This is a genomic window from Mycobacterium sp., from assembly GCF_032159565.1.
Classification (GTDB): Bacteria; Actinomycetota; Actinomycetes; order Mycobacteriales; family Mycobacteriaceae; genus Mycobacterium.
Map to the genome: position 1 here is coordinate 57672 of NZ_JAVHWR010000132.1, position 48412 is coordinate 106083.

A 48412-nucleotide genomic window follows, 5' to 3' on the forward strand; every position below is an offset into this window, starting at 1 on the left:
CGAGGTGCACGTCGGACTTCTCGGCGGTCTCGGTGTGCAGGGGATCGACGACGACGATCTTCGCGCCCTGCCGTCGCCGCTCGAGTGCCCGCTTCCATCCGCCGGGCACCGTCTCCAACCAATTCCATGCGCTGACAGCGGGATTGGTGCCGACGAGGAGGAAGTAATCGCAGTTGTCGATGTCGGACACCGGGGCCATCAGCATAGAGCCGTACATCGCGGAGGCCACCACATGCATCGCGTTCTGATCCACGGAGCCGACGGAGTACCGGTTATGCGTACCGATCGCGTCCAGCAAAGCGTTGTAGAAGATGATGTTCGACGACGAGAAGCCCGCGGGATTGCCGTAGTAGGCGCCGACCGCATCGGGCCCGCCGGTGTCGATCACCGCGTTCATTCCCGCCGCGATGTCGGCGATGGCCTCGTCCCACGTGGTCTCGACATACGTGTCGCCGACGCGACGCATCGGGTTCAGGATGCGGCGTGGGTGCTCGACGAGTTGGTTGGCGCTGCGACCCTTGGCGCAGAAGTCCCGCCAGGTGTGGGGATTCTGCTTGTCAGCCGAGATCTTGGTGACCCGGTTGTCCTCGACCGTGACCTCGATGCCGCACGACGCGAGGCAGTACCGGCAGAACGTGTGCACCGTGTTGGTGCTCATGGGGACATACTGTCCGACCCGCTCAGCCGTTGGCGCCGTTAAGCGCATCGCTCTTTTCAGGTTAGGCCTGCGCCATCGACCAGTATTCGCCGTGCCGCGCCAGCAGTTCGGCGTGGCTGCCGCGCTCGACGATCCTGCCGTCCTCCATCACCAGGATCTGATCGGCGTCGCGGATGGTCGACAGCCGGTGGGCAATGATGAAGCTGGTCCGGTCGCGGCGCAGCTCGACCATCGCGTGCTGGATGAGCAGCTCGGTTCGGGTGTCCACAGAACTGGTCGCCTCGTCGAGGATCAGCAGCTGCGGGCGAGCCAGGAACGCGCGAGCAATGGTGATCAGCTGCTTCTCACCTGCGCTGACGCTGCCTCCGTCGTCGCTGACCCGGGTGTCGTATCCGTCGGGCAGCGTGTGCACGAACCGGTCCACGTAGGCGGCGCGCGCCGCATCGACGACCTCGTCTTCGTGGGCATCCGGGCGGCCGTAGGCGATGTTGTCGTAGATCGTGCCGCCGAAGAGCCAGGTGTCCTGCAGCACCATCCCGATCCGCGACCGCAGCGACTCCCGAGTGACGGACGCGATGTCGATACCGTCGACCAGAATTCGGCCCGAATCGACGTCGTAGAACCGCATCAGCAGGTTGACCAGCGTGGTCTTGCCCGCACCGGTCGGGCCGACGATCGCGACCGTGCTGCCGGGTTCGGCGACCAGTGACAGGTCCTCGATGACCGGGGTGCCCGGCCGGTAGGCGAAGTTGACGTTCTCGAACTCCACCCGGCCGCGCTGTCCGTCGGGCGAGGGCAGGGGTTCGGACCTGTCCGGCGTTTCCTCCTCTGCGTCGAGCAGGTCGAACACCCGCTCCGCACTGGCTATCCCGGACTGCAGGGTGTTGTACATGCCCGCGACCTGGGTCAGCGGCTGATTGAACTGCCGCACGTACTGGATGAACGCTTGGATACTGCCGAGCGTGATCTGGCCGGTCGCCACCTGGATGCCGCCGACCACCGCCACCGCCACGTAGCTCAGGTTGCCGATGAACGTGGTGGCGGGCCCGACGAGGCCCGAGAAGAACTGCGCGCCGCGGCTGGCGTGGTAGACGTCGTCATTGCGCTCGCGGAACTGCTCTTCTGCCAGCGCCCGGTGGCCGAAGGTCTTGACCAGGTTGAAGCCGCTGTAGGTCTCTTCGATGTGGGCGTTGAGCCGCCCGGTGTTACGCCATTGCGCGACGAACAGGCGCTGCGAACGGCGCGCGATCTCTCGCGTCACGAACAACGACAACGGCACGGTGACGACCGTGAGCAGCGCCAGCATCGGTGAAATCGTCAACATCATCACCAGCACGGCGACGACGGTCAGCAGTGACGTGAGCAGCTGGCTGATCGTCATCGACAGCGAGGTCGAGATGTTGTCGATGTCGTTGGTGACACGGCTCAACACTTCGCCTCGCTGCCTGGTGTCGAAATACGACAGCGGCAGCCGGTGCAGCTTGTCCTCCACGTCGGACCGCAGCGCGACCATGGTGCGCTGCACCACCACGTTGAGCAGCCGCGCCTGGACCCAAATAAACAGCGCCGCAATTAGATACAACGCCAGAGCCAACAGAAGCGTGCGGCCGATCGCGGCGAAGTCCACGCCGCGGCCCGGAACGACGTTCATGCCCGACAACAGATCGGCGAACGTGTTGTCACCGCGAGCCCTGGCCGCGTCGATTGCCTGTTCCTTGGTCAGGCCCGCAGGCAGTTCCCGGCCGATCACACCGTTGAACAACAGATCGGTGGCGTGCCCGAGGATGCGCGGACCGATCACCCCGAGCGCGATGCCTGCGACACCGAGCAGGAGCACCGCCGCAGTCGGGCCGCGCTGCGGGGTCAACCGCTTCACCAGCCGCATCGCGGAGCCCTTGAAGTCGCGGGAACGCTCCGTCGGCGCCTGCACCATGCCACGGATCGGGCGCCCCAGCGGCTGTGTCATGGAGTGCCTCCGACGCCGGCTCCGATTGCCTGCGAGTCGGCGAACTCGGCATAGGTGGGGCAGTCGAGCAGCAACGACTCGTGGGTTCCTGTGCCCACCACCTCGCCGTCGTCGACGACGATGATCTGATCGGCCGCGGCCACCGTCGAGATCCTTTGCGCCACAATGACGACCGTGGCGTCGGCGGACACCTCGCTCAGCGCCGACCGGACCCGGGCGTCGGTGTGCACGTCGAGCGCCGAGAACGCGTCGTCGAACAAGTAGATGGCCGGTCGACGGATCACAGCGCGGGCGATCGCCAATCGCTGCCGCTGACCGCCCGAGAAGTTGATGCCGCCCTGGGCGACCGGCATGTCGAGGCCGTCGGCGTGGGAAGAGACGAAGCCGTCGGCCGACGCCACCCGCAGCGCCTCCCACATCTCGTCGTCGGTGGCGTCGGCCTTGCCGTAGCGCAGGTTTTCGGCGACGGTGCCGGAGAACAGGTAACCCCGCTGCGGCACAAGGCCGATCGCGGACCACAGCTGTTCGGTGTCGTAGTCCCGCACGTCGACGTCGTCGATGCGCACAGATCCGGAGGTGACGTCGTACATCCGGCAGATCAGCGATACCAGCGTCGACTTGCCCGAACCGGTGGACCCGACGATGGCGGTGGTCGTGCCGGGCCCGGCCGTCAGCGAGACGTTCTGCAGCACAGGACGATCGGCGCCCGGATAGCAGAACGTGGCGTCGCGCAGGCTGATCGCCCCGTCGACCGATGCCGGCCGGACGGGCTCGGCGGGACTGGTGATCACCGGCTCGGTGCACAACACCTCGGTGATCCGTTCCGCACAGGCCGCAGCCCGCGGCACCAGCACCAGGATGAACGTCGCCAGCAGCACGGCCATCAAGATCTGCATGAAGTAGGACAGGAACGCGATCAATGACCCGACCTGCATCTCGCCCTCATCGATGCGATGCCCGCCGAACCAGATCAGCGCGACGCTGGAGACGTTGATCACCAGCGTGGTCACCGGAAGCATCAGCGCCTGCCAACGGCCCGCCGTCAAGGCGGTATCGGACAGCGCCTGGTTCGCTTCGGCGAATCGGCTGCGCTCGAACGGCTCTCGGGCGAAGGCGCGGATCACCCGGATACCCGACAGCTGTTCGCGCATCACCCGGTTGATGCCGTCGATGAGCCGCTGCAGGCTGCGGAAGATCGGCAGCAGATGCGACACGATCCAGTAGTTCGCCAGCGCCAGCACGGGAACGCTGACAAGCAGCAGCCACGACAGCCCGGCGTCCTGGTGCACCGCCATGAAGATGCCGCCGATCGACATGATCGGCGCGGTGATGAGCATCGTGCACGTCAGCTGCACCAGCAGCTGCACCTGCTGGACGTCGTTGGTGGTGCGGGTCAGCAGAGTCGGTGCGCCGAAGCGTGCGGTCTCGGCGGCCGAGAACCCGGTCACGTGGTGAAAGATCGCCGACCGCAGATCGCGACCGAAACCCATCGCGGAGCGCGAGCCGAAGTACACCGCGCCGATGGCGCACAGCACCTGCAGTCCGGTGACGGCGAGCATCACCCCGCCGAGCTCGACGATGGTGCGCGTGTCGCCCTTGGCCACGCCGTCGTCGATGATCGCAGCGTTGACCGTCGGCAGATACAGCGACGCGAGTGTGCTGATCACCTGCAGCACCGCGACGGTGATGAGCAGCCAGCGATATGGCCGCACATATTGCCGCAGCAGGGCCAGGAGCATCCAGCTACTTTCGCACACCATCCTGTCGGGTTGTCGACGCCCCGAGACCCGCTCTGAACGAGAAAAAGGCAGGTCAGCGTGTCTCTCAGGATGACCTTGGTGGCTGCCGCTACAGTGTGCGCTGTGATCCCCGGCAACGTGAAGCGGCTGGCCGTCGCAGCGGCCGTCCTGATCCCGATGTTGGCGGCTTGCTCCTCGGGCTCGAACTCGTCGTCGCCCGACCCGTCGGGGGGTCCAGGGACCGCGCAGGGAGTCAAGCACGGCCCCTTCTTCCCCCAGTGCGGCGGTATCAGCGACCAGACGATGGCCGAGCAGAGCCGCGTGCCGGGCCTGGTCAACACGGCCAAGAATTCGGTCGGATGCCAGTGGCTGGCCGGCGGCGGCATCCTCGGCCCGCATTTCTCGTTCACCTGGTACCGCGGCAGCCCGATCGGGCGCGAGCGCAAGACCGAAGAGCTCTCCCGGAGCAGCGTCGACCCCATCAACATCGAGGGCCATGACGGCTTCATCGCCATAGGCCAGGACCCGACGTTGGGGCAGAACCTCTGCGAGATCGGCATCCAGTACGACGACGACTTCATCGAGTGGTCGATCAGCTTCTCGGCGAAGCCCTTCCCGGATCCGTGCGACGTGGCCAAAGAGTTGACCCGTCAAACGATTGTGAACGCCAAATGACCGGGTCAGTGCACCGGCTGGCCGCCGCGATCGTCGCCGTGCTCGCCGTGGTGACGATGCTGGTCGGATGTTCGCGAACCGTTGAGGGCACCGCAGCCAAGGCCGGTTCCGGCGACGTGCCGCGCAACGACAACTCGCAGAAGCAGTATCCCAACCTCCTCAAAGAGTGTGAGGTTCTCACCGAGGACATCCTGGCCAAAACGGTCGGTGCCGACCCGCTCGATATTCAGAGCACCTTCGTCGGCGCGGTGTGCCGCTGGCAGGCCGCCAACCCCGCCGGGCTGATCGACATCACCCGGTTCTGGTTCGAACAGGGCAGCCTGGACAACGAGCGCAAGACCGCCGACCAGCTCGGGTACAAGGTCGAGAGCCGCGCGATCGCAGGCGTTCCCTCGATCGTCATGCATCCCAACGACCCGAACGGCGCGTGCGGCGTGGCCAGCGATGCGGGTGGCGTGGTGGGCTGGTGGGTCAACCCGCAGCAGCCGGGCATCGACGCATGCGGGATGGCCCTCAAGCTGATGGAGCTGACGCTGGCCACCAGCTCCTGACGCCGACGCGCGCTCGCGCGTGGGGGCACTCCCCTAGCAAGCTGTGGGCCCACCCTCCCGAAGGGTAGGGGGAGAGAGTTCAACGGGGCACATGGAACGTGACCAGCGCGGCGCTGCTGAGCGTCAGCTGCTCCCAGGGTTCGGCGGTGCGCAGCACCGCGATTGCCGACGTCGGGAACTTCGTCGAGATGTGTTCGGCCGCAGTCGTGTTGCTGCCTTCCGGGGTCGCAAGCCCCAGTGCCACCGATGACATCGCGGGTTCGTGGCCGATCACCAACAGGGTCGCTACCTCAGAATCGACACCGTTGATCTCATCGATCACCACTCCCGGCGTTGCGTCGTACAGCCGGTCGACATAGCTGACCGGCGCGTCGATCCGCGTGCGAGCCAGCGTCTCACGGGTGCGGGTGGCCGTCGAGCACAGCACCGCGTCGACGGCGGGGACGTGAGCGCGCAACCAGTCTCCTGCCAGCGCCGCCTCCCGCTGTCCCCGCGCGGCCAGCGGGCGCTGATGGTCGGCCACCCCGGCCGGATAATCCGACTTCGCATGCCGAAGCAACAGCAGCGTGCGGTAGCGGTCGGTCACGCGTCAACCGTAGGGCATGCCGACGCGCGTCCCGGGTCTTGTCGGCGACCGGACCTACACTCGCCACACCTAGCAAAGATGCGGCACGGGAGGAGGGTCGAAGTGAGATTCGTGCATACCGCCGACTGGCAGCTCGGGATGACCCGGTACTTCCTCAACGGCGAGGCGCAGCCACGGTATTCGGCCGCCCGGCGCGATGCCGTGGCTGGGCTGGGTGGCCTGGCCGACGAGGCGGGTGCTGAGTTCGTCGTGGTGGCCGGCGACGTGTTCGAGCACAACCAGCTGGCGCCGCGGATCGTCAGTCAGTCGCTCGAGGCCATGCGGGCGATCGGTGTTCCGGTCTACCTGCTGCCGGGCAACCACGATCCGCTCGACGCGTCGTCGGTGTACACCAGCGCGCTGTTCACCGCCGAACGCCCGGACAACGTCACGGTCTTCGATCGCCCTGGTGTGCACGAAGTGCGCCCCGGCCTGGAAATCGTTGCTGCGCCGTGGACTTCGAAGGCGCCGACCACCGACCTCCTCGCCGGGGTTCTCAGCGATCTGCCTGCCGACGGAACCACGCGCATCGTGGTCGGCCATGGCGCTGTCGACATCTTCGTTCCCGACAAGGACCGGCCGTCCCTGATCGAACTCGCGTCGGTGGAAGCGGCGATCGAGCGCGGCGCGGTGCACTATGTCGCTCTGGGCGACAAGCACTCTCGCATGCAGGTCGGGACGACGGGCCGCATCTGGTATTCGGGGTCGCCCGAAGTCACCAACTACGACGACATCGAACCCGACCCCGGCCATGTGCTGCTGGTCGACATCGACGAGGCCGACCCGGGCAGGCCCGCCAGTGTCGAGGCGCGGCGGGTGGGCCGCTGGCGCTTCGTCACCCTGCGTCACGCGGTGGACAGCAGCCGCGACGTCGCCGACCTCGACATCAACCTCGATCTGCTGTCCGACAAGGAGCGCACCGTCGTTCGGCTGGCACTCACCGGATCGCTCACGGTGACCGACAAGGCGACGTTGGATGCCTGCCTGGACAAGTACGCGCGACTGTTCGCGGCGCTCGGCCGGTGGGAGCGGCAGTCCGAGATCGCGGTGATCCCGGCCGACGGCGAGTTCGACGACCTCGGCATCGGCGGTTTCGCCGCCGCGGCCGTCGACGAACTGGTGGCCGCGGCGCGCTCCGACGGCGAAAACGCCGACGATGCCAGGGCGGCTCTCGCACTTCTGCTGCGTCTTGTCGACAGGGGTGTCGCATGAAGCTGCACAGGCTCGCCCTGACCAACTACCGCGGCATCACCCACCGCGAGATCGAATTCCCCGACCACGGGGTGGTGGTGGTCTGCGGCGCCAACGAGATCGGCAAGTCGTCGATGATCGAGGCGCTGGATCTGCTGCTGGACGCCAAGGACAGGTCGACGAAGAAGGAAGTCAAACAGGTCAAGCCGACCCACGCCGACGTCGGCGCCGAGATCACCGCCGAAATCAGTACCGGCCCTTACCGGTTCGTCTACCGCAAGCGGTTCCACAAACGCGCGGAGACCGCGCTCACGGTGCTGGCGCCGCGGCGCGAACAGCTGACCGGCGACGAGGCACACGACCGGGTGCGGGCGATCCTCGACGAAACCGTCGACGTGACGCTGTGGCAGGCGCAACGTGTGTTGCAGGCGGCATCGACGTCCGCGGTGGACTTGTCGGGATGCGACGCGCTGTCCCGGGCGCTCGACGTGGCCGCCGGTGAAGCGGTCCAGCTCTCTGGCGCCGAGCCGTCGCCAGCAAGCGGGAGGTGCCCCCAGCTGATCGACCGCATCGACGCCGAGTACCTGCGGTACTTCACGCCCACCGGCCGCCCGACCGGCGAGTGGGCCACCGCGACGAAACGCATGCGAGATGCCGACGACGAGGTGGCCCGCTGCGCGGCCGCGGTCGCCGAGGTCGACGACGCGGTACGCACGCACGCCACGCTCACCGCGGAACTCGAGCGGCTGGCAGGTGAGCGCGCGGAAGCGGTCACGAAGCTGGCCGCCGCGCGAACCGCTGCCGAAGAGGTCGCGGCGCTGACTCAACAGCTCAAGCAGGCGGAAGTGGTCGCCGCGGCCGCCGTTGCCACGCTGGAAGCGTCCGTCTCGGCGCTGACCGAGCGGCGCAGGCTGCAGGCCGACGTCAATGAGCGCGCCGCCGCGGTCGCCGAGCTGGAGAGAGCGGCCGCGCAGGCCCACGACGACGAACTCACCGCCAACGAGGTTCAGGAGGCCGCGGAGACCGCCGCCGAAGAGGCCCGTGCTTTCCTGCAGGCCAGTCAGGCCCGCGTCGAGGCCGCTCGCCGCGCCGTAGAGCAGCTGTCGGACCGGGACGAGGCCAACCGGCTGTCCAGCCGGCTGACGAAGATCGACGCCGCACGGCGCGAGATCGAGCACGCCGAGCGCGAACTCGCGCCGATAGCGCTGACCGACGCGTCGATGCGCGACGTCGAGACCGCGGCGGCCGCCGTGGAACGCGCCGCCGGTCAGGCCGAGCTGGCGTCGGCGCACATCGAGGTCGTCGCGGTCGCAGGCGTCGAGCTGCAGGTCGGCGGGCAACCGGTCACCCTGGAAGCCGGCGGCGCCTGGTCGGCGAACGCCACCACAACGACGGACATCGACGTGCCGGGTGTGCTCACCGTGCGGGTGGTGCCCGGCGCTCCCGCCGCCGACACGCAAGCCAAACTCGATGCGGCACAGGACGTTCTGACGACTGCGCTGGCAGCCGCCGAAGTCGACGGTGTCGCGCAGGCGCGCGCCGTCGATCAGCGGCGCCGGGAACTGGTCGGAGCGCGCGACAGGTCGACGGCGACCGCCAATGGCCTCATCGGGGACGACGACGTCGATGCGCTCCGCGCGCGGCTCGCCGAGCTGCGCAACGGCGACATCGCACACCGCGGTGACACGACGGGCCCAGCCGATTCGGCGAGCGCCCGAGTCGAGCTCAACGAAGCCAGCGCAGCGCAGCGCAAGGCCATCGCCGATTGCGAGACCCATCGGAAGGTGGCCGAGGCAGCGGCAAAGCGCTTGGGGGAGAGGGCGACTCACGCCGGTGTTGCCCGCGAGAAGCTGACGGCGTGCTATGCGGAGCTCGCCGTGGGACGGGAACGCCTGACACAGCAGCGCGCCGCCGCGACCGACGACGAGCTTCTCGTGCGGGCCGAGGCCGACACGGACAAGTCGCGGCGCGCCACCGGCCTCGTCGCAGACCTCGGCGGCGAACTCGCCCGCTGCGCACCGGATACCGTTACCGCCGCACTGGACGAGGCGCTGCGGCGCGTCGACGCGCTGTGTGGTCGTCATGACGAGGTCGCCGACGCACTGCGGCTGGTGACCGCACAGCTCAAGGTGTACGGGACCGAGGGACGCAAATGCCAGCTCGACGCCGCCGAAACCGAACGCGAGCATGCCGAAGCCGAATACCTGCGGGTGCACCGGCGGGCGCGGGCCGCACAGCTGCTGCGCTCGGTGATGGCCCGGCATCGTGACGCCACCCGGCTGCGCTACGTGGACCCGTTCCGCAATCAGGTCGAGCGGCTGGGCCGCATCGTCTTCGGGGACACCTTCGAAGTCGAGGTCGACGCCCAGCTGCGGATCTGCAGTCGCACGCTGTCGGGACGCACCGTTCCCTACGACTCGCTGTCCGGCGGCGCGAAGGAGCAGCTGGGCATTGTGGCAAGGCTGGCAGGGGCCGCCATGGTCGCCAAGGAGGACAGCGTTCCCGTCGTCATCGACGACGCGCTCGGCTTCACCGACCCCGACCGGTTGATCAAGATGGGCGCGGTGTTCGATGCCGTCGGCAGCGACGGCCAGGTCATTGTGTTGACCTGCAGCCCGGAGCGCTACAGAAGCGTCGGCGCCGCGCACCACATCGAACTGTCCGCTTAGCTGCCACCTAGGTGGCGACCGCCAAGCCTGGGTCGCCGGCCAACCTGAACGCGTTGCGCATGGCGTTGATCCCATCGGGGTCGCCGTCGACTTTCACCCGCCGCAGCGCGGCCTTACGCTCGGCGGCCGTCGAGCCGAGCCTGGCGGTGATCAGGTCGGCCGCCGTCGCGGCGACCGTGATCGCCGGTTCCATCCGTGCAGCGGTCAGGTTGCGGTCACGCACGCCGAATTCGAAACGGCGCCCATCGATGTCGACCCGGTAGGTTGCCGCCAGGTCCGCGGCGCGGGCGGGGTCGAACGCCAACAGGATCCCGGCCAGGAAGCCGTTCAACGGAGTCAAGGCGCTGGCGTCCGGTTCGATCAGGTCCAGGCCGAATGTGGCGATGGCGCCGATGACCGGGGGAACCTTGCGCCAGCCGACCTCGCTGAGGGTGTACACGGTGCGGGCGATGGGCGGTGGTAGCTCGGTGCGGTCGACCACGCCTGACACTTCCAGTTCCCGCAGCCGGTCGGCGAGCAGGTTGGTCGCGATGCCAGGAAGCTCGGCGCGCAGGTCGCTGTATCTGCGGGCGCCTCCGATCAGCTCTCGCAGGATCAGCAAGGTCCATCGCTCGCCGAGCAGATCCAGGCCCCGCGCTATCGGGCAGTTCTGGTTGTAGCTCTTCCGGGCGGCCATACGGACAACCTACCGTATTCGACAAGTTTAAAGTTCTATTGCTTGAAAATCTTGTCTATGAGGTTTACGGTTCGCCCTATGACTACAGACCCACGCCCCCCTGTTATCCGCGATCGCCCGATCGCCGCGCTGCTCGTCATCTGCCTGAGCGTGTTCGTCATCAGCGTCGACGCCACCGTCGTCAACGTCGCCCTGCCCACGCTGTCGCGCGAACTCGACGCCGACACCGCGCAACTGCAGTGGATCGTCGACGCGTACACCCTCGTAATGGCGGGTCTGCTGCTGTCGGCGGGCAGCCTGAGCGATCGCTATGGCCGGCGCGGCTGGCTGAGTTCCGGCCTTGCCGTCTTCGCCATCACCTCTGCCGTCGCGGCGCAGATGACCACGGCGGACGGCCTGATCGCGGCCCGGGCGGCGATGGGTATCGGCGCCGCGGTCATCTTCCCGACGACGCTGGCCCTCATCACCAACATCTTCAGCGATCCCGCCGCCAGGGCGAAGGCCATCGGCCTGTGGGCGGCGATGGTGGGCGTCGGTGTGGCCGTCGGCCCGATCACCGGTGGTTGGCTGCTCGAGCACTTCGCATGGGGATCGATCTTCTGGGTCAACGTTCCGGTCGCCGCCGTGGCGATCGCCGGTGGATACCTTTTTGTTCCGACGTCACGCGACCCGGCCACACCGCCGGTCGACGTGGGCGGCCTGATTCTGTCCTCGGTCGGGGTGACCGCCCTCGTCTACACCGTCATCGAAGCCCCCAAGTGGGGCTGGAGCAGTGCGCACACTCTCGTCGGGTTCGCCGTCGCCGCGACCGTTCTTGTCGCATTCGCCTCGTGGGAGCGTCGCCGTGCGCATCCGATGCTCGACGTATCGGTATTCGCGAACCGTCGATTCTCGGGCGGCAGTCTGGCCGTCACCGCAGGATTTCTGACGCTTTTCGGCTTCATCTTCGTCATCACCCAGTACTTCCAATTCGTCAAGTCCTACAGCGCATTCGAGACCGGTGTTCGGCTGCTTCCGGTCGCCGTGTCGATCGCTCTGGGCAGTGCCTTCGGTCCCCGCATCGTCGAAAGGTTCGGTACTACCGTGGTCGTCAGCGGAGGACTCGCGATGTTCTCAGCCGGACTTGCCTGGGCGTCCACTGTTGACGCGGCTACGCCGTACCTGGTGATCGCGGGGCAGATGGTCCTGCTCGGCGGCGGCCTGGGCCTGACCACGGCGCCTGCCACCGAGGCCATCATGGGTTCGCTGCCTGCCGACAAGGCAGGCGTCGGTTCGGCCGTCAACGACACCACGCGCGAACTCGGCGGCACGCTCGGGGTTGCGATCGTCGGCAGCGTGTTCGCTTCGGTGTACTCCGATCGGCTCGCCGCCGATTCCGTGATCGCGACACTGCCCGATGGCGTTCGCACCGCCATGGAACGGTCGATGGCGGCAGCCCAGCAGGTCATCACCCAGCTTTCGTCCGGCTCGATCCGCGACGTTCGCGACGCCGTGAACACCGCGTTCTTGGATGGGCTCCAGATCGGCTCCCTGCTGTGTGCCGCGATCGCACTCGGCGCGGCGGCCGCGGTGGCCGTGTTACTCCCCGCGCGAGAAGCTGCCTCGGCGAGCGGAGGTGAAAGCGCAGGCACCGACGGCGAGGCGGTTGCTTCACCGCCTCCGTGCCCGGGGGAACTCGCCACGAAGGACGGCGTCACCTCATAAACTCCGGCGGGTGGAAGCCGACTACATCGTCGTGGGAACAGGTTCGGCCGGATCGGTGCTCGCCAATCGGCTCAGCGCCGATCCGGCCGCTTCGGTCGTGGTGCTCGAGGCGGGCCCCAAGGACAAGAACAGGTTCGTTCGCATCCCCGCGGCGTTTTCGAAATTGTTCCGCAGCGAGGTCGACTGGGACTACTCGACCGAGCCGCAGAAGCAGCTCGACGGGCGCGAGATCTATTGGCCCCGAGGCAAAATGCTCGGCGGGTCGTCATCGATGAACGCGATGATGTGGGTGCGCGGATTCGCCGCCGACTACGACGAATGGGGTGCGCTCGCGGGCGGGGACTGGGACTTCGCGCACGTGTCGAAGTACTTCGCGAAGATCGAAGCCGGCCCGCTCGTCATCTCACCGCAGCGCAGCCCGCGTAGTTCGACCACCGCGTGGCTGAGAGCGGTCCAGGAATGCGGGTACGACGTCGAGAATCCCAATTGTGATGCGCCCGAGGGCTTCTGCGAGACCGTCGTCACCCAGCGCCGGGGCGCGCGGTGGAGCACGGCGGACGCTTACCTCAAGCCCGCGCTGCGCAGGCCGAATCTGACCCTGCAGACCGAGGCCACCGCGACCCGGGTGCTGTTCGACGGACGGCGCGCAGTGGGAGTCGAGTTCGACCAGCTCGGTCAGCGCCGCGTGGTGCGAGCGCGCCGGGAGGTGGTGCTGGCGGGCGGGGCGGTGAACAGCCCGCAGCTGCTGATGCTTTCCGGTATCGGTGATCGCGGGCAACTCACCCGGCACGGCATCGACGTGGTGGCCGATGTGCCCGAGGTGGGCCAGAACCTGATGGACCACCTCGCGGTACCAGTCGGCTTCGACGTTGCCGAGGACTCACTGTTCGCCGCCGAGAAGCCGTTGGAGTTGGCGAACTACCTGCTTCGCAGACGCGGCATGCTCACATCGAATGTCGGTGAGGCTTACGGCTTCGTCCGCAGCCGGCCGGACCTAGACGTGCCGGACCTGGAACTGATCTTTGCGCCCGCGCCGTTCTTCGACCAGGGAATCGGCGACCCGTACGACCGGCACGCCGTGGTTATGGGGCCGATTCTGGTGAAACCGCGCAGCCGCGGCAGTATCACGCTGAGATCGGCTGATCCCTTGGACAAGCCGAGCATCGACCCGCAGTACCTCAGCGACGACGCAGGCGCGGACCGGGCCGCGTTGGTGTCGGGACTGCAAATGAGCGCTCGGATCGCCCAATCACCCGCCCTGAGCCGTGTGATCGGCAGGATCGCCCGCCCGCTCGGTGTGACCAGTTTGAACGAGGAGGCGTTGGAAGCGGCGATCAACGGGTGTTCGCAGACGCTCTACCATCCCGTCGGCACCTGCCGAATGGGTCGCGACGACGCGAGTGTGGTCGACCCGCAACTACGGGTGCGCGGCGTCGACGGTCTGCGGGTCGCCGACGCATCGGTGATGCCTGCGATCGTCCGCGGGCACACCCACGCCCCCAGTGTGATGATCGGCGAGAAGGCTTCCGACCTCATCCGCGGCGGCTAGACACCGGGACCGGACGGCGATCGGGCCGTGCGTGTGGTCCGCGCCAGCACCTCGGGACCCGTCGTGGCGGCCTTGCGCCACGGCGCCACTCCGTCGATCTCCACTTCGATGGTGAAGCTGAGAACCGTGCGGATGAGCACGATCACCCCGAGGATGGCGGCGTCGGTGAGCGACGGCTTCGACGTGACGGTCTTGACGATGTCGGCCGCGACCAGCAGTTCGAGGCCGAGCAGGATCGCGCCGCCGATCGCATTGCGCAGTGTCTTGAAGGCGCGTGCTCCGCCGGTTCGCCTCCATGTGAATGCGGCGAGGCCGATGGCATAGCCGGTGCCCAACACCATCGACGAAACGCCCAACACCTCGAACGCCTGCGTCGCCCGCTGGAAGAACTGCTCCAAGTTCACTGCGTCCCCGTCGTCGACCTGTTCCGCGACTCTATTACCGGCGGGGGCAGAATGGTCGACGATGACGATGAACGCCAAACGTCGCCGTGCGCACGACAAATTGGCCGCTTTGCCGGGCGTGCGGCCGGTGCGGCGACCGGTGTCGCCCGACCGGGATGACGAGTTCGACCTCTACTACGTCCGTTCCGGCCGCAAGTCGATGACTCCACTGGTCGTCATTCCCGGCGGGCCAGGCGCGGCGTCGGTCGCGCTGTATCGGGGGCTGCGCAGGCACGCCGCGGCCAGGGGCATCGACGTCATCATGATCGACCACCGCGGCGTCGGCATGTCCCGCCACGACGACCGCGGCGCCGATCTGCCCCCCGAAGCCCTCACCATCGAGCAGGCCGTGCAGGACATCGCCGCCGTGCTCGACGACGCCCAGGTCGACAAGGCGGTCGTCTACGGAACCTCGTACGGCACCTATCTGGCCGCGGGAGTCGGTGTGCGCCATCCGAATCGGGTACATGCGATGGTTCTCGACTCGCCGCTGCTTTCGGCGCATGACATCGACGCCGTGCGAGACGAAACCCGTCGCGTGCTCTGGGACGGCGACGAGCCCGAGGCCGCCGAACTGGCGCCGAAGGTGCGAAAGCTCGTCGACGCCGGAATTCTCACTCCCGCGGCGGGACAGCTGACTGCAGCGGTCTACGGTCTCGCCGGACCGGCGCTGTTGACCCGCCAACTCGACCTTCTGCTGCGGGGCCGACGAGGATTGTGGACCGTCCTCGATCAGGCCGCAAGACTGCTGTTCGAGCGCAAAGCGCCGTACCGCCACGAGCCGGACTTGGTCGGCCGCATCGGGTTTCGTGAATTGAACTACGGTGCGATACCGGACGGCAAGCCGCTGGACCCGGCCGTCGCATTCCGCGAATTCGCCACTGCCCCCTTGGAATTCGAAGCCGAGCCCTACGACCTCGCAGCCGAGATGCCGAAATTCAGGTGGCCCACGGCCGTCATCTCCGGTGGCCGGGACCTGATCACGCCGCGGGCGGTCGCCGAGGAGATCGTGTCGTTGATTCCCGATTCGGTTCTGGTCGAGCTGGCGACGGCGGGTCATAGTGCGCTGGACGTCCGCGAGCGAGCGGCGCTCGACATCGTCGAGGCCGTGGTCGACGGCGACCATTCCGGCCTGCCTGCCCGCGCCGGCGAACTGGACGCCGTGCCGGCCGGCCTGGGCGTACGGCTGTTGGTCGGGGCGCTCGGCGCAGCGGCGGTCGTGGAGTCCGTATTGCCTGCCGTGATTCCGCGGGTGGTGCAGCGGGTTACTTCGTGAACCCGATCGCGCAGGCCGAGGTCGCCGATACGGCAGAATGATTCGGATGACCAATATTCCGCAGGCAATGGAGTCTCCAGTGCCGCTGCGCGAGTTCATCGTCTCCCCGGGCTTCGCCGGTGCGGCAGCAGTGGTCGCGGCACTGATCGTTTTCTGTGCTGTGCTTTACGCGAGCAGGCGGGCGGGCAAGCGGCTCAATGGGGACCTCGAGCAGCGCGAGCGCCATCATCAGGAAGCGCGCGACGCCGAGAAGCAGGCTTTGGCCTCTCAGCAGTGCTGGGCGACACTGAAGTGGCTGGTCAAGACCGCAGGCCTGGAACCAGCAGCCAGTGAGGCAGCCACTCTCGGCCTCGGTCCGGAACTCGCGATGGCGACACTGCGAGGATTGCTTCGCGACGCCGAGCGGCTAGGAGACGAAACGCTCGCCGACGCCGTGACGGTCTATCAGAATCAATTCGCTCTCATCCTGGCGCAGCAGGCCGGGCCGCTTTCCGGGCTCGCCGCGAGCGCTTCCCCGGCGGTGGGCGGACGAAGCCCTCAGCCGCGGGCGGCTTCGACGGAGGAGCCGGCCAAGGCCGCGGAGGTACAGCCCGACAAGCAGTCCGCGCCGGCCGATGAAAGTTCCACGTCGACAATTGAAATGGCAAGCGGACGGCGTCGTAAACAATGACGACGACAATGCGGCATATCGCGGACCTCAGCGCCGAGAAATGGGCCGCGCTGACCCGTCGGGCTGCAGCGGATGCGGTGGCGGCCGCTGAACGACGCGGAAAGACGCCCCCGGCAGAGTTGGTTGCCGTCGCGGCGATGACCGAGCGTCAGCTCATCGAGCACCGCGCACGAAATGGACCGGCGCGACAACAGCTTTCGCCGCTCATGCAACTCGTAGAGGCCGATCACATGCGGCGCGTGGCGGAAGCCCGGTCACGTCAGGCGAACCAGGCGAGGCTGGACGCCGAGGCGGCAGCCGCGGCGGCCAGAGCCGAAGCCGAAGAGTCATCACGCACCGCCGCTGCGGCGCGAGAACACGCCCGCACGGTCGGGCAGCAGGCTGCCCAGAAAGAAACCGAACGAACGACCGAGCGCGCGGCCGCCGCAGAAGCGCACGAACGGGGTGTGCAACAGCTGCGCAGCGAGCTGGAGCAGGTTCGCGCCGATGCCGAAGCCGAACTGGCGGCGGCCGGCGAGCGGGCGACGGCGGCTGAGGCTCGCGCCCAGAAGAGGGTCACGGAGCGCACGGCCGCGAGTGAGGCCGCCGAGCAGGCGGTGCAGGAATGGCGCGCCGAGCTCGAGAAGGTGCGCGCCGATGCCGAGGCCGAGGTCGCGGCGGCCCGTGAGCGGGCTGCCGCAGCGGAGACGCGTGCCCAGCAGAGGGCCGATGAGCGCACGGCCGCAAGTGAGGCCGCCGAACGGGCGGCTGCGCAGTTGCGCGGCGAGCTCGTGCGTGTTCGCGCCGACGCCGAGGCGGAGGACGCCGCATCGCGCGGATGGGCTGCCGGTGAGGTGGCGGCCGTCCGGGAGGCCGCCGACGCCGAGGTTGCGCGCGCCTATGCGGCTGCCGACGACGCGATCCGGCAAGCACAGACCCGGGCGGCGCGCACGCTGTCGATGCCGGTCCCTCCCTTCGAGTTCCGTTCTGAAACCGCGCATATCGAGAACGCGCTCAACGCGTTACACCAGATCGACTACGTGCTGGAAGTCGGCATGGCCGATGACGGCGATTCCGACATCCCGCTCGACGCTGATCTGATGCGGACCCTGGCGCAGGTCGTGCAGGAGCACGCAATGTATCTGTGCAACGAATCGCAAAGCGCCGCAGGCGGCACAGGCGACTCTCCCAGAAATGCGGCTGCTCTCTATGCCGAGTCCGCCGCGGAGGCGTTCCACGCCTTCTTGCACCGTATCGAGACCGTCGCGCTGCGGCTGCAGGGACGCAGTCTCGGCCCCGACGCCCAGATCGTGAGCGTCGTCAACGGCATGCTCGCCGACCCGTGGGTTCAGCGCGCGCGGCGCATGGACTCGCGGGCACACTGAACTCGTCGGCGGCGGATTACTTCGTGAAGCCGATCTTGGTGTAGTCCAGGTCGCCGATGCCAGCCGGTCCGTAGTTCGCCAGGTTGCTTCGCACCGCGACGTTGCCCGCCGATTGGAACAGCGGCAGGCTGAAGCCGATGTCGAAGATCATCTTGTCGAGTTCGTTGGCCAGCTCGCGCGCCTTCGCGGGATCGAGTTCGTTGAACGTCTGGTCGGCCTTCGCGTCGATCTCCGGGCTGCTGATTTTGCCGAAGTTGCTGTCCGCGTTGGTCGTGTAGATCTGGTTCAGGCAGCACAGTGAGAACGCGTCACCGACCCAGCTGAACTGCGCGATGTCGAAGTCGCCGGGGATGATGTAGTTGGTGAAGAAGCCGGTGCCGCCCTTCGTGTCGAGCTCGAGCTTCACACCGATCTGGGCAAGGCTGTTCTGCGCGATCTGGGCGACCTGCTTCGTGGTGTCCGCGTCGAAGAGCACATCGCGAATCACCAACTGGCGGCCGTCCTTCTCGCGGAACTGGCCGTTGAGGCGCCAGCCGAGCGCATCGAGTTCCTGCTTCGCCTTCTCCGGGTCGTAGGCCACCGGGGCACTGTTGTCCTGATAACCCTCCTGCCCGGCGACGAAGATGTGGTTGTTCAGCGGTACCGGGTTGTCGACGAGGCCGCGTTGGGTGACGTTGGCGATGGCCTGCCGGTCGATGCCCTTGGCGACCGCCAGCCGCAGCGCCTTGTCCGCGAGTATCGATCCCGGCGCACCGTTGAACGTGAAGTGATACCAGCTGGCCCCCGGCGCACGCCGGATCGAGATACCCGAGGTGTTCCGCGCGGTCGTCAACTCGGGCAGCGAAACCAATCCGGTGGCGTCGATCGTGTTGTTCTGCAGGGCGGGGATGCGCGCTTTGTCGTCGAGTACCAGATAGGTGATGCCGTCCAGCAGCGGTGGCGTGCCCCACCATTTCGGGTTGCGCTTCAACGTGATCCGCTGTGCTGTGCGGTCCAGGTCGGTGACGATGAACGGACCGGCGGAGGGTCCGGGGCGGTCCAGTTGTCCCTTGTTGAACACTTCCGGGTCGGAGGTCGTGCTCTTGGGCAGCAGCATGGTGTTCCCGGCGAACATCCCCCGCCAGTCCGAGAAGGGTTTGGCGAACGTGACGACGGCCTGGCGGTCGTCGACACCGCGCGTCACCTTCTCGACACGGTCGGCGCCGTTGGTGCTGGCGATGCGGAAGGACTTGTTCTTCCCGCTGGTCGCGTTGATCTGGGAGGCGATGTCTGCCCATGTGATCGGCGCGCCATCGCTCCAGACCGCCGTGGGATTGATGGTGTAGGTGACGACCTGGGGGCTCTCGCTGGTCAACTCGATGTTGGTGAAGTAGTCGGTGTTGACCGTTGTGGATCCGTCCGAGCCGACCCGGAATGCGCGCGGCATCGTCATCCGCAACATCGCGCCGGTATCGGCTTCGTTGCCGTCGACGTGCAACGAGTTGAAGTTCGACGGATAACCGCCCATCGCCAGTCGCAGAGTGCCGCCCTGGCGCAAAGTCGCAGGATCCTGCGGGTTGATGTCGTTGGTCTTTCCGACTTCGGCGTTACCGCCGGCCGGGGGTGCTCCCCGGTCACCGCTCGAGCAGGCGGTGATGGTGAGACCGACGACGAGGAGGGTCGCAGCTAAGCGTCGGAGCATCATCCGACAGACTCTAGCCTCGGTCGGGCTCGGGTCGAGGTACTGCGGCCAGCAACCTGCGGGTGTAGTCATTGCGCGGGTCGGTGAACACCTGGTCACCTTCACCCTGTTCGACCACCTTGCCCTTGAACATCACCGCAACTCGGTGAGCGAGATGTTTGACCACCGACAGATCGTGGGAGACGAACAGATACGCAAGTCCGAACCGGTCCTGCAGGTCCAGCAGCAGATTGATGATGCCCGCCTGGATCGACACGTCAAGCGCCGACACCGGTTCGTCGAGCGCCAGGATCTTGGGCTGCAGCGCCAACGCACGGGCGATGCCGATGCGTTGTTTCTGGCCGCCGGAGAACTCGGCCGGATAACGGCTGGCATCCTCGCGACGCAACCCGACGATTCCCAACAGCTCGGATACCCGTTCGTCGACACGCTTCTTATCGAAGCCGTTGGCGGCCAATGGCTCTGCCAGTACCTCGAAGACCGGCAGCCGTGGGTCCAGCGATGCCACCGGATCCTGGAACACCACCTGCACGTCGCCGCGCAAAGCCCGTCGGGTTTTCGTGGTCAGGGTGGCCACGTCCAAGCCGAGCACTTCGATGGAACCCGCCTGCGGCGGGGACAGTTCCAGTATCTGGTGCAGCGTCGTCGACTTCCCCGACCCGGATTCGCCGACGATGCCCAATGTGCGGCCCTGTTGAAGCTCGAAGCTCACGCCGTCGACCGCCCGCACTTCGCCGATCGTGCGGCGCAGCACCACCCCTTTGGTCAGTTTGTATGTCTTGACCAGGTTTTGGACGCGCAACACGACGGGAGCGTCCTGGGGCGCCCGGTCGTTCGCTCTTGGTGCGGTGGAGACGCCATAGATGTCGGCGGCGCTGCGGCCGCTGACATGTTCGGTCCGGATGCAGGCCGCGGTGTGATTCGGTGCGACCGTGATCAGTTCGGGCTCGGCTGCACGGCAGTCGTCGATCGCCAGCGGGCAGCGCGGTGCGAACGGGCATCCCGGCGGCAGCGCCGCCAGCGACGGCGGGGCACCCGGAATCGGCACCAGCCGCGCACCCTGTGGGGCATCGAGTCGCGGTACCGAGCCGAGAAGCCCTGCGGTGTAGGGCATCCGGCGATCGCGGTACAGTTCGCCGACCGTGGCCACCTCGACGGCGCGGCCGGCATACATCACCAGCGCGCGGTCGGCGAACTCGGCAACCACCCCGAGATCGTGGGTGATGATCAGCACGCCCGCGCCGGTGACGTCCCGCGCGGTTTTCAACACCTCGAGGATCTGCGCCTGCACGGTGACGTCCAGTGCGGTGGTCGGTTCGTCGCAGATGAGTAGGTCGGGATCGTTGGCGATGGCGATGGCGATGACCACACGTTGACGCTCGCCGCCGGACAGCTCGTGCGGGAATGCCCTGGCGCGTTGTTCCGGCTGGCCGATGCCGACGAGCTCGAGCAGCTCGACGGCGCGGGTGCGCGCCGCCCTGCGGGTGGTCTCGTCGTTGTGCACCGCGATGGCCTCGGCGATCTGGTCGCCGATGGTATAGACCGGCGTCAGGGCCGACATCGGGTCCTGGAACACCGTGCCGATGGCCTTGCCCCGAACCCGGGACATCCGCCGGTCGGACAACCCGAGTAACTCGTCGCCGTGCAGCCGCACCGATCCGCCCACCTCGGCGTACTCCGGCAGCAGTCCGACGACGGCCATCGCTCCCGCCGACTTGCCCGCACCGGATTCGCCGACGAGGGCGACCACTTCCCCCTTGTCGACGTGGTAGTTCAGTCCGCGGACCGCCGCTACCCGCTCGGTTTCGGTAGGAAAGGTGACGGTGAGGTCGCGGACCTCCAGGAGACTCATTTGCCTCTCCCTCGCAGTGGCCGTGCGCTCGGGTCGAGCGCGTCGCGGATTCCGTCACCGATGAGGTTGGTACACAGGACGATCAATACCAGAACACCCGCGGGGAACAGGAACACCCACGGGAACGTCGTGGCCGAGTTGGTGCCGTCGGCGATCAGCGTGCCCAGTGACACATCCGGCGGTTGTATGCCGAACCCCAAAAAGCTCAACCCCGTTTCGCCGATGATCGCGGTGCCGACATTCAGCGTGGTGTCGATGATGAGCAGCGACGCGACATTCGGAAGGATGTGCCGAACGATGATGCGCCAGTTGGGCACGCCCATGTACCGTGCCGCAACGACGAATTCGCGTTCCCGCAGGCTCATCGTCATACCGCGCACGATGCGCGAGCTGATCATCCAGCCGAACACCGAGAACAACAGGATCAACCAGAAGACACGGTCGGCCGAACCCAGGCGCGGAGTGACGATCGCGATCACAATGAAGCTCGGCACCACCAGCAGGAGGTCGACGAGCCACATCAGCCGGCGATCGCGCCAGCCACCGAAGTAGCCGGCGATCGCACCGACCGTGGCGGCCAGGACCGTGGAGATGATGGCCACACAGACGCCGATCAACATCGACTTCTGCATGCCGCGAAGCGTCAGCGCCAGTAGATCCTGGCCGAGCGCATTGGTGCCGAACCAGTGGCTGGGATTGGGTGGCTGCTGCAGCGCGTAAAAGTCCAGGTCGGTATAGCTGTAAGGCAGCAGCGGTGGCAGCGCGTAGCAGCCGACGAAGAACAGCACGAGCACTATCAGCGATGCGACGGCGGGCTTGCTGCGTAAGAACCTGCGCCAGACCAGGGTTCGACGGGAAGCGAATGCGTGCGCGTCCAACCCGGACTTGGCTGTCGTCGCGGTTTCGGTGGTCACCGGCTCTGTCACGAGACACGCACCCTGGGATCCAGCGCGGCGTAGATGACGTCGGAGAGCAGGCCGGCGAAGAGGACGGCAGCGCCGGTGAACACGGTCACGGCGGCGATGATGTTGGTGTCCTGGGTCGCGATTCCCTGCACTACCCACTCGCCCATGCCGTGCCAGCCGAAAATCTTTTCGGTGAACACCGCCCCGGTCACCAAACCGCTTATGCCATAGGCGAACAGCGTTGCCATTGGAATCAGAGCGGTGCGCAGGCCGTGTTTGAACAGGGCCTGCCTGCGGGTCAAGCCCTTGGCGCGCGCGGTGCGAATGAAATCCTGACCGAGCACATCGAGCATCGCATTGCGCTGATATCGGCTGTAGCCGGCTATTCCCATCAGTGCGAGCGTGAACGTCGGCAGCACCAGATGCTGCATCCGGTCGACGAACTGGCTCCATCCGCCGGTGAGCGCATCCGGTGACGTCTCACCGATGTATTCGAACACTTGAACGCCGAGAATCGAATTCACTCCGTTTGCGCCGAGGATCAACAGGTTTGCGATGACGAAAACCGGTGTGCTCAACAGCAACAACGACAGCACCGTGATGACGCGGTCGCTGAGGTGATACTGCCGGATCGCCCCCCAGGCGCCGACGACGACACCGATCACCGTCCCCAACACCGCACCGATGATCAGAAGTCGCAGGCTGACCCCGACGCGGCGACCCAATTCGTCGGCGATGGGTTGGCCCGTGACGGTCGTGCCGAAGTCGCCTCGAATGGCACCCGACGCCCAGCGAACGTAGCGGATCGGAATCGGCCGATCCAGATTCAGCTCGGCCGCCTTCGCGTCGATCACCGTCTGGGGCGGACGGGGATTGCGTGACGCGAGGCTGTCCAGGGGCTTGAACGACGCCGAGGTCAACACGAATGTCAGAAACGACGCCAAGATCAACAGCACGACGTAGTTGAGAAGACGCCGCATCAGGAACCGCGTCATCGGCGAGGTTCCACTGCAGGCATGCGCACAGGGTATGAGATGCCCGCCGGTGGGGCTGCGAACGGCACGACCGGCGCGGCTAGTCAACTCCTACCGGTTCTTAAGCCTGGCTACAGAATCCGCGAGTTCACTGGTCCTCACGTGGCATTTTCACGGTTCGCCGTACCGCAGGGGCGAGTCGGCGACGACCATGAACTGGAGTATGAGAAATGAATTCAACTCCTCGGACCAAGGCGAAACTGCTGGCCGCGGTGGTCGGTGGCAGCGCGATGGTGACGATGGGCGCGCTGACCATGAGCATCCATCAGCAACCCACCGGCACCCAGGACGTCGCGGTGGGCCAGATGACCATCGCCGCAACGACGACGGCCTCGGGTAAGGCCGACACGGTCGAGGCGACGTCGATGGCCGTACCCGCGATCAAGGGACCGGCGCCGCTGCCCACCGAGGAGAAAGCTGCCGAATAGCGGCTTCCTCGCCGACTGACGTTTCACCTCCAACCCTTCCGGCTACCCCGAAGCCGGGAGGGTCGTTGGCGACCTTCCAGCACTGTTCGACCGGCCGTCCGGGCTGGATGGGGCGGCTGACCAGACACCGAAATGGAGTGGTCAGAGGTGAGAGCGAAACAGTCCAAGATGGTTTCGGCGGGGTCGGGGCCGGCGCCGTGGTTGCCATGAGTGCGCTGGGTGTGGCGTTCAGCAACGTCAGCGCCGCTGAGGAGCCGACGCTTGCGCCGCGGGCCCGGTGGCCACGTCAGAGATCACCACAGGTGCATCCGTCACCGATACGACGGAGATGGATTGTCCCGCGACGGCGGTCGCCGTGCCGCCGATAACCACCCTCGTCGTTCGGGCAGGAACCGCCCGCCTGACAGCCGGCTCTTTTACGTAAACCTACGAGAGGTATGAGATGAATTCGCACAGATTGAAGGTGGTTTCAGCGGCTGTCGGCGCGAGTGCGGTGGCCGGTATGGCGGTGCTGACAGTGGCGCTGAGCACTGACAGCGGCTCGGCCACTGTCGTTTCCAATCCGCAGATGACCCTGGGCGAGACGAGCACCATCGAGAAGGCTGCGACCGTCCTCGAGACGTCGATGGCGGTGCCAGAGGTGACCGCCAAGGTGCCTGACGGCTTCGGGCCGTAAACGCAACCGACGCCGGTCAATTCTCGGGCTGTGGGCCCTCACCGATGCTGTTGAGGGTCACCGTCGGACCGGTTCGAGTGGCCTGCACGGTGATCGTGTCGTCGGCGGCCACCGATTTGTTCGGCGCGGCGGCCGCCGACGGAAACACATAGATCTGCGTGTAGCCGTCGTCGCTGCGCACCACGATCGACGACAGAGTCACCTCGTCGACGGTGCCCGTCTGCGTCATCTTGGTGGTGAACCCGCCGTGGCCGTCGGACACCACGTACTCGCTGTGTAGGACGCTGTCGGGGGTTCCCTGCGCCGCAGGGGGTAGCAGACCTCCCTGTCCCGGCGGCTGGCCGTGCATAGGGCCGCCTGGACCGCCCGGGCCGCGCACCCCACCGCCCATTGAATGCGTCGAACTACCGGTCGCGGCGTAAACCGCGGCGCCGCCCACCCCGCCGATCGCCACTGCCACGGCGACGGCCGCCAGCGTTGGACGTGTGGCCCACCGACGAGAGGGCGGCTTTCCTGCGATCTCAGACGTCACCCGACCACTGTGCAGCGGCGACATGTGTGTGGGCTGTGAGCGTCATCAGGGTTCGATCGGTGCGGACCTCTTCACAGCCGGCACACACAGTCGGCACAGTGCGCGCTAACGGGCCGAGACAATAATGACTGACGTGCGTAATTCGAACGGATCTCTGAGCGCGAACGGGAGCGATCCCGAGCGTGTCGTGATGCGCCGGGCGGACGGCAAGCCGATCAACGTCCTTGTCGTCGACGATGAGCCCGTCCTCGCCGAGTTGGTGTCGATGGCACTGCGTTATGAGGGCTGGGAGATCGCCACCGCGAGCGATGGCGCCACCGCGATCGCGTTGGCCAAGGACAACCCGCCCGATGTGGTGGTGCTCGACGTGATGCTGCCGGATATGAGCGGCCTCGAAGTGCTGCGCAAGCTTCGCGAACGGATTCCGCGTCTGCCGCTGCTGCTCTTGACGGCCAAGGATTCGGTCGAAGACAGAATTGCCGGCTTGACGGCGGGGGGAGACGATTACGTCACAAAGCCGTTCAGTCTCGAAGAGGTGGTTCTGCGGCTGCGTGCACTTCTCCGGCGAACAGGCGTCGCCAGCGAGACCGGCGGCGCCAAGGTGGTCGTCGGCGACCTGGTACTCGACGAGGACAGCCACGAGGTAACGCGGGGCGGCGAGCCGATCACATTGACCGCAACGGAATTCGAGCTGCTGCGCTTCATGATGCGCAATTCCAAGCGGGTGCTGTCGAAGGCGCAGATCCTGGACCGGGTGTGGAGCTACGACTTCGGTGGACGGTCCAATATCGTCGAGCTGTACGTGTCCTACCTCCGCAAGAAGATCGACAGCGGCCGGGAGCCGATGATCCACACCTTGCGGGGGGCCGGATATGTCCTCAAGCCCGCAGGCTGACCGTACGGGCCTGCTGACTCGCATCCGTTCGCCAAGGACGTGGTCGCTGCGGGCAAGGCTTCTGGTCACTCAGGTGCTCCTGCTGGCGGTTGTGTGTGCCGGCATCGGCGTCGCCACGGAATTTGCGCTGCAACGCTTTCTGATGCATCAGCTGGATCAGCAGTTGATCGAGGCGGGCCGCCGGTCGGCGGCGATCTTCGAGTTCGGGCCGCCCCCTCCGCCGGGCTTCGGGCCACCGAGAGGCATGCCGGGCCCACCCTTCGACGGGCCGCCGCCCGATCATCAGCGGCGCATCATCATCCGTGAGGACGACGGCCCCGGCCCGGAGTTCCTCAACGCCCCCGGACAGGCGGCTCGCATGGTCGGGGCCGTGATCGCCCAGGGCGTTCCGGTCGACGCAGGCGTGATCACCGCCGACGGTGCGCGAGCCGGAATCAGTTCCCGGGCAACCGCACAGCTCGCGCAGATCGCCCCGAGCCGCCATCCCACGACGATCGATCTCGATGGTCTCGGCCGGTACCGGGTGGTGGGCAACCACTCCGGCGGCCCGGAGGAGACGATCGTCGTCGGCCTGCCGACCTCCCATGTCGACGACACCCTGTTGTGGGTGCTGGTGATGTTCTGCATCGTCGGCGTCATCGCGCTGTTCGCGGCGGCGGGGGCAGGCATCCTGATCATCCGGCGCCAATTCAGGCCGCTGTCAACCGTTTCCGCCGCTGCCCGGCAGGTGGCCGATCTGGAGCTCGAACGCGGCGAGGTGCGACTTCCCAGCCCCATCGTGAAGGTCGACCCCGCGAGTTCGCACACCGAGATCGGGCAGCTGGGTTCCGCGCTCAACCGCATGGTCGACCGCATAGCGGGCGCTCTGTCGGCGCGCCACGCCAGCGAGATGCGGGTTCGGCAGTTCGTCGCCGACGCCAGCCATGAACTGCGCACCCCGCTCGCGGCGATTCGGGGCTACACCGAGTTGGCGCAACGCAAACACGAGGTGCTGCCCGACGACGTCGCGCACGCGATGAGCCGGGTCGAATCCGAAACCGACCGCATGACCCACCTGGTCGAGGACATGCTGCTACTCGCCCGCCTCGACACCGGGCGGCCGCTGGAGCGCGAACAGGTGGACCTGAGCCGCCTTTGCGTCGACGCCGCCAGCGACGCCCACATCGCGGGACCCGAGCACCAGTGGTCGCTGGACCTGCCCGACGAGCCCATCGTGGTGCGCGGCGACGAGGCGCGGCTGCACCAGGTGCTCGCCAACCTGCTCGCCAACGCTCGGACCCATACGCCACCGGGCACAGTCGTCACGACGGCTCTGTCCGTGGACAGCGATGATGCGGTGCTCACCGTGACCGATGACGGACCCGGCATTCCGGTGTGGCTGCAGCCCGAGGTCTTCGAGCGGTTCGCCCGGGGTGACTCATCGAGGTCCCGACGTGAGGGCAGCACCGGCCTCGGGCTGGCGATCGTCGCCGCGGTGGTCAGGGCGCACAACGGCACCATCAAGGTGCACAGTGTGCCGGGCCGGACGGAGTTCGTGGTGAAACTGCCGGTCAACTCACAGCCAAGCCACAGCGCCGGCAAACCGACGACTAGCCGCGAAGGCAAGGATTGAATCGGTGACCCTCGTTCTTCCCGGCGAGCTGGGCCCCCGCGCGCGCTGGGAAACGCAACCGCGCACGGGTACCGCTCCGCGCGTGCGATTCGGCGTCCTTTGGCACCGGGGTGCGTTCGTCGCGCTGCTCATCTGCACCGCCGTGCTGTACCTGTGGAACTTGTCGGCGAGCGGATGGGCGAACAGTTTCTACTCGGCCGCCGCGCAGGCAGGCGCAAGCAATTGGACGGCGATGCTGTTCGGCTCGAGCGATGCCGCCAACGCCATCACCGTCGACAAAACGCCGGCGTCGCTGTGGATCATGGACATCTCGGTGCGCATCTTCGGGCTGAACCCGTGGAGTGTGCTCGCGCCGCAGGCGCTCGAGGGAGTCGCCGCGGTCGCCGTTCTCTACGCCGCCGTACGGCGGCTCAGCGGGCCCGGCGCCGCTCTGCTCGCCGGTGCGATCATGGCGCTTACCCCGGTTGCCGCATTGATGTTCCGCTTCAACAATCCCGACGCGCTTCTGGTCCTGATGCTCGTCGTGGCCGCCTATTGCACGCAGCGTGGATGCGAGAAAGACAGCAGCCGCTGGTGGTTGGTGGCGGCGGGGGCCGCGATCGGCTTCGGCTTCCTTGCCAAGATGCTTCAGGCACTGCTGGTGCTACCGGGATTCATCGCGGCGTACGCGCTCGCGGGAAGCCGCCCGCTGGGTCGTCGGCTCCTCGATGTGCTCGCAATGCTCGGCGCGATGGCCGTCTCTGGGGGGTGGTACCTGCTTCTCGTCGAGGTGTGGCCGCCGGACACCAGGCCGTACATCGGCGGATCGCAGCACAACAGCATCGTCGAACTGGCACTCGGCTACAACGGCTTGGGCCGGCTGACGGGTGACGAGACCGGCGGGCTCGGCAACATGAACTTCGACGTCGGTTGGGACAGGCTCCTCGGGCACAGCATGGGCACCGAGATCGCGTGGCAGCTGCCCGCGGCGGTAATCTGCCTGGGCGCCATCCTGGTTCTCACCCGCCGCACAGCGCGGACGGACCAGACCCGCGCCGCGGCGATCATCTGGGGCGGCTGGCTTCTGGTGACCGCGGTGGTATTCAGCTTCATGAACGGCATCGTGCACCCGTACTACACGGTGGCGCTCGCGCCGGCGATCGCCGCCTGCATCGGCGTGGGTGCAACACTGTTGTGGCAGAACCGTTTCGCGCTCCCCGCCGCGACGGCCCTTGCGGGCGTCGCCGTCGTCACCTCGGTCCTCGCGTGCGTACTGATGGCTCGGACCGAGGGATGGCTGCCGTGGCTGCGGGCCGCTGTCGCCGTCGGCGGCTTGGCGTCGGCGGTGTTGTTGCTGGCGTCGGGTCGGCTTCGCACCGGCATGGCGCGATCTGTCGCCGGCCTGGCGATCGTGGTGGCCTTGGCGGCTCCGGCGGCCTACTGCGTCGCGACGGCGGCCACCTCGCACGGCGGGGCCCTGCCCTCGGCAGGCCCTTCAGGCGGCGGCGGAATGCCGCCGGGAGCCGGTGGCGCGCTCTCCGCCCCGACCCCCGGCCCCGCCCTCTCCGGCGTATTGGCCGCCGACGCCGACGACTTCACCTGGGCGGCCGCGGCGATGGGATCGAACAACGCGGCCGGCTACCAGTTGGGCAGCGGCGCACCGGTGATGGCGATCGGCGGGTTCAACGGGACGGATCCGTCTCCGACACTCGTGGAGTTCAGACAGTTCGTCGCCGACAAGCAGATCCACTACTTCATCCGTGGCGGGTTGATGATCGGGCAGTGGGGCGGACGTTCGGGGGCCTCTGGCAGCCGGGAGGCCGCGAACATCGCTGACTGGGTCGAGACGCACTTCGCCCCGGCGACCGTCCAGAACGTGGTCATCTACGACCTGACCCAGGCACCGAAGAACTCATAGCTTGTGCATAGCTACAGCCAACGACGGACACACGCTGCTACTCGAGCATTGATCTCATGACAGACATCGCCCTCGAACGTGCCGCAGGCCCGGCCAGGGACATCCGATTCGAAGCGCGTCCGAACGCGGCGCTGACGGCCCGCGACAAGGGGGTTCCGGTGCTCGACGTGGTAGTTCCGGTGTACAACGAGGAGGCCGCGCTGGCCGCTTCGGTGTACCGCCTGCAGCGCCACCTGCGCGACCAGTTCCCGTTCCCGGCGCGCATCACGATCGCAGACAACGCGAGCACCGACGACACGCCCCGAATCGCCCAAGAGCTGGCCGACGAGCTCGACAACGTCCGGGTCGTGCGACTCGAGCAGAAGGGTCGCGGGCGTGCGCTGCACACAGTGTGGTCGACGTCGGACGCCCCGGTGCTGGCGTACATGGACGTCGACCTGTCGACCGATCTTGCCGCACTCGCGCCGCTCGTGGCGCCGTTGATCTCCGGTCATTCGGACCTGGCGATCGGCACCCGACTTGGCCGCGGCGCGCGCGTCGTGCGCGGTCCGAAACGCGAAATCATCTCGCGCTGCTACAACTTCATCCTCAAGTCGGCGCTAGCGGCGCGCTTCTCGGATGCGCAGTGCGGGTTCAAGGCGATCCGTGCGGACGTCGCGAAGCGCCTGCTTCCGCATGTCACCGACACCGGCTGGTTCTTCGACACGGAGCTGCTGGTGCTGGCTGAGCGCGCCGGCTTGCGCATCCACGAAGTGCCGGTGGACTGGGTCGACGATCCGGACAGCCGGGTCGACATCGTGGCGACCGCGGCCGCCGATCTCAGAGGGATCGCGCGGCTGTTGCGGGGCTTCACATCCGGTTCGATCCCAGTGCAAATGGTTGCGGCACAATTGAGTTCGTCACGGCGAGCGGCTGCACCCGGGTCGCTGCTGCGACAAACGGTGCGCTTCGCCACCATCGGTGCCGCATCGACGCTGGCCTACTTGCTTCTGTTCATGATGCTGCACGGTTGGCTCGGGGCTCAGACGGCGAACCTGATCGCCCTGCTCGTCACCGCGATCGGCAACACGGCGGCCAACCGCCGCTACACGTTCGGCATCGCCAACCGCGGCAACGTCGCACGCAACCATGTCGAAGGCCTCATTGTCTTCGGCGTCGCGCTGGGCATCACCAGCGGTGCGCTGGCCGCCCTGCACACCGTCGCTCCGGAACCGGGTCGATGGGTCGAGGCCACCGTCTTGGTGGCCGCGAACCTGGTCGCCACCGCGGTGCGATTCGTGCTGTTGCGCGGCTGGGTGTTTCACCCGCGCCGAAACCACTGACCGAACTCGAATGCTGAGGAATCCAGGCAATGACAATCACGGCGGATGTTGAGACGCAGACAGCCGAGAGAAGCGGTGACGTGCCGACGGTCAGACCGCGGTGGGAGATCCCTGCGCTGCTCGGCCTGCTGGTGGCCACGGCCGTGCTCTACCTGTGGGGGCTGGGCTCCTCGGGGTGGGCGAACGACTATTACGCCGCCGCGGCGCAGGCGGGCACCCAGGACCTGACTGCTTGGCTGTTCGGGTCACATGACGCGGGCAACGCCATCACCGTCGACAAGCCGCCCGCGGCGCTGTGGGTAATGGCGCTGTCCGGCAGGCTTTTCGGCTTCAACGCGTTCACCATGCTGTTGCCGCAGGCGCTGATGGGCGTAGGTGCGGTGGCCCTGTTGTACGCCGCGGTGCGACGGGTCAGCGGGCCCGGCGCGGGCTTGATCGCCGGCGCGGCGCTGGCACTGACGCCGGTGGCGGCGCTGATGTTCCGGTTCAACAATCCCGACGCGCTGTTGGTTCTGCTGATGGTGGCGGCCGCGTACTTCGTGGTGCGGGCGACCGAGACGGGCAGCACGAAGTGGATGGCGCTGGCGGGTTCCGCGCTCGGCTTCGCGTTCCTGACGAAGATGCTGCAAGCCTTCCTGGTGGCGCCCGGTCTGGCGCTGGCCTTCCTTGTCGCCGCACCCATTGGTATGTGGCAGCGAGTCTGGAAGCTGTTGGCCGGCGGCGCAGCGATGATTGTGTCCGCGGGCTGGTACATCGCTCTTGTGGAGTTGTGGCCCGCTGACTCCCGGCCGTACATCGGCGGCTCCACGTCGAACAGCCTGCTGCAATTGGCGTTGGGCTACAACGGGATCGATCGCATCGCAGGCGGCGGTTCCCCGGGTGGCGGCTCCGGCGGCGACGGTCCCGGTGGACACGATGGTCCCGGCGGGGCGGGCAACATATTCTTCGGCGGCTCGCCCGGCATCGGCAGGATGTTCGGGCAGTCGATGGGCACCGAGGTGTCCTGGCTGCTTCCCGCCGCATTGATCGGCACGGTGGCGGCCCTGTGGCTGACCCGCAAGGCCGCCCGCACGGATCAGCTGCGCGCGAGCCTGCTGCTGTGGGTTGGTTGGCTGCTGGTGACCGCTGCGGTCTTCAGCTTCATGGACGGCGTCATTCACCCGTACTACACCGTCGCTCTGGCCCCGGCTGTCGCAGCGCTGGCGGGAATCTCGGTGCGCGAGTTGTGGCGGGTCAGAGACCGCCTGTGGTCGCGCGTCGTGCTGGCTACGATGTTGGCGGCGACGGGCGTGTGGGCGTACTTCTTGCTGGGCCGCACTCCGGAGTGGCTGCCCGCGCTGCGGTGGGTCGTTCTCGCCGGATCGGTGATCGTCGCGTTGATGCTCGCAGTGGGCGCACAGCGGCGGGGCCGGATGGTCGCGCTGTTGGTCGCGGGGGCGATCCTGTTCGGCGTGGCGGCGCCGGCGGCCTACGCGATCGAGACGGTCGCGACCGCGCACAACGGGCCGGTGTCGACGTCGGGTCCGAGCAGGGGTGACCCGTTCGGCCACCCAGGCGGTTCTGGCGGACCACGCGAGGGTGGGCCCGGCGGCCCGGGCGGCCAGATGGCCGAGAACGCCGCGCTGGCCGAGCTGGTGGGTGGCCTCGACAATCGTTGGGCCGCAGCGACTATCGGGTCGATGGGTGCGAGCAGTCTCGAGCTCAAGACCGGCGCGTCGATCATGGCGATCGGCGGGTTCACCGGCAGCGACGACTCGCCCACGCTGGCGCAGTTCCAGGACTACGTCACCGACCATGATGTGCGGTACTTCATCGCAGGTGAACGCTTCGGACCGCCCGGCCACCGCGACACGGGTGCCGCAGCTGAGATCACGGCGTGGGTGAAGAAGAACTTCAGGCCGGCCTATGTCGGCGGCGCCACGGTATACGACCTGACCGCCCCCGTTTCCTAGCGCGTTCGGCGAGGAAGAATCGGCGTGATTCTGACTCGTGGCAGACCTACGCCGTGTTGTTATCGTCTTCGACGTTTGCGAGCCGATAAGGAGGTCGAAATGACCGCGACCGACGAATACTTGAAGAACAACGAGGAGTACGCGAAGAACTTCTCCGGCCCACTGCCGCTGCCACCGAGCAAGCAGGTGGCGGTGGTGGCGTGCATGGACGCCCGGCTCGACGTGTACCGAATACTCGGCTTGAACGAGGGCGAGGCGCACGTCATCCGCAACGCAGGGGGAGTGGTCACCGACGACGAGATCCGCTCGCTGGCGATCAGCCAGCGGCTACTCGGCACTAAGGAGATCATCCTCATCCACCACACCGACTGCGGGATGCTGACCTTCACCGACGACGACTTCAAGGCATCCATTCAAAAGGACACCGGCATCAAGCCCGAATGGGCGGCCGAGGCCTTCCCCGATCTGGACGAAGACGTGCGTCAGTCGATCCGGCGTATCGAGGTGAGCCCGTTTGTCACCAAGCACGAGTCCTTGCGCGGTTTCGTTTTCGACGTTGCCACCGGCAAGCTCAACGAGGTGAAGGCTTGAGGCAGGTCGCCCCCACCCGATCGGGGAGCGACTAAACGCGTACGTGGGAGGGGTCTGCGGTCAATGATGGCCGTATGGTCCTGCAGCACGCGACGCCCGCCGACGAAAACGGCTCGGCCGTGCAGCTCAACGAGACCGCCCCGGTGCCATACTTGTCGAGCAGTTTGCGGAACCCCTTTCCGCCCATCGCCGATTACGCCTTCCTCTCCGACTGCGAGAACAGCTGCCTGATCTCGTCGACGGGTTCGGTGGAATGGCTATGCGTGCCGCGGCCCGATTCGCCCAGCGTGTTCGGGGCCATCCTGGATCGCGGCGCAGGACACTTCCGGCTGAGCCCCTACGGCGTCTCCGTCCCTTCCGGCAGGCGTTACCTGCCGGGCAGCCTGATTCTGGAGACCACCTGGCAGACCCACACCGGCTGGATCATCGTCCGCGACACGATGGTGATGGGCGCGTGGCGCGATATCGAGACGCGGTCGCGAACGCATCGCCGCGTACCGATGGACTGGGACGCCGAACACACAATTCTGCGCACCGTGCGGTGCGTGAGCGGCACCGTCGAACTGGTGATGGACTGCGAGCCGTCGTTCGACTACCACCGGGCCGGCGCGAACTGGGAGTACTCGGCCAGTGGCTACGGGGAAGCGGTTGCGCGAGCCAACCACAGCCCGGACGCGAACCCGACGCTGCGGCTGACCTCCAACCTGCGCATCGGGCTGGAGGGCCGCCAGGCGCTGGCCCGCACGAGGCTGAAAGAGGGGGACAACGTCTTCGTCGCGCTGAGTTTTTCGAAGCATCCCGCGCCGCAGACGTACGACGAGGCCGTGGAGAAGATGTGGACGACCAGCGAATGCTGGCGGCAATGGATCAACATCGGCAACTTCCCGGATCACCCGTGGCGGTCGTACTTGCAGCGCAGCGCGTTGACGTTGAAGGGGTTGACGTACTCGCCGACCGGTGCGCTGCTGGCGGCGCCGACCACCTCGCTGCCGGAAACCCCTCAGGGCGAACGTAACTGGGACTACCGCTACTCCTGGATCCGGGATTCGACCTTCGCGCTGTGGGGCTTGTACACGTTGGGTCTGGACCGCGAGGCCGACGATTTCTTCTCCTTCATCGTCGACGTGTCCGGCGCGAATGACAATGAGCGCCACGAACTTCAAGTGATGTACGGCGTTGGCGGTGAGCGCACCCTGGTCGAGGAGGAGCTGAAACACCTGTCCGGCTACGACAATGCGCGTCCGGTGCGGATCGGCAACGCTGCCTACAACCAGCGGCAGCATGACGTTTGGGGCACGATGTTGGATTCGGTGTATCTGCACGCCAGGTCGCGCGAGCGGATTCCGGAGGAGTTGCGGGAGGTGCTGAAGCAACAAGTGGAAGAGGCGATCAAGCACTGGCGCGAACCCGACCGGGGGATCTGGGAGGTGCGCGGTGCGCCGCAGCATTTCACGTCCAGCAAGATCATGTGCTGGGTCGCGCTGGACCGTGGGGCGAAGCTGGCTGAGCTGCATGGCTGGACGAAAGACACCAAGGAGTGGCACGCCATCGCCGAGGAGATCAAGGCCGACATCCTTGCCAACGGTGTGGATGCCCGTGGCGTGCTCACCCAGCGCTACGGCAGCGACGCACTCGACGCATCGCTGTTGCTGGCGGTGCTGACCCGGTTTCTGCCGCCCGACGACCCACGGATCCGCGCGACGGTGCTGGCGATCGCCGACGAGCTGACCGACCAAGGGTTGGTGCTTCGTTACCGCGTCGAGGAGACCGACGACGGGCTGTCCGGCCAGGAGGGCACCTTCACGACCTGCTCGTTCTGGCTGGTGTCGGCGCTGGTGGAGATCGGTGAGATCCATCGAGCGAAACGTCTGTGCGAGCGTCTGCTGTCCTTTGCGAGCCCGCTGCACCTGTACGCCGAGGAGCTCGAGCCGCGCACCGGTCGGCATCTCGGCAACTTCCCGCAGGCGTTCACCCATCTGGCGCTGATCAACGCCGTGATGCACGTCATCCGCGCCGAAGAGGACGCAGACGGGTCCGGAGCGTTCCAGCCCGCGAATGCTCCGACCTGACGGCGTGGCCGGCCAAGGAGGTGATCTTGATGCTGGCGGCAATACCTCCGGGGTGACCGCCGTTCTTCCACGAGCAGACGCGCAATTCCGCAAAACCGCAGGAAGGAGCGCGCCTAAGCGTCTGTTCGGCGAGGGAAATCGTTGACATCCCAGGCCAGGGCTGCTTTTATATCAGGTTATAAGACTAAATCTGGTCAAATCTACCAAATTAATGGGGAATAGATGACGACGGCGCAGGAGTCGAAACAGGCCGCCGGGCGCTACGAGCTGAGCCATCTCAGGTCGCTCGAAGCCGAGGCGATCCACATCATCAGGGAGGTTGCCGCCGAATTCGAGCGGCCCGTGCTGCTGTTCTCCGGCGGCAAGGACTCCATCGTCATGCTGCACCTGGCGCTCAAGGCGTTCCAACCGGGAGGTCTGCCGTTCCCGGTGATGCACGTCGACACCGGGCACAACTTCGACGAGGTCCTCGAAGTCCGCGACGAACTCGTCGGGGAGTCCGGTGTGCGGCTGGTCGTCGCCAGAGTGCAGGACGACATCGACGCCGGCCGGGTGGTCGAGACCATCCCGTCGCGCAATCCGATGCAGACCGTCACGCTGCTGCGCGCCATTCGCGAGAACAAGTTCGACGCGGCGTTCGGCGGCGCGCGCCGTGACGAGGAGAAGGCGCGGGCCAAGGAGCGGGTGTTCAGCTTCCGCGACGAGTTCGGCCAGTGGGATCCCAAGGCGCAGCGGCCCGAGCTGTGGAACCTGTACAACGGCCGTCATCACAAGGGTGAGCACATCCGGGTGTTCCCGTTGTCCAACTGGACCGAATTCGACATCTGGTCCTACATCGGCGCAGAGAAGATAATGCTGCCATCGATCTACTATGCCCACCGGCGCAAGGTGTTCGAGCGCGACGGGATGCTGCTGGCCGTGCACAAGTACCTGCAGCCGCGTAAAGACGAACCGGTCATCGAGAAGACCGTGCGGTTCCGCACCGTCGGTGACGTCACCTGCACCGGCTGTGTGGAGTCCCTCGCGGGAACGGTGTCCGAGGTGATCGCCGAGACTGCGGTGTCACGGCTGACCGAGCGCGGCGCCACCCGCGCCGATGACCGGATCTCCGAGGCAGGCATGGAAGACCGCAAACGGGAGGGTTACTTCTGATGAGCGCTGGCGCGAAGAACAGAGCACTCTGATGGCCACGCTTCTGCGTCTGGCCACCGCCGGATCCGTCGACGACGGCAAGTCCACGCTCATCGGCCGCCTGCTCTATGACTCCAAGGCCGTCATGGAAGACCAGCTGGCCTCGGTCGAGCGCACTTCGAAGGAGCGCGGACACGATTACACCGACCTTGCGTTGGTGACCGACGGTCTGCGCGCCGAGCGGGAACAGGGCATCACCATCGATGTCGCCTACCGCTATTTCGCCACTCCCAGGCGGAAATTCATCATCGCCGACACGCCCGGCCACATCCAGTACACCCGCAACATGGTGACCGGTACGTCGACCGCGCAGCTCGCGATCGTTCTCGTCGACGCCCGTCACGGACTGCTCGAGCAGTCGAGGCGGCACGCGTTTCTGGCGTCGCTGCTGGGCATCCGGCATGTCGTGCTCGCGGTCAACAAGATGGACCTGATCGGCTGGGACCGTCAACAGTTCGAGAAGATCCGCGACGACTTCCACGAGTTCGCGGCGCGGCTCGACGTGCAGGACGTGACCACGATTCCGCTGTCGGCACTGCTCGGCGACAACGTGGTGACGAAGTCGAAGAACACCCCCTGGTACGACGGGCCGTCGCTGCTGTCGCACCTCGAAGAGGTGTACATCGCGGGCGACCGCAACCTGGTCGACGTGCGATTCCCCGTCCAGTACGTGATCCGGCCGCAGAGCCATGAACACGTCGACCACCGCAGCTACGCGGGCACGGTCGCGAGCGGTGTCATGCGTCCGGGTGACGAGGTTGTCGTGCTTCCCACCGGGAAGACGAGCCGCATCACATCGATCGAAGGGCCGACCGGGCCTGTCCAGGAAGCGTTTCCGCCGATGGCCGTGGCGGTGAGCCTGGCCGACGACATCGACATCTCGCGCGGCGACCTGATCGCGCGGCCGAACAATCAGCCGCGGGTGGCGCAGGATTTCGACGCCACGGTGTGCTGGATGGCCGATGAGAACTCATTGGAGCCCGGCCGCGACTACATCATCAAACACACGACGCGGACAACCCGTGTCAGGGTGACCGCGCTCGACTACCGCCTCGATGTCAACACGCTGCACCGCGACAAGACGGCCACCGCGCTCAAACTCAATGAGCTGGGCCGCATCTCGCTGCGTTCGCAGGTGCCGCTGCTGCTCGACGAGTACAGCCGCAACGCCGCCACCGGTTCGTTCATCCTGATCGACCCGAACACCAACGGCACCGTCGCGGCGGGCATGATCCTGCCGTACGTGTCGGCGCGCACCTCGAGCCCCAACACGGTGCGCCACGAATCGCTGTGCACCGCGGAGGACCGGCTGACGAAGGGCAGGACGGTGTGGTTCACCGGCCTGTCGGGCTCGGGTAAGTCCTCGGTGGCGATGCTCGTCGAACAGCGCCTGCTGGAAAAGGGCACTCCCGCATATGTTCTCGACGGAGACAACCTCCGTCACGGCCTCAACGCCGACCTCGGCTTCTCCATGGCCGACCGGGCTGAGAACCAGCGCAGGCTCGCACATATCGCCGCCATCCTCGCCGACTCGGGCCAGATCGTGCTGGTGCCCGCGATCAGTCCGCTGGCGGAACACCGTGCGCTGGCGCGCGAGGTGACCACCGAGGCCGGACTCGATTTCTTCGAGGTGTTCTGCGATACCCCGATCGAGGACTGTGAACGCCGTGACCCGAAGGGCTTGTACGCCAAGGCGCGCGCCGGCGAGATCACCCACTTCACCGGTATCGACAGCCCCTACCAGCGGCCGAAGAAACCCGATTTGAGGCTTACCCCTGACCGCACGCCCGAGGAACTCGCCGATCTGGTCATCGAGTTGCTGGAAAGCCGTCGGTGACGGATCCCAGCGACGACGAGATCGCCGCGCGGCTGGCCACCGAAGCCGGGGCACTGCTCCTCGGCGTGCGCGAGGAGCTCGCCGATGCCAGTGCGGCCGACCGAAAGGCGGCGGGGGACAAGCGGTCCCATGACTTCCTGATGCAGGCCCTTGATCGCGAGCGTCCCGACGACTCGGTGCTCTCGGAGGAAGGTGTCGACGACCCCGTCCGGTTGAGTTCTGAGCGGGTGTGGATCGTCGACCCGCTCGACGGCACGCGTGAATTCTCCGAGCTCGGTCGCGACGACTGGGCGGTGCACGTTGCACTCTGGCAGGGCGGCAAACTCGTTGCGGGTGCGGTGGCGCTTCCGGCGCAGGGAATCACGCTTGCCACGCCGGACGTCGCCGCCCCGCCTGCTGCACCGGCCAAGCCGCGCATCGTGGTCTCCCGGACCCGTCCGCCTGCCGTCGCGCTCGAGGTCCGTGATGCGCTCGACGGTGTGCTTGTCGAAATGGGTTCCGCAGGAGCCAAAGTCGCCTCGGTCGTGCAGGGCCTTTCCGATGTCTATGTTCATGCGGGTGGGCAGTACGAATGGGATTCCGCAGCGCCGGTCGCCGTCGCGCGCGCCGCGGGACTGCACACCTCGCGCATCGACGGCTCCCCGCTGCTCTACAACCAGGCCGATGTGTTGCTGCCAGATCTGGTGGTGTGCCGACCCGAACTCGCCGATGCGGTACTCGCGGTCACGTCCGGCTAGGAATTCCCACAGCGTCGCCTGCCGGTCAGCTGTGTGTCGGCTGCGAGTTGGTTTGGAAACGCCTGTCTCGCCTTGTGGACTCTAGTTGTCTGACTAATTGTGGTGATCATGAGCTCGAAAATGTTGATGCGCCGCACGATCGCCGTAGCCGGCGGTGGGGCGCTCATTACGCTGGGGGCACTCAGCGCAGGCTGTAGCCACAACGGCGAGCAGGCGCCTTCCACGTCAACGACCGCGACGACGACGACCGCGACGACACCTTCGAGTGCTCCGCCGGCGTCGCCGACGGAGAAGATCATCAGCCCGACCGGCGGCAACCTGTTCACACCCGGCGTCAAGGCGCCGCCTGCGCCAACCGAACCGCCTGGGGTGCACCGGAACAATTGAGACCTGACGAATGGGACGAAGCATGGTGAACACCGTCAAGGACAGTCGGTTGAGGATGATCCTCGCCTGCGGCGCATCGCTGATCGCGATCACGGGCTTGGCCACCGCGTGTAACAGCAGCGGTAAACAATCGCCGTCGACCTCGACCATCACCACAACGACGACTACGTCGCCGTCGAGTTCGACGCCGCCGTCGCCGACGGAGAAGGCCGTCAACCCGACCGGCGGCAACCTGTTCACACCCGGGAACACGGCGAATCCCGCGCCGAATGTGTCGCCGGGGCAGCATCCAGGCATCAACAACGTCCCTTAAGGCCGCCTGACCGCCTACGCTCGGCGGGTGTCTGAACCCACGACCCTGCGTGCCCTGGCCGAACTGCCCAGCTCACCGGCGGGCCTGGCCGAGTCGACGCTCGTCATGATCGACTGCCAGAACACCTACACCCGCGGTGTGATGGAACTCGACGGAGTGCAGGCGGCCCTCGACGAGGCGGCGGCGCTGCTGGATCGGGCCAGGTCCGCGGGCATCCCGATCATCCACATTGCGCACTCCGACGGTCCCGGCTCGCTCTATGACATCGACGGCGAGAGCGGCGCGATCGTGGATCGCGTCGCCCCGCGCGACGGCGAGCCGGTGGTGGTGAAGAGCTACCCGAACTCGTTCGTGCAGACGGATCTTGACGAGCGATTGAAGGCGGCGAACGCGTCGAATCTCGTGCTCGCCGGATTCATGACACACATGTGCGTGAACTCCACGGCACGCGGGGCGTTCAACCTGGGGTACGCGCCGACGGTGGTGGCCGCCGCGACCGCCACCAGGGCGCTGCCCGGCGTCGATGGCGATCCGGTGCCCGCATCGACGCTGCACTCGGCGAGCCTGGCCGCGATCGCCGACCTCTTCGCCGTCGTCGTTGCCCGCACGTCGGATATCCCGGACTGACGGATCCGGCGGTGCATATGACGACACCCTCGACCAAGGTCAGCCGGCTCGGCGAGAAGCAGAGCACATCGCGCAGCCGACTCGACGAGCTTCTCGACAGCACACCGCTGGCCACCGTGGCGCTCGTCCGCGACGGTCATCCGGTGCTCTTCCCGACCGGCTTCGCCAGGATTGACGACCAATTCGTCATCCACGGGTCAACCGGCTCACCGTGGATGCGCGCGTTGGCCACGGGCGCGCCTGCCGCCGTCTCGGTCACGGGCTTGGATGGAATCATGGTGGCGCGCAGCGGCTTCGAATCCTCATTCCGCTATCGCAGCGCCGTCGTCTTCGGCGTCTTCGAGCAGGTGCCCGATGCCGACAAGATCCGGTACCTGGAGCGGCTGACCGACGCGTTCATCCCTGGACGGACCGCGGAACTGCGGTCCAGCACGCGTAAGGAACTCGCCGCGACACTGCCGCTGCGGCTGCCCATAGGCGCGGACAACTGGTCGCTGAAGGTCAGCGCCGGTTGGCCGGAGGACCCGGAGGAGGACGTCGCAGGCGACGCATGGGCGGGTGTCATCCCGATGTCTCTCGCCTACGGCGCCCCGCTGCCCGCACCTGACCTGCGGCCTGGCATCCCGGTGCCCGGATCGGTGCGCGCGATGACCGGCGGCCAGTCGTCAGTCCAATAACGCGGTGCGGCGGTAAAGATCCGTTCGGCGGTCGCCGAGCACGTCGTTGTGCGCGTTGATGCGCTTGACCCGCGATTCGGCGAGGTCGACATCGGCGGTGACGACGGCCGCCGTCCCGAACCCGGCGGTGGCGAGCGGGTAGCCGTCGGCGTCGATGACGACGCTGCCGCCGATCCAGGCCTGGCCGCGTTCGGTGCCGACGCGGTCACATACCGCCATCGGCATCCGGTTCATCCCCGCGCCCGCCAGCGCCCGCACCATTTCAGTGGGCCGTTCGCCCTCCGGTCGCGGCAGCAGTGGCCAGTTCACCGGTGCGCACAGCAGGTCGGCACCGGAAAGCGCAACGGCGCGAACCCATTCCGGGAATTCGACGTCGTAACAGACCATCACGCCGATGCGACCGTGGTCCGTGTCGACGACCATCGGCAGGTCGTCGCCGCGGTCGAACACGGCGTTCTCGCTGTCCCACAGGTGCGCCTTGCGGTAGACGCCACGCAGACCGGTCGGGTCGACGACGGCCGCGCTGTTGTAGACGGCGCCACCCGCCGCCTCCGGGAAGCCGGCGACGATGGTGAGCCCGAACGCCCCCGCAAGATTTGCCCACTCGCTGATCGCCGGGCCATCGCGTGTTTCGGCCAACGACGACAGCTCGGCACGATCGGCGAAGACGTAACCCGACGACGCGAGTTCTGGCAGCACGACGATCTGCGCGCCGTCGCGGGCGGCAGATTCGACAGCGGTTCTGCAGGTTGCGCGATTTCCAGCCGTATCTCCGATGCACAGCGGGACTTGGGCGCAGGCGACGCGAGTGGTCATCCGTCGATGGTGATGCACGCTTGTCCGATCCGCACCCGAGTCGATGGCAGAATCTTTCATCATGCGGATGTCGGCCAAGGCGGAGTACGCCGTGCGGGCGATGGTCCAACTGGCCGCCGCCGACGAAGGCTCGGTGGTCAAGACCGACGATCTGGCCAAGGCGCAGGGCATTCCACCGCAGTTCCTCGTCGACATCCTGTCGCTTCTGCGCACCGACCGGCTGGTCCGCAGCCGGCGCGGCCGCGAGGGCGGCTACGAGCTGGCCCGGGCCGCGGCCGACATCAGCATCGCCGACGTGCTCCGCTGTATCGACGGTCCGCTGGCAAGCGTGCGCGACATCGGGCTCGGTGACCTGCCGTATTCCGGGCCGACGGCCGCGCTGACCGATGTCTGGCGGGCGCTGCGGGCGAGCATGCGTTCGGTGCTGGAGGAGACCAGCCTCGCCGACGTGGCGACCGGTACGCTGCCGTCACACGTCGCCACGTTTGCCGACGACTATCGCGGTCAGGAGCAGGAGCGGGGCCACCGGAGCCGGAAGGCCGGCGACATCGATCCCCGCACGGTCAGCTAGCGGCGGCGACGTGTCCGACGTCGACTTGCGATGCCGTCGAGCAGCATTCGTTGGCGACGGCGTCGCCGTGCTGGAAGCGCGGCTCAGCCTCCCGACCCGTATGGCCGGGTGAGGATCTCGATTTGGTGACCCGACGGGTCGCGGAAGTAGACGCCCTTCCCGCCGTCGTCGGTGTTGATAGTGCCCTGGCGAGAGCTCATCGCATCCGCCCAGTGCTCGAGGCCACGCGCGCGGATCTTGCCGTAGATGGCATCGAATTCGTCTTCGGAGACCAGGAACGCGTAGTGCTGCGGGCGTACGTTCTCACCTTCGGGAAGATCCATGTAATCCAGCGTGACGCCGTTGGCGACCGTCACCGTCATGAACCGGCCGACCGGGGCAGGGCACGGCAGATCGAACAGATCGGTCAGGAAGGTGGCCGACTGTTTCTTGTCGTGTGAGGACACGATCGTATGGTTGAACGTGATGGCGATGTACCAGTCAACCAGCTTCACCCGATCCACGACAAGGTGCAGGAACTGGGCGTGGCCAACGTGAACATCCTGACTGGAGCGCGGGTCGGCCTGCGAGCGCCGCGGCTCCAGGACGCCGACGAACTGTTCGCCTCCGTCGCCTCCGATCCCGAAGTCACCCGCTACATGTCATGGACGCCGCATCTGGACGTAGATGAGACGCGCCGGGTGATCACCGAGTTGTTCAACGTGGGCGACGAACGGACCTGGCTGATCGAGTTACGGGCCACCGGGGAGATCATCGGGACCTGCGGGTTCCGCACAGTGCAGGCCCACAGCCGCGACTTCGGCTACGTACTCGGCCGACGATGGTGGGGTCAGCGGCTGATGCCGGAGGTTGTCCAGCTGCTGCTCGCCGGGATGGAAAGCGACCCGAGCGTGTACCGCATCTCAGCGATCTGTCACGTCGACAACACTCGGTCGGCCCGCGTTCTGGAGCGCGCAGGCCTGTCGTTCGAGGGCAAGCTGGTCCGGCACACGGTATTTCCGAATATCAGCACGACAGCACCGCAGGACGTCCTTCAGTTCGCGAAGGCCGTCAGGTAGCAATGCCGCGCACCGCAGCCGCGACGACGCCGTTGGTCCGCGCGCTGGATCGCTGCCTGGCCACGGCGGCAGGCTATCCAGGTTCGCGTGGTACGAATGAGCCGTTGAAGCGATGGGAGGCGATGATGCCGAACGGTTTCGATCTCAGAGACCTCGCGGTTTCGGTGATCGTCGCGCCGATGGCGGGCGGTCCGTCGACGCCCGCGCTCGCCGCCGCCGGTACGAATGCGGGCGGACTGGGTTTCGTCGCGGCGGGCTATCTGAGCGCCGACGCTTTGGCGGAGCGCATAGCGGCCGCACGCGATCTGACGACCGGCCCGCTCGGCGTCAACCTGTTCGCCCCGCAGTCCAGCGCGGCCACACCCGAGGCGATCCAGACGTACGCCGCCGCACTGGCACCCGACGTCGAGCGGTACGGGGCCGAGCTGGGCGATCCCTCCTACAACGACGACGCGTGGGCGGCCAAGGTCGACGTCCTGCTCCAGCTGCGTCCCGAGGTGGCGTCGTTCACGTTCGGACTGCCGAGCGTCGAGGAATGCAGGCGGCTGCGCGACGCGGGCATCGCCACGGTCGGCACTGTGACGTCGGTCTACGAGGCGGACGCGGCAGTGGACTGCGGCGTTGATGCGATCGCCGTGCAAGGCCCGTCGGCGGGTGGGCACCGCGGCACCTTCGACCCCGTCGCAGACCCCAACCCGCAACCGTTGTCCGAGATGCTCGTCGCAGTACTGGCCCGGGTGAACGTCCCGGTCATCGCGGCCGGTGGCCTGGTGACCGCCGATGACGTCAAATGGGTGATCGAGGAGGGCGCGGTCGCGGCGCAGCTCGGTACGGCGTTTCTGCTCGCCGACGAATCGGGCAGCAGCCCGGTGCACCGCGCCGCTCTGCAGGATCCCCGGTTCACCGAAACCGTTGTGACGAAATCGTTTTCCGGCCGCTACGCGCGCGGGCTGCGCAATCGCTTCGTCGACGACCACGAGGCACAGGCGCCGTTCGGATATCCCGAGGTGCACTATCTGACAGGGCCGCTGCGGGCCGCCGCGGTGCGCGCCGGCGACCCGGATGGCACAAATGTGTGGGCTGGGACCGGCTTCAAGTCGATCAGGACCGGCTCAGTGGCCGACATCATGGGCGACCTGGCACCCTAGGCAGGTTCGGCCGTGCTCGGCGCATACCCGCTCTATTTGAGGGCGATGAGTTCCAGTGCGATGTTGTCCGGATCGCGGAACTCGAGGATATGCGCTGTACCAATGTCCTTCACGGGCTCGTGCGCGATGCCGAGATCGTCAAGATGGGCGGCGGCCGCATCCAGATCAGCCTTCGTGCTCACCCGAAAGGCCAAATGGTCGAGGCCGACGCGGTTCTCGTCGAACCGATCCTGCGCCACCGGCCGCAGGCCGACCAGCATGTCACCGGTGTTGTAGATGACGCCGTCGTAGAGGAACCACAGCTTCTCCCGTGTATCGGCATCCGCGTCGGCGGGCACCTGCAGCGCGACCGGCCAGCCGAAGACGTTGTCGTAAAACGTCCGCGACCGGGCGATGTCGGTGACCGTCAGCCTGACGTGCTGGACGGCGGATGTGTCGATCGTCATGGCCCTTATGCTGCCAGCACACGCGATAGGGTCGGTCCGGGCGGGGACCCGAGACCGAAAGGCCGGCACATGGGCGCAGTCACGAGGGTGTTGGCCGTCGTCGCGTCATCTGTGATGACCGTCTGCGTCGCCGTCTGTCCTGTCCACGCGGACCCCGACCATGACCTCGCCTCGCGGCTCAACGCTGCGATCGAGTCCCGCATCGCCCAGATGGGCATCCCCGGCGCGATCGTCGCCCTGTCGATCCCGGGCGAGATCGAATACGCCAAGGCGTTCGGCGTCGGCGACACCGCCACCGGGGAACCGATGCTCGTCAACGATTTCACCCGCATCGGCAGCATCACCAAGACGTTCACCGGAACCGCGATCCTCCAGCTCGTCGATCAGGGGAAGATCAGCCTGAGCGATCCGATCTCCCGCTATGTCGACGGTGTCCCGTTCGGCGACGTCATCACGTTGGACCTGCTCGGTCGGATGCGTAGCGGGCTGCCCGATTACACCGAGACGGACGAGTTCCTCAACCGGGTTTACACCGAGCTGCCCACTGGTCCCGACGCATTCACCACCACACCACAAGAACTGATCGAAGCGGCCTTCCGGCAGCCGATGGAGTTTCCGCCGGGAACCGACTACCGGTACTGCAACACCAATACCGTCCTGCTCGGCATGGTGGTGGAAAAGGTCGCCGGACTTCCGCTCGGAGAGTACTTCCAGCAGAACATCTTTGGTCCACTCGACTTGCAGCGCACCAGCTATCCGCCGAATGGACTCCTGCCTGTCCCGTACCCGCACGGCTACAACAAGGCGCCTGACGGCGCCATCGTCGACGCCACCCTGTGGAACCCGTCATGGGGTGATTCCGCGGGCAAAATCGTGTCCGACCTTGCGGACATGACAGTCTGGGCGGTGGCCCTCGGCACGGGCACGCTGTTGCGCCCCGACACCCAGGCACAACGGATCAGCAACGGCACCGCCGCCGCACCGGGGGTCGACTACGACTTCGCGCTGTTCAACGCGCACGGTTGGCTCGGGCACAACGGCGATATTCCTGGCTATACGACGGTGGTGGTGTACCTGCCCGAACGCAACGCCTCGCTGGTGGTTTTCACCAACTCGGATGTTCCCGAACAGAATTCGGCGGGGAAGATCGCCTATGACGTGACATCCATCGGCACGCCCGACCATCTCTACGAGGTGGGCCCCCAACCGCCGGAATTGATGCGAGAGCCGGGCGATTGACCGCCACCCGGCGCCGCTACGACGGCCTGCCAGAATCGCCGTCGTGCAGGTAGGTATGACGATGCCGGTGATGGAGCCGGACCTCGACGGGCCGACCCTTCAGGCTTGGGCCAACGCGATCGACGACGGACCGTACTCGTCGCTGTGCTGGGGTGAGCGGATCGCATTCGACAACCCGGAGGCGATCACGCTGCTGGGCGCGCTGGCGGCCTGGACCGATCGGGTGCGGCTGGTGACGACGGTGGTGGTGCCGCAGTTGCACGACCCTGTGATGTTGGCCAAGGCGCTCGCCACCGGGGACATGCTCAGCGGCGGCAGGCTCACCGTCGGCCTCGGGATCGGTGGCCGGCGCGAGGATTACGAAGCCGTCGGCGCCGATCCCGCGACGCAGACGATGAGCGGGATGGCTCAACTGGTCGCGACGATGAGACGAGTCTGGGCCGGCGAGAAGGTGACCGATTCCGTGCTTCCTGTCGGTCCCGCGCCAGTGCAGAAGGCCGGTCCGCCACTGCTGGTCGGAACCACGGGTCCCAAGACGGTGCAGTCCGCCGCCGCATGGGCCGACGGTCTGGCGGGCACCACACTGGATCTCGACACCGCCAAGCAGAACGAGCTCTACGACGTCGCAAGAACAGCGTGGGCACGGGCTGGGAAGCCGAAACCGCATCTAGCCACCTCGTTCTGGTTCGCCATCGGCGACGGTGACTCAGCGCGTGCACAGGTGCACCGGCATCTGCGCCGCTACATGAACTGGATCCCGATCGAGTACGTCGATGCAATGGCGCCCAGCACCGGATGGGCAGGCACCGAGGACCAATTGGCAAGTGTGTTGCAACAATTCGACGATATCGGCACCGATGAGGTTCACCTCATCCCGACCAGCTCCGACGTGGAACAGGTGCGGCGGGTAGCCGACGTCGTCAAGGATTTCGGGTAGGCGGCGTGTAGTTGTCGTAGACCCTCCGGTGGTACGACGACAGGAACCGGGAGCCGATCACGCGCATCGTCACCATCGCGACCAGCCCGTTCAGGTTCTTCGACGACTGATCCCACACCGCGTGCACTGCGCTACCGCCCCCGGTCCGAGGCGTCGCCGTCAACGTCATGAAGCATCCCGGGTTCAGCGCCTCGGCCTCCACCACCGTCAGCGTCACCGAGTCGGGAGTGGACCAGTCGTAACGCCATCGCGCCCAGAGCTTCGGGAAATCCTGGGGCTCGCGGTCGTCACGAAGTCGAACTCGAACGTGGTGCGCACTGCCCGAACGTATCAGCGGCAATGACTCTGCGAATACCGCACAGAAGTGCGAGTAGCGGTCGCCCTCACCGCCGAGTGAATCCGCGCTTGAGCAGCCGACTAATCGTCCTCGGGTTCGGGCTCCTCGTCGACCTCGTCCTCGTAATCCTCGTCTTCGTAATCCTCGTCGTCGTCGTAGTCCTCGTCGTCTTCGTCGACGTACGGGGTGTTCAGCCCCGCCAGGTGATCAGGGTCCGCGGACACCTGCTCCCATTTCGAGGGCGGGTGGTACTCGGCCCACGTCTCCTCGTCACCGAAGTGGATGGCGAGCACGCCGCCCTCCAGGAACTCGAAGCCGTCGTCGTCGCCGTAGTCCTGGGGTTGAGGCTGCCCGGCGAATCGCACCTTGAACGCCATGGCGGCCAGTTTTCCATGACGGGGGTGACGCGACTGGACGGCCTACCTGCGATGCCTCCGGAGCCCCTTCCCGAGCGCAGGCGCACATGGTAATTCTGGCCCTCATGACAACAGTGGGACAGACGGACGAGAAGCCGACCGGACGCACCCTGTTCGGTCATCCGATCGGCCTGGCCAACCTCTTCGGCGTCGAGTTGTGGGAGCGGTTCTCGTTCTACGGGATGCTCACGATCCTCGGCTACTACCTCTATTACTCGGTGACCGAAGGCGGTCTGGGACTCCCGAAGACCACCGCGACGGGCATCGTCGGCGCCTACGGCGGCCTGGTGTACCTCTCCACCGTGCTCGGCGGCTGGGTCGCCGACCGCGTCCTCGGCATGGAACGCACCGTGTTCTACGGAGGTGTGGTGGTCATGTGCGGCCACATCGTGCTCGCGATCATTCCGGGCCTGGCAGGTGTCGCCACAGGCCTGGTGCTCGTCGCGCTCGGCTCGGGCGCGTTGAAGGCCAAC

Annotated in this window: 47 protein-coding genes (1 of these 47 running past the window's edge); 31 read left to right on the forward strand and 16 right to left on the reverse strand. The window is 66.7% G+C overall.

Annotation, left to right across the window (positions count from 1 at the left end; all coding sequences use genetic code 11):
* From QOC76_RS17590 to QOC76_RS17600, 3 genes are all read right to left on the reverse strand, one after another.
* Nucleotides 1-658, reverse strand: the 5' end (the start) of a protein-coding gene (locus QOC76_RS17590; RefSeq protein ID WP_526358615.1) for a molybdopterin-containing oxidoreductase family protein. Its footprint begins 1511 nt before the window's first position; only the first 658 of its 2169 coding nucleotides appear in the window; its start codon is at nucleotides 656-658; the stop codon falls past the left edge of the window.
* A gap of 61 nt (nucleotides 659-719) precedes the next feature.
* Nucleotides 720-2624: an ABC transporter ATP-binding protein gene (locus tag QOC76_RS17595; RefSeq protein ID WP_526358617.1), complete on the reverse strand. Its 1905-nt coding sequence runs from the start codon at nucleotides 2622-2624 to the stop codon at nucleotides 720-722.
* A complete protein-coding gene (locus QOC76_RS17600; protein WP_526358619.1) occupies nucleotides 2621-4363 on the reverse strand; it encodes an ABC transporter ATP-binding protein in 1743 nt (580 codons plus the stop codon). Before QOC76_RS17600 ends, QOC76_RS17595 begins: the two co-directional genes overlap by 4 nt.
* A 126-nt stretch (nucleotides 4364-4489) precedes the next feature.
* Here QOC76_RS17600 and QOC76_RS17605 point away from each other — a divergent pair, with 126 nt between their 5' ends.
* Both QOC76_RS17605 and QOC76_RS17610 read left to right on the forward strand, forming a co-directional pair.
* Nucleotides 4490-5038 (forward strand): DUF3558 family protein, encoded by a 549-nt coding sequence (locus tag QOC76_RS17605; RefSeq protein ID WP_526358710.1) that lies wholly within the window; start codon nucleotides 4490-4492, stop codon nucleotides 5036-5038.
* Between the two features lie 56 nt (nucleotides 5039-5094).
* Nucleotides 5095-5589: a DUF3558 family protein gene (locus QOC76_RS17610; protein ID WP_526358712.1), complete on the forward strand. Its 495-nt coding sequence runs from the start codon at nucleotides 5095-5097 to the stop codon at nucleotides 5587-5589.
* A gap of 79 nt (nucleotides 5590-5668) precedes the next feature.
* Here the strand turns inward: QOC76_RS17610 and QOC76_RS17615 are convergent, their stop codons facing one another.
* A complete protein-coding gene (locus QOC76_RS17615) occupies nucleotides 5669-6175 on the reverse strand; it encodes a SixA phosphatase family protein (RefSeq protein ID WP_526358621.1) in 507 nt (168 codons plus the stop codon).
* A gap of 102 nt (nucleotides 6176-6277) precedes the next feature.
* Between QOC76_RS17615 and QOC76_RS17620 the strand changes: the two genes are divergently transcribed.
* A complete protein-coding gene (locus tag QOC76_RS17620) occupies nucleotides 6278-7426 on the forward strand; it encodes a metallophosphoesterase family protein (protein ID WP_526358623.1) in 1149 nt (382 codons plus the stop codon).
* A complete protein-coding gene (locus tag QOC76_RS17625; RefSeq protein WP_526358625.1) occupies nucleotides 7423-10074 on the forward strand; it encodes an AAA family ATPase in 2652 nt (883 codons plus the stop codon). The genes QOC76_RS17620 and QOC76_RS17625 overlap by 4 nt, the downstream gene beginning before the upstream one ends.
* 7 nt (nucleotides 10075-10081) lie before the next feature.
* On the opposite strand, the gene QOC76_RS17630 is transcribed toward QOC76_RS17625, so the two are convergent.
* A complete protein-coding gene (locus QOC76_RS17630; protein WP_526358627.1) occupies nucleotides 10082-10750 on the reverse strand; it encodes a winged helix-turn-helix transcriptional regulator in 669 nt (222 codons plus the stop codon).
* A gap of 78 nt (nucleotides 10751-10828) precedes the next feature.
* Here QOC76_RS17630 and QOC76_RS17635 point away from each other — a divergent pair, with 78 nt between their 5' ends.
* Nucleotides 10829-12454 carry an MFS transporter gene (locus tag QOC76_RS17635; protein ID WP_526358629.1) on the forward strand — a complete coding sequence of 542 codons (1626 nt, stop codon included), beginning with the start codon at nucleotides 10829-10831 and terminating at the stop codon, nucleotides 12452-12454.
* 10 nt (nucleotides 12455-12464) lie between these two features.
* Nucleotides 12465-14003 (forward strand): GMC family oxidoreductase, encoded by a 1539-nt coding sequence (locus tag QOC76_RS17640; RefSeq protein WP_526358631.1) that lies wholly within the window; start codon nucleotides 12465-12467, stop codon nucleotides 14001-14003.
* Here the strand turns inward: QOC76_RS17640 and QOC76_RS17645 are convergent.
* Nucleotides 14000-14407, reverse strand: a complete 408-nt coding sequence (locus QOC76_RS17645; RefSeq protein WP_526358633.1) for a DUF1622 domain-containing protein — start codon at nucleotides 14405-14407, stop codon at nucleotides 14000-14002. The two genes, QOC76_RS17640 and QOC76_RS17645, sit on opposite strands and share 4 nt — an antisense overlap.
* A 61-nt stretch (nucleotides 14408-14468) precedes the next feature.
* Between QOC76_RS17645 and QOC76_RS17650 the strand changes: the two genes are divergently transcribed.
* From QOC76_RS17650 to QOC76_RS17660, 3 genes are read left to right on the forward strand one after another with little or no spacing between them, the layout of a single operon-like run.
* Nucleotides 14469-15722 (forward strand): alpha/beta fold hydrolase, encoded by a 1254-nt coding sequence (locus QOC76_RS17650; RefSeq protein ID WP_526358635.1) that lies wholly within the window; start codon nucleotides 14469-14471, stop codon nucleotides 15720-15722.
* A 46-nt stretch (nucleotides 15723-15768) separates the two neighbouring features.
* Nucleotides 15769-16392 (forward strand): hypothetical protein, encoded by a 624-nt coding sequence (locus tag QOC76_RS17655; protein WP_526358637.1) that lies wholly within the window; start codon nucleotides 15769-15771, stop codon nucleotides 16390-16392.
* The gene (locus tag QOC76_RS17660; protein WP_526358639.1) at nucleotides 16389-17756 is read left to right on the forward strand and encodes a hypothetical protein; all 1368 of its coding nucleotides are present in this window, start codon (nucleotides 16389-16391) and stop codon (nucleotides 17754-17756) included. Before QOC76_RS17655 ends, QOC76_RS17660 begins: the two co-directional genes overlap by 4 nt.
* Nucleotides 17757-17772: 16 nt before the next feature.
* Here the strand turns inward: QOC76_RS17660 and oppA are convergent, their stop codons facing one another.
* Genes oppA through oppB form a run of 4 tightly spaced genes read right to left on the reverse strand, consistent with a single transcriptional unit; the run spans nucleotide 17773 to nucleotide 23189 of the window.
* Nucleotides 17773-19440: an oligopeptide ABC transporter substrate-binding protein OppA gene (oppA, locus tag QOC76_RS17665; RefSeq protein ID WP_526358641.1), complete on the reverse strand. Its 1668-nt coding sequence runs from the start codon at nucleotides 19438-19440 to the stop codon at nucleotides 17773-17775.
* A gap of 10 nt (nucleotides 19441-19450) precedes the next feature.
* Complete coding sequence (oppD, locus tag QOC76_RS17670; protein ID WP_526358643.1) at nucleotides 19451-21289, reverse strand: oligopeptide ABC transporter ATP-binding protein OppD; 1839 nt, start codon at nucleotides 21287-21289, stop codon at nucleotides 19451-19453.
* Nucleotides 21286-22167: an oligopeptide ABC transporter permease OppC gene (oppC, locus tag QOC76_RS17675; RefSeq protein ID WP_526358714.1), complete on the reverse strand. Its 882-nt coding sequence runs from the start codon at nucleotides 22165-22167 to the stop codon at nucleotides 21286-21288. The genes oppD and oppC overlap by 4 nt, the downstream gene beginning before the upstream one ends.
* Before the next feature lie 44 nt (nucleotides 22168-22211).
* A complete protein-coding gene (gene oppB, locus QOC76_RS17680) occupies nucleotides 22212-23189 on the reverse strand; it encodes an oligopeptide ABC transporter permease OppB (protein ID WP_526358645.1) in 978 nt (325 codons plus the stop codon).
* Nucleotides 23190-23398: 209 nt separating this feature from the next.
* Between oppB and QOC76_RS17685 the strand changes: the two genes are divergently transcribed.
* The gene (locus tag QOC76_RS17685; protein ID WP_526358647.1) at nucleotides 23399-23656 is read left to right on the forward strand and encodes a hypothetical protein; all 258 of its coding nucleotides are present in this window, start codon (nucleotides 23399-23401) and stop codon (nucleotides 23654-23656) included.
* Between the two features lie 463 nt (nucleotides 23657-24119).
* Nucleotides 24120-24332: a hypothetical protein gene (locus QOC76_RS17690; protein WP_526358649.1), complete on the forward strand. Its 213-nt coding sequence runs from the start codon at nucleotides 24120-24122 to the stop codon at nucleotides 24330-24332.
* 16 nt (nucleotides 24333-24348) lie between these two features.
* On the opposite strand, the gene QOC76_RS17695 is transcribed toward QOC76_RS17690, so the two are convergent.
* Nucleotides 24349-24864 carry a hypothetical protein gene (locus QOC76_RS17695; protein WP_526358651.1) on the reverse strand — a complete coding sequence of 172 codons (516 nt, stop codon included), beginning with the start codon at nucleotides 24862-24864 and terminating at the stop codon, nucleotides 24349-24351.
* Nucleotides 24865-25054: 190 nt separating this feature from the next.
* On the opposite strand from QOC76_RS17695, the gene QOC76_RS17700 reads away from it, so the two are divergent.
* From QOC76_RS17700 to QOC76_RS17765, 14 genes are all read left to right on the forward strand, one after another.
* A complete protein-coding gene (locus QOC76_RS17700) occupies nucleotides 25055-25759 on the forward strand; it encodes a response regulator transcription factor (RefSeq protein WP_526358653.1) in 705 nt (234 codons plus the stop codon).
* A complete protein-coding gene (locus QOC76_RS17705; RefSeq protein WP_526358655.1) occupies nucleotides 25737-27371 on the forward strand; it encodes a sensor histidine kinase in 1635 nt (544 codons plus the stop codon). The genes QOC76_RS17700 and QOC76_RS17705 overlap by 23 nt, the downstream gene beginning before the upstream one ends.
* Entirely contained in the window at nucleotides 27367-29268 is a 1902-nt protein-coding gene (locus QOC76_RS17710) for an ArnT family glycosyltransferase (protein WP_526358716.1), read from the forward strand. The genes QOC76_RS17705 and QOC76_RS17710 overlap by 5 nt, the downstream gene beginning before the upstream one ends.
* A gap of 56 nt (nucleotides 29269-29324) precedes the next feature.
* The gene (locus QOC76_RS17715; RefSeq protein ID WP_526358657.1) at nucleotides 29325-30590 is read left to right on the forward strand and encodes a bifunctional glycosyltransferase family 2/GtrA family protein; all 1266 of its coding nucleotides are present in this window, start codon (nucleotides 29325-29327) and stop codon (nucleotides 30588-30590) included.
* 29 nt (nucleotides 30591-30619) lie between these two features.
* Complete coding sequence (locus QOC76_RS17720; RefSeq protein ID WP_526358659.1) at nucleotides 30620-32542, forward strand: ArnT family glycosyltransferase; 1923 nt, start codon at nucleotides 30620-30622, stop codon at nucleotides 32540-32542.
* A 99-nt stretch (nucleotides 32543-32641) separates the two neighbouring features.
* A complete protein-coding gene (locus QOC76_RS17725) occupies nucleotides 32642-33133 on the forward strand; it encodes a beta-class carbonic anhydrase (RefSeq protein ID WP_526358661.1) in 492 nt (163 codons plus the stop codon).
* A 74-nt stretch (nucleotides 33134-33207) separates the two neighbouring features.
* The gene (locus QOC76_RS17730) at nucleotides 33208-35202 is read left to right on the forward strand and encodes a glycoside hydrolase family 15 protein (protein ID WP_526358663.1); all 1995 of its coding nucleotides are present in this window, start codon (nucleotides 33208-33210) and stop codon (nucleotides 35200-35202) included.
* Between the two features lie 222 nt (nucleotides 35203-35424).
* Nucleotides 35425-36354 (forward strand): sulfate adenylyltransferase subunit CysD, encoded by a 930-nt coding sequence (gene cysD, locus QOC76_RS17735; protein WP_526358665.1) that lies wholly within the window; start codon nucleotides 35425-35427, stop codon nucleotides 36352-36354.
* A gap of 31 nt (nucleotides 36355-36385) precedes the next feature.
* Nucleotides 36386-38230 (forward strand): sulfate adenylyltransferase subunit CysN, encoded by a 1845-nt coding sequence (gene cysN, locus QOC76_RS17740; RefSeq protein ID WP_526358667.1) that lies wholly within the window; start codon nucleotides 36386-36388, stop codon nucleotides 38228-38230.
* Nucleotides 38227-38967 carry a 3'(2'),5'-bisphosphate nucleotidase CysQ gene (locus QOC76_RS17745; protein WP_526358669.1) on the forward strand — a complete coding sequence of 247 codons (741 nt, stop codon included), beginning with the start codon at nucleotides 38227-38229 and terminating at the stop codon, nucleotides 38965-38967. The genes cysN and QOC76_RS17745 overlap by 4 nt, the downstream gene beginning before the upstream one ends.
* Nucleotides 38968-39075: 108 nt before the next feature.
* Nucleotides 39076-39354, forward strand: a complete 279-nt coding sequence (locus QOC76_RS17750; RefSeq protein WP_526358671.1) for a hypothetical protein — start codon at nucleotides 39076-39078, stop codon at nucleotides 39352-39354.
* A 22-nt stretch (nucleotides 39355-39376) separates the two neighbouring features.
* Entirely contained in the window at nucleotides 39377-39667 is a 291-nt protein-coding gene (locus QOC76_RS17755) for a hypothetical protein (protein ID WP_526358673.1), read from the forward strand.
* 27 nt (nucleotides 39668-39694) lie between these two features.
* Nucleotides 39695-40294, forward strand: coding sequence for an isochorismatase family protein (locus tag QOC76_RS17760; RefSeq protein ID WP_526358675.1), 600 nt, complete (start codon nucleotides 39695-39697; stop codon nucleotides 40292-40294).
* Nucleotides 40295-40311: 17 nt separating this feature from the next.
* Complete coding sequence (locus QOC76_RS17765) at nucleotides 40312-40971, forward strand: pyridoxamine 5'-phosphate oxidase family protein (protein WP_526358678.1); 660 nt, start codon at nucleotides 40312-40314, stop codon at nucleotides 40969-40971.
* Here the strand turns inward: QOC76_RS17765 and QOC76_RS17770 are convergent.
* On the reverse strand, nucleotides 40960-41787 hold the full coding sequence (locus tag QOC76_RS17770) for a nitrilase-related carbon-nitrogen hydrolase (protein WP_526358680.1): 828 nt from the start codon (nucleotides 41785-41787) through the stop codon (nucleotides 40960-40962). The genes QOC76_RS17765 and QOC76_RS17770 overlap by 12 nt on opposite strands.
* A 61-nt stretch (nucleotides 41788-41848) precedes the next feature.
* On the opposite strand from QOC76_RS17770, the gene QOC76_RS17775 reads away from it, so the two are divergent.
* Complete coding sequence (locus tag QOC76_RS17775) at nucleotides 41849-42358, forward strand: Rrf2 family transcriptional regulator (RefSeq protein WP_526358718.1); 510 nt, start codon at nucleotides 41849-41851, stop codon at nucleotides 42356-42358.
* Nucleotides 42359-42441: 83 nt separating this feature from the next.
* On the opposite strand, the gene QOC76_RS17780 is transcribed toward QOC76_RS17775, so the two are convergent.
* Nucleotides 42442-42831 (reverse strand): VOC family protein, encoded by a 390-nt coding sequence (locus QOC76_RS17780; RefSeq protein ID WP_526358720.1) that lies wholly within the window; start codon nucleotides 42829-42831, stop codon nucleotides 42442-42444.
* Nucleotides 42832-42882: 51 nt separating this feature from the next.
* Between QOC76_RS17780 and QOC76_RS17785 the strand changes: the two genes are divergently transcribed.
* Both QOC76_RS17785 and QOC76_RS17790 read left to right on the forward strand, forming a co-directional pair.
* The gene (locus QOC76_RS17785) at nucleotides 42883-43416 is read left to right on the forward strand and encodes a GNAT family N-acetyltransferase (protein ID WP_526358682.1); all 534 of its coding nucleotides are present in this window, start codon (nucleotides 42883-42885) and stop codon (nucleotides 43414-43416) included.
* A 125-nt stretch (nucleotides 43417-43541) separates the two neighbouring features.
* Nucleotides 43542-44564, forward strand: a complete 1023-nt coding sequence (locus QOC76_RS17790; protein ID WP_526358722.1) for a nitronate monooxygenase — start codon at nucleotides 43542-43544, stop codon at nucleotides 44562-44564.
* A 32-nt stretch (nucleotides 44565-44596) separates the two neighbouring features.
* Here the strand turns inward: QOC76_RS17790 and QOC76_RS17795 are convergent, their stop codons facing one another.
* Nucleotides 44597-45010 carry a VOC family protein gene (locus tag QOC76_RS17795; RefSeq protein WP_526358684.1) on the reverse strand — a complete coding sequence of 138 codons (414 nt, stop codon included), beginning with the start codon at nucleotides 45008-45010 and terminating at the stop codon, nucleotides 44597-44599.
* A gap of 69 nt (nucleotides 45011-45079) precedes the next feature.
* Here QOC76_RS17795 and QOC76_RS17800 point away from each other — a divergent pair, with 69 nt between their 5' ends.
* Nucleotides 45080-46249, forward strand: coding sequence for a serine hydrolase domain-containing protein (locus tag QOC76_RS17800; protein ID WP_526358686.1), 1170 nt, complete (start codon nucleotides 45080-45082; stop codon nucleotides 46247-46249).
* A 55-nt stretch (nucleotides 46250-46304) separates the two neighbouring features.
* Nucleotides 46305-47186 carry an LLM class flavin-dependent oxidoreductase gene (locus QOC76_RS17805; protein ID WP_526358724.1) on the forward strand — a complete coding sequence of 294 codons (882 nt, stop codon included), beginning with the start codon at nucleotides 46305-46307 and terminating at the stop codon, nucleotides 47184-47186.
* On the opposite strand, the gene QOC76_RS17810 is transcribed toward QOC76_RS17805, so the two are convergent.
* Nucleotides 47170-47526: a hypothetical protein gene (locus QOC76_RS17810; protein ID WP_526358688.1), complete on the reverse strand. Its 357-nt coding sequence runs from the start codon at nucleotides 47524-47526 to the stop codon at nucleotides 47170-47172. The two genes, QOC76_RS17805 and QOC76_RS17810, sit on opposite strands and share 17 nt — an antisense overlap.
* 77 nt (nucleotides 47527-47603) lie before the next feature.
* Entirely contained in the window at nucleotides 47604-47900 is a 297-nt protein-coding gene (locus QOC76_RS17815; protein WP_526358690.1) for a hypothetical protein, read from the reverse strand.
* 104 nt (nucleotides 47901-48004) lie between these two features.
* On the opposite strand from QOC76_RS17815, the gene QOC76_RS17820 reads away from it, so the two are divergent.
* Nucleotides 48005-48412, forward strand: a 408-nt coding sequence (locus tag QOC76_RS17820; RefSeq protein ID WP_526358692.1) for an oligopeptide:H+ symporter, incomplete at its 3' end; no start/stop codon positions are given.

What these genes read in the sequence shown, in the direction of transcription:
- QOC76_RS17595 (WP_526358617.1), bottom strand. Translation starts at nt 2,624, where the DNA reads ATGACACAGCCGCTGGGGCGCCCGATCCGTGGCATGGTGCAGGCGCCG.
- QOC76_RS17600 (WP_526358619.1), bottom strand. Translation starts at nt 4,363, where the DNA reads ATGCTCCTGGCCCTGCTGCGGCAATATGTGCGGCCATATCGCTGGCTG.
- QOC76_RS17610 (WP_526358712.1), top strand. Translation starts at nt 5,095, where the DNA reads ATGCTGGTCGGATGTTCGCGAACCGTTGAGGGCACCGCAGCCAAGGCC.
- QOC76_RS17625 (WP_526358625.1), top strand. Translation starts at nt 7,423, where the DNA reads ATGAAGCTGCACAGGCTCGCCCTGACCAACTACCGCGGCATCACCCAC.
- QOC76_RS17630 (WP_526358627.1), bottom strand. Translation starts at nt 10,750, where the DNA reads ATGGCCGCCCGGAAGAGCTACAACCAGAACTGCCCGATAGCGCGGGGC.
- QOC76_RS17635 (WP_526358629.1), top strand. Translation starts at nt 10,829, where the DNA reads ATGACTACAGACCCACGCCCCCCTGTTATCCGCGATCGCCCGATCGCC.
- QOC76_RS17650 (WP_526358635.1), top strand. Translation starts at nt 14,469, where the DNA reads ATGACGATGAACGCCAAACGTCGCCGTGCGCACGACAAATTGGCCGCT.
- QOC76_RS17655 (WP_526358637.1), top strand. Translation starts at nt 15,769, where the DNA reads ATGACCAATATTCCGCAGGCAATGGAGTCTCCAGTGCCGCTGCGCGAG.
- QOC76_RS17660 (WP_526358639.1), top strand. Translation starts at nt 16,389, where the DNA reads ATGACGACGACAATGCGGCATATCGCGGACCTCAGCGCCGAGAAATGG.
- oppA (WP_526358641.1), bottom strand. Translation starts at nt 19,440, where the DNA reads ATGATGCTCCGACGCTTAGCTGCGACCCTCCTCGTCGTCGGTCTCACC.
- oppD (WP_526358643.1), bottom strand. Translation starts at nt 21,289, where the DNA reads ATGAGTCTCCTGGAGGTCCGCGACCTCACCGTCACCTTTCCTACCGAA.
- oppB (WP_526358645.1), bottom strand. Translation starts at nt 23,189, where the DNA reads ATGACGCGGTTCCTGATGCGGCGTCTTCTCAACTACGTCGTGCTGTTG.
- QOC76_RS17685 (WP_526358647.1), top strand. Translation starts at nt 23,399, where the DNA reads ATGAATTCAACTCCTCGGACCAAGGCGAAACTGCTGGCCGCGGTGGTC.
- QOC76_RS17700 (WP_526358653.1), top strand. Translation starts at nt 25,055, where the DNA reads ATGCGCCGGGCGGACGGCAAGCCGATCAACGTCCTTGTCGTCGACGAT.
- QOC76_RS17705 (WP_526358655.1), top strand. Translation starts at nt 25,737, where the DNA reads ATGTCCTCAAGCCCGCAGGCTGACCGTACGGGCCTGCTGACTCGCATC.
- QOC76_RS17715 (WP_526358657.1), top strand. Translation starts at nt 29,325, where the DNA reads ATGACAGACATCGCCCTCGAACGTGCCGCAGGCCCGGCCAGGGACATC.
- QOC76_RS17720 (WP_526358659.1), top strand. Translation starts at nt 30,620, where the DNA reads ATGACAATCACGGCGGATGTTGAGACGCAGACAGCCGAGAGAAGCGGT.
- QOC76_RS17725 (WP_526358661.1), top strand. Translation starts at nt 32,642, where the DNA reads ATGACCGCGACCGACGAATACTTGAAGAACAACGAGGAGTACGCGAAG.
- QOC76_RS17730 (WP_526358663.1), top strand. Translation starts at nt 33,208, where the DNA reads ATGGTCCTGCAGCACGCGACGCCCGCCGACGAAAACGGCTCGGCCGTG.
- cysD (WP_526358665.1), top strand. Translation starts at nt 35,425, where the DNA reads ATGACGACGGCGCAGGAGTCGAAACAGGCCGCCGGGCGCTACGAGCTG.
- cysN (WP_526358667.1), top strand. Translation starts at nt 36,386, where the DNA reads ATGGCCACGCTTCTGCGTCTGGCCACCGCCGGATCCGTCGACGACGGC.
- QOC76_RS17750 (WP_526358671.1), top strand. Translation starts at nt 39,076, where the DNA reads ATGAGCTCGAAAATGTTGATGCGCCGCACGATCGCCGTAGCCGGCGGT.
- QOC76_RS17755 (WP_526358673.1), top strand. Translation starts at nt 39,377, where the DNA reads ATGGTGAACACCGTCAAGGACAGTCGGTTGAGGATGATCCTCGCCTGC.
- QOC76_RS17765 (WP_526358678.1), top strand. Translation starts at nt 40,312, where the DNA reads ATGACGACACCCTCGACCAAGGTCAGCCGGCTCGGCGAGAAGCAGAGC.
- QOC76_RS17770 (WP_526358680.1), bottom strand. Translation starts at nt 41,787, where the DNA reads ATGACCACTCGCGTCGCCTGCGCCCAAGTCCCGCTGTGCATCGGAGAT.
- QOC76_RS17775 (WP_526358718.1), top strand. Translation starts at nt 41,849, where the DNA reads ATGCGGATGTCGGCCAAGGCGGAGTACGCCGTGCGGGCGATGGTCCAA.
- QOC76_RS17790 (WP_526358722.1), top strand. Translation starts at nt 43,542, where the DNA reads ATGCCGAACGGTTTCGATCTCAGAGACCTCGCGGTTTCGGTGATCGTC.
- QOC76_RS17795 (WP_526358684.1), bottom strand. Translation starts at nt 45,010, where the DNA reads ATGACGATCGACACATCCGCCGTCCAGCACGTCAGGCTGACGGTCACC.
- QOC76_RS17800 (WP_526358686.1), top strand. Translation starts at nt 45,080, where the DNA reads ATGGGCGCAGTCACGAGGGTGTTGGCCGTCGTCGCGTCATCTGTGATG.
- QOC76_RS17805 (WP_526358724.1), top strand. Translation starts at nt 46,305, where the DNA reads ATGACGATGCCGGTGATGGAGCCGGACCTCGACGGGCCGACCCTTCAG.
- QOC76_RS17815 (WP_526358690.1), bottom strand. Translation starts at nt 47,900, where the DNA reads ATGGCGTTCAAGGTGCGATTCGCCGGGCAGCCTCAACCCCAGGACTAC.